49 protein-coding genes (1 of these 49 only partly in view) are annotated in these 57,584 nt (G+C 40.7%); 32 read left to right on the top strand and 17 right to left on the bottom strand.

Annotation, left to right across the window (positions count from 1 at the left end; genetic code table 11):
- On the bottom strand, positions 1–33 hold the start of the coding sequence (locus MTN96_RS26145; RefSeq protein WP_248533180.1) for a sigma-70 family RNA polymerase sigma factor. The gene continues 492 nt to the left of window position 1, outside the view; 33 of the gene's 525 nt are visible here — the first part of the coding sequence; it begins with the start codon at positions 31–33; its stop codon lies beyond the left edge, outside the window.
- A 457-nt stretch (positions 34–490) separates the two neighbouring features.
- Here MTN96_RS26145 and MTN96_RS26150 point away from each other — a divergent pair, with 457 nt between their 5' ends.
- Positions 491–2,110 (top strand): diacylglycerol kinase family protein, encoded by a 1,620-nt coding sequence (locus MTN96_RS26150; protein WP_248533182.1) that lies wholly within the window; start codon positions 491–493, stop codon positions 2,108–2,110.
- Positions 2,111–2,148: 38 nt separating this feature from the next.
- Here MTN96_RS26150 and MTN96_RS26155 read toward each other — a convergent pair whose 3' ends face one another.
- Both MTN96_RS26155 and MTN96_RS26160 read right to left on the bottom strand, forming a co-directional pair.
- Positions 2,149–2,457, bottom strand: a complete 309-nt coding sequence (locus MTN96_RS26155; protein ID WP_004588743.1) for a VF530 family DNA-binding protein — start codon at positions 2,455–2,457, stop codon at positions 2,149–2,151.
- A 54-nt stretch (positions 2,458–2,511) separates the two neighbouring features.
- A complete protein-coding gene (locus MTN96_RS26160; RefSeq protein WP_121638438.1) occupies positions 2,512–2,814 on the bottom strand; it encodes a DUF1496 domain-containing protein in 303 nt (100 codons plus the stop codon).
- 117 nt (positions 2,815–2,931) lie between these two features.
- Between MTN96_RS26160 and MTN96_RS26165 the strand changes: the two genes are divergently transcribed.
- The gene (locus tag MTN96_RS26165; protein WP_004588741.1) at positions 2,932–3,165 is read left to right on the top strand and encodes a TIGR02647 family protein; all 234 of its coding nucleotides are present in this window, start codon (positions 2,932–2,934) and stop codon (positions 3,163–3,165) included.
- Here MTN96_RS26165 and maiA read toward each other — a convergent pair.
- Together maiA and hmgA are read right to left on the bottom strand one after the other, a co-directional pair.
- A complete protein-coding gene (gene maiA / locus MTN96_RS26170) occupies positions 3,162–3,791 on the bottom strand; it encodes a maleylacetoacetate isomerase (protein ID WP_248533184.1) in 630 nt (209 codons plus the stop codon). The genes MTN96_RS26165 and maiA overlap by 4 nt on opposite strands.
- Positions 3,792–3,796: 5 nt before the next feature.
- Positions 3,797–5,095: a homogentisate 1,2-dioxygenase gene (hmgA, locus tag MTN96_RS26175; protein WP_248533186.1), complete on the bottom strand. Its 1,299-nt coding sequence runs from the start codon at positions 5,093–5,095 to the stop codon at positions 3,797–3,799.
- Between the two features lie 415 nt (positions 5,096–5,510).
- Here hmgA and MTN96_RS26180 point away from each other — a divergent pair, with 415 nt between their 5' ends.
- The gene (locus MTN96_RS26180; RefSeq protein WP_248533188.1) at positions 5,511–5,936 is read left to right on the top strand and encodes a MarR family winged helix-turn-helix transcriptional regulator; all 426 of its coding nucleotides are present in this window, start codon (positions 5,511–5,513) and stop codon (positions 5,934–5,936) included.
- A 123-nt stretch (positions 5,937–6,059) separates the two neighbouring features.
- Here the strand turns inward: MTN96_RS26180 and MTN96_RS26185 are convergent, their stop codons facing one another.
- Both MTN96_RS26185 and MTN96_RS26190 read right to left on the bottom strand, forming a co-directional pair.
- On the bottom strand, positions 6,060–9,176 hold the full coding sequence (locus MTN96_RS26185) for a TonB-dependent receptor (RefSeq protein WP_248533190.1): 3,117 nt from the start codon (positions 9,174–9,176) through the stop codon (positions 6,060–6,062).
- Positions 9,177–9,506: 330 nt separating this feature from the next.
- Positions 9,507–10,352 carry a S1/P1 nuclease gene (locus MTN96_RS26190; protein ID WP_248533192.1) on the bottom strand — a complete coding sequence of 282 codons (846 nt, stop codon included), beginning with the start codon at positions 10,350–10,352 and terminating at the stop codon, positions 9,507–9,509.
- Between the two features lie 233 nt (positions 10,353–10,585).
- Here MTN96_RS26190 and MTN96_RS26195 point away from each other — a divergent pair, with 233 nt between their 5' ends.
- Positions 10,586–11,467, top strand: a complete 882-nt coding sequence (locus MTN96_RS26195; RefSeq protein WP_004588735.1) for a hypothetical protein — start codon at positions 10,586–10,588, stop codon at positions 11,465–11,467.
- Positions 11,460–12,404 carry a hypothetical protein gene (locus MTN96_RS26200; protein WP_164521649.1) on the top strand — a complete coding sequence of 315 codons (945 nt, stop codon included), beginning with the start codon at positions 11,460–11,462 and terminating at the stop codon, positions 12,402–12,404. Before MTN96_RS26195 ends, MTN96_RS26200 begins: the two co-directional genes overlap by 8 nt.
- A 41-nt stretch (positions 12,405–12,445) precedes the next feature.
- On the opposite strand, the gene ushA is transcribed toward MTN96_RS26200, so the two are convergent.
- Positions 12,446–14,068, bottom strand: coding sequence for a bifunctional UDP-sugar hydrolase/5'-nucleotidase UshA (ushA, locus tag MTN96_RS26205; protein WP_138684663.1), 1,623 nt, complete (start codon positions 14,066–14,068; stop codon positions 12,446–12,448).
- A gap of 296 nt (positions 14,069–14,364) precedes the next feature.
- Here ushA and MTN96_RS26210 point away from each other — a divergent pair, with 296 nt between their 5' ends.
- On the top strand, positions 14,365–15,123 hold the full coding sequence (locus MTN96_RS26210) for a peptidylprolyl isomerase (RefSeq protein ID WP_248533194.1): 759 nt from the start codon (positions 14,365–14,367) through the stop codon (positions 15,121–15,123).
- A 48-nt stretch (positions 15,124–15,171) separates the two neighbouring features.
- Here the strand turns inward: MTN96_RS26210 and MTN96_RS26215 are convergent, their stop codons facing one another.
- Positions 15,172–15,591: an MAPEG family protein gene (locus tag MTN96_RS26215; RefSeq protein WP_248533196.1), complete on the bottom strand. Its 420-nt coding sequence runs from the start codon at positions 15,589–15,591 to the stop codon at positions 15,172–15,174.
- A gap of 168 nt (positions 15,592–15,759) precedes the next feature.
- Here MTN96_RS26215 and MTN96_RS26220 point away from each other — a divergent pair, with 168 nt between their 5' ends.
- Complete coding sequence (locus tag MTN96_RS26220) at positions 15,760–18,651, top strand: insulinase family protein (protein WP_248533198.1); 2,892 nt, start codon at positions 15,760–15,762, stop codon at positions 18,649–18,651.
- Positions 18,652–18,767: 116 nt separating this feature from the next.
- Here MTN96_RS26220 and MTN96_RS26225 read toward each other — a convergent pair whose 3' ends face one another.
- A complete protein-coding gene (locus MTN96_RS26225) occupies positions 18,768–20,150 on the bottom strand; it encodes a Na+/H+ antiporter NhaC family protein (protein ID WP_248533200.1) in 1,383 nt (460 codons plus the stop codon).
- A gap of 286 nt (positions 20,151–20,436) precedes the next feature.
- On the opposite strand from MTN96_RS26225, the gene MTN96_RS26230 reads away from it, so the two are divergent.
- Positions 20,437–20,937 (top strand): GNAT family N-acetyltransferase, encoded by a 501-nt coding sequence (locus MTN96_RS26230; RefSeq protein ID WP_248533202.1) that lies wholly within the window; start codon positions 20,437–20,439, stop codon positions 20,935–20,937.
- Here the strand turns inward: MTN96_RS26230 and MTN96_RS26235 are convergent.
- The 3 genes from MTN96_RS26235 to MTN96_RS26245 are packed head-to-tail and all read right to left on the bottom strand — an operon-like array spanning position 20,934 to position 24,360.
- Complete coding sequence (locus MTN96_RS26235) at positions 20,934–21,542, bottom strand: membrane integrity-associated transporter subunit PqiC (RefSeq protein ID WP_024031907.1); 609 nt, start codon at positions 21,540–21,542, stop codon at positions 20,934–20,936. The two genes, MTN96_RS26230 and MTN96_RS26235, sit on opposite strands and share 4 nt — an antisense overlap.
- Positions 21,542–23,197, bottom strand: a complete 1,656-nt coding sequence (gene pqiB / locus MTN96_RS26240; protein WP_029771939.1) for an intermembrane transport protein PqiB — start codon at positions 23,195–23,197, stop codon at positions 21,542–21,544. The genes MTN96_RS26235 and pqiB overlap by 1 nt, the downstream gene beginning before the upstream one ends.
- Positions 23,194–24,360 carry a paraquat-inducible protein A gene (locus MTN96_RS26245; protein ID WP_236695089.1) on the bottom strand — a complete coding sequence of 389 codons (1,167 nt, stop codon included), beginning with the start codon at positions 24,358–24,360 and terminating at the stop codon, positions 23,194–23,196. The genes pqiB and MTN96_RS26245 overlap by 4 nt, the downstream gene beginning before the upstream one ends.
- Positions 24,361–24,527: 167 nt before the next feature.
- Between MTN96_RS26245 and MTN96_RS26250 the strand changes: the two genes are divergently transcribed.
- Positions 24,528–25,253, top strand: coding sequence for an ABC transporter substrate-binding protein (locus tag MTN96_RS26250; RefSeq protein ID WP_248533203.1), 726 nt, complete (start codon positions 24,528–24,530; stop codon positions 25,251–25,253).
- Positions 25,254–25,277: 24 nt separating this feature from the next.
- Here the strand turns inward: MTN96_RS26250 and MTN96_RS26255 are convergent, their stop codons facing one another.
- Positions 25,278–26,099, bottom strand: a complete 822-nt coding sequence (locus tag MTN96_RS26255; RefSeq protein ID WP_248533205.1) for a thioesterase family protein — start codon at positions 26,097–26,099, stop codon at positions 25,278–25,280.
- Between the two features lie 241 nt (positions 26,100–26,340).
- Here MTN96_RS26255 and dnaK point away from each other — a divergent pair, with 241 nt between their 5' ends.
- The 9 genes from dnaK to MTN96_RS26300 all read left to right on the top strand — a co-directional run bounded on the left by dnaK (position 26,341) and on the right by MTN96_RS26300 (position 35,645).
- Positions 26,341–28,260, top strand: a complete 1,920-nt coding sequence (gene dnaK / locus MTN96_RS26260; RefSeq protein ID WP_024031902.1) for a molecular chaperone DnaK — start codon at positions 26,341–26,343, stop codon at positions 28,258–28,260.
- 201 nt (positions 28,261–28,461) lie between these two features.
- Entirely contained in the window at positions 28,462–29,604 is a 1,143-nt protein-coding gene (dnaJ, locus tag MTN96_RS26265) for a molecular chaperone DnaJ (RefSeq protein WP_024031901.1), read from the top strand.
- 302 nt (positions 29,605–29,906) lie between these two features.
- A complete protein-coding gene (ybaK, locus tag MTN96_RS26270; RefSeq protein WP_248533207.1) occupies positions 29,907–30,368 on the top strand; it encodes a Cys-tRNA(Pro) deacylase in 462 nt (153 codons plus the stop codon).
- 120 nt (positions 30,369–30,488) lie between these two features.
- Positions 30,489–30,893, top strand: coding sequence for a DUF1761 domain-containing protein (locus MTN96_RS26275; protein ID WP_248533209.1), 405 nt, complete (start codon positions 30,489–30,491; stop codon positions 30,891–30,893).
- Between the two features lie 52 nt (positions 30,894–30,945).
- Positions 30,946–31,314: a response regulator gene (locus MTN96_RS26280; protein WP_024031358.1), complete on the top strand. Its 369-nt coding sequence runs from the start codon at positions 30,946–30,948 to the stop codon at positions 31,312–31,314.
- 157 nt (positions 31,315–31,471) lie between these two features.
- Positions 31,472–31,723 carry a hypothetical protein gene (locus MTN96_RS26285; RefSeq protein WP_248533211.1) on the top strand — a complete coding sequence of 84 codons (252 nt, stop codon included), beginning with the start codon at positions 31,472–31,474 and terminating at the stop codon, positions 31,721–31,723.
- Positions 31,724–31,909: 186 nt separating this feature from the next.
- Positions 31,910–32,176, top strand: a complete 267-nt coding sequence (locus MTN96_RS26290) for a hypothetical protein (RefSeq protein ID WP_004588716.1) — start codon at positions 31,910–31,912, stop codon at positions 32,174–32,176.
- Between the two features lie 171 nt (positions 32,177–32,347).
- On the top strand, positions 32,348–34,072 hold the full coding sequence (locus tag MTN96_RS26295; RefSeq protein WP_248533213.1) for an ATP-binding protein: 1,725 nt from the start codon (positions 32,348–32,350) through the stop codon (positions 34,070–34,072).
- A 154-nt stretch (positions 34,073–34,226) separates the two neighbouring features.
- Positions 34,227–35,645 carry a coniferyl aldehyde dehydrogenase gene (locus MTN96_RS26300; protein ID WP_248533215.1) on the top strand — a complete coding sequence of 473 codons (1,419 nt, stop codon included), beginning with the start codon at positions 34,227–34,229 and terminating at the stop codon, positions 35,643–35,645.
- Between the two features lie 71 nt (positions 35,646–35,716).
- On the opposite strand, the gene MTN96_RS26305 is transcribed toward MTN96_RS26300, so the two are convergent.
- Complete coding sequence (locus tag MTN96_RS26305; RefSeq protein ID WP_024032214.1) at positions 35,717–36,442, bottom strand: tetratricopeptide repeat protein; 726 nt, start codon at positions 36,440–36,442, stop codon at positions 35,717–35,719.
- A gap of 597 nt (positions 36,443–37,039) precedes the next feature.
- Between MTN96_RS26305 and MTN96_RS26310 the strand changes: the two genes are divergently transcribed.
- From MTN96_RS26310 to MTN96_RS26340, 7 genes are all read left to right on the top strand, one after another.
- Positions 37,040–37,900 carry a DUF6279 family lipoprotein gene (locus tag MTN96_RS26310; RefSeq protein ID WP_138579079.1) on the top strand — a complete coding sequence of 287 codons (861 nt, stop codon included), beginning with the start codon at positions 37,040–37,042 and terminating at the stop codon, positions 37,898–37,900.
- Positions 37,901–38,317: 417 nt separating this feature from the next.
- Positions 38,318–39,337: an XdhC family protein gene (locus MTN96_RS26315; RefSeq protein ID WP_138579077.1), complete on the top strand. Its 1,020-nt coding sequence runs from the start codon at positions 38,318–38,320 to the stop codon at positions 39,335–39,337.
- A gap of 1 nt (position 39,338) precedes the next feature.
- On the top strand, positions 39,339–39,947 hold the full coding sequence (locus MTN96_RS26320) for a nucleotidyltransferase family protein (RefSeq protein WP_248533217.1): 609 nt from the start codon (positions 39,339–39,341) through the stop codon (positions 39,945–39,947).
- Positions 39,948–40,141: 194 nt separating this feature from the next.
- Positions 40,142–40,630 (top strand): (2Fe-2S)-binding protein, encoded by a 489-nt coding sequence (locus MTN96_RS26325; RefSeq protein ID WP_029771953.1) that lies wholly within the window; start codon positions 40,142–40,144, stop codon positions 40,628–40,630.
- A gap of 12 nt (positions 40,631–40,642) precedes the next feature.
- Entirely contained in the window at positions 40,643–42,934 is a 2,292-nt protein-coding gene (locus MTN96_RS26330; protein WP_248533219.1) for a xanthine dehydrogenase family protein molybdopterin-binding subunit, read from the top strand.
- A gap of 83 nt (positions 42,935–43,017) precedes the next feature.
- Positions 43,018–43,989 (top strand): GTP 3',8-cyclase MoaA, encoded by a 972-nt coding sequence (gene moaA, locus MTN96_RS26335; RefSeq protein WP_138611288.1) that lies wholly within the window; start codon positions 43,018–43,020, stop codon positions 43,987–43,989.
- A gap of 143 nt (positions 43,990–44,132) precedes the next feature.
- Positions 44,133–45,170, top strand: a complete 1,038-nt coding sequence (locus MTN96_RS26340; RefSeq protein WP_248450338.1) for a GGDEF domain-containing protein — start codon at positions 44,133–44,135, stop codon at positions 45,168–45,170.
- An 8-nt stretch (positions 45,171–45,178) separates the two neighbouring features.
- On the opposite strand, the gene MTN96_RS26345 is transcribed toward MTN96_RS26340, so the two are convergent.
- Positions 45,179–46,117, bottom strand: coding sequence for a LysR family transcriptional regulator (locus MTN96_RS26345; protein ID WP_004588705.1), 939 nt, complete (start codon positions 46,115–46,117; stop codon positions 45,179–45,181).
- Positions 46,118–46,236: 119 nt separating this feature from the next.
- On the opposite strand from MTN96_RS26345, the gene MTN96_RS26350 reads away from it, so the two are divergent.
- The 5 genes from MTN96_RS26350 to MTN96_RS26370 all read left to right on the top strand — a co-directional run bounded on the left by MTN96_RS26350 (position 46,237) and on the right by MTN96_RS26370 (position 55,530).
- Positions 46,237–47,403 (top strand): efflux RND transporter periplasmic adaptor subunit, encoded by a 1,167-nt coding sequence (locus MTN96_RS26350; RefSeq protein ID WP_248533221.1) that lies wholly within the window; start codon positions 46,237–46,239, stop codon positions 47,401–47,403.
- 9 nt (positions 47,404–47,412) lie between these two features.
- A complete protein-coding gene (locus MTN96_RS26355) occupies positions 47,413–50,565 on the top strand; it encodes an efflux RND transporter permease subunit (protein ID WP_248533223.1) in 3,153 nt (1,050 codons plus the stop codon).
- Complete coding sequence (locus MTN96_RS26360) at positions 50,558–51,967, top strand: TolC family protein (RefSeq protein ID WP_248533225.1); 1,410 nt, start codon at positions 50,558–50,560, stop codon at positions 51,965–51,967. Before MTN96_RS26355 ends, MTN96_RS26360 begins: the two co-directional genes overlap by 8 nt.
- A 14-nt stretch (positions 51,968–51,981) precedes the next feature.
- Positions 51,982–53,010: a zinc-binding dehydrogenase gene (locus MTN96_RS26365; protein ID WP_248533227.1), complete on the top strand. Its 1,029-nt coding sequence runs from the start codon at positions 51,982–51,984 to the stop codon at positions 53,008–53,010.
- Positions 53,011–53,274: 264 nt separating this feature from the next.
- Positions 53,275–55,530 carry an acyl-CoA dehydrogenase gene (locus MTN96_RS26370; RefSeq protein WP_248533229.1) on the top strand — a complete coding sequence of 752 codons (2,256 nt, stop codon included), beginning with the start codon at positions 53,275–53,277 and terminating at the stop codon, positions 55,528–55,530.
- Between the two features lie 174 nt (positions 55,531–55,704).
- On the opposite strand, the gene MTN96_RS26375 is transcribed toward MTN96_RS26370, so the two are convergent.
- Positions 55,705–55,962 carry a phage integrase N-terminal SAM-like domain-containing protein gene (locus MTN96_RS26375; protein ID WP_248533231.1) on the bottom strand — a complete coding sequence of 86 codons (258 nt, stop codon included), beginning with the start codon at positions 55,960–55,962 and terminating at the stop codon, positions 55,705–55,707.
- Between the two features lie 248 nt (positions 55,963–56,210).
- On the opposite strand from MTN96_RS26375, the gene MTN96_RS26380 reads away from it, so the two are divergent.
- Both MTN96_RS26380 and MTN96_RS26385 read left to right on the top strand, forming a co-directional pair.
- Positions 56,211–56,594, top strand: a complete 384-nt coding sequence (locus MTN96_RS26380; RefSeq protein ID WP_054981868.1) for a hypothetical protein — start codon at positions 56,211–56,213, stop codon at positions 56,592–56,594.
- A 132-nt stretch (positions 56,595–56,726) separates the two neighbouring features.
- Positions 56,727–57,224, top strand: coding sequence for a GNAT family N-acetyltransferase (locus MTN96_RS26385; RefSeq protein WP_248443879.1), 498 nt, complete (start codon positions 56,727–56,729; stop codon positions 57,222–57,224).
- Positions 57,225–57,584 lie beyond the last annotated feature (360 nt).

A 57,584-nucleotide genomic window follows, 5' to 3' on the forward strand; every position in this document is an offset into this window, starting at 1 on the left:
ACACAAAAGAGGAAGTAAATTGTCGTTTTCCATAAGGTTCCTGTTGTTTTTATTATTACCGAGGTGTGTTGGGCTTCGTGAATTAAAAATTGTTTTATTTAAGCGCAACTTAATCGCTTTGAAATAGAGATTAAACAGGCTGTTATAAATTTAACCAATAAAGATAAACACACTCTCAATAAACGTGTGAAAAGAGTGATTGGATGCAAAAACTTTTAAGCTGACATTTATATTAGCTGCTGTACACATTGAAACAAGTTTTAAATATAAACAGTTACCTTTGAGTAGTGAGAAAAAATGACCGATTACTGTGTAAAAAGAGCCTAATATGCGAATACAGCTAAAGCTAGCTACTTTTATTTATTTTATATCAGTTGCTTAGTGTTGTTTTTGTTCCTAAAAAACAACTTTTGTTGGCGTGTAAATTGCTACTACACTTATACACAGCTGTAAAAAAATGTGCCAAAACAGTAAAAATAAAGGAGAAAATATGTGGGCTGCAACGAGTTATTTAATTTTAGCGTTAATTTTTATATTTATAGGGTGGGAGGTTAACTCGGTATATTTTGCAGTGGTATTTTACTGGAGTGCATTGTCGTTAATTCTTGTCAGTGGTGCTTACATTTTTAATTTGGCGAAAATTTTTAGAAAGCGTGAAAATGGTGTTATTCCATTTTATATTCGCTGGGCATTTGTGCCTTTTTTACTGGGTGCTCAAATTTACAATGCGTATTCTCGCAAGCACGATAAAGTCCCTCCCATTCAAAAAATTAACGACCATTTATTTTTAGCATGCCGATTGTTCCCCTCTGATATAGATACGTTAAAAGAATACGGCATTACGGCAATATTAGATGTAACGTGTGAGTTTGATGGCTTAGAATGGAGCTCTACACAAGAAAATATTAGCTATTTAAATATTCCGGTGCTTGATCATAGTGTGCCTACCCATTCGCAATTAAACCAAGCCATTAACTGGATACATCATCATATTAAAGAAGACCGCCGCGTGGTAGTTCACTGTGCACTGGGCAGAGGGCGTTCGGTATTTGTTATGGCAGCGTATTTACTGAGCCAAGATAAAAACGCCGATGTTCACCAAGTGCTCGCGCAAATAAAAGAAACCCGCGAAACCGCAAATCTTAATAAGCATCAGCTTCGTCATTTAGCAAAGCGACATAAAAAGGGCGAGCTAGTTATTAAAAACAAAGCCGTTATTATTGCAAACCCTGTGTCGGGTACCAAAATGTGGCAAGACAAAGAGCATTTAATAGTGGCTAGGTTGTCGGCGTATTATGATTTAGAAGTATTAACCACCACCAAAGAAATAGACGGTATTGAGCTTGCTAAACAAGCCATTAAAGATAAGCCAGATATAATAATTGCCTGTGGCGGCGATGGAACCGTGACAGAAGTAGCAAGTGTGTTGGTAAACACTCAGTGCAAGCTGGGTATTATCCCAATGGGCACAGCCAATGCATTAGCGCATGTGCTTATGGGGATTAGCTCTAAAATCATTCCTGTTGAGCAGGCCTGCGATCTTATTATTGATGGGCAAACCCAAACAATTGATACGGCCTATTGTAATGACGAGCTTATGCTGTTGTTAGCTGGGATTGGTTATGAGCAATCAATGGTAGAAAAAGCAGATAGAGACTCAAAAAACGAATCGGGTCAGCTTGCCTATTTAAGTGGTTTTTTTCAGGCATTTAGTGAGCAAAAAGCGCAAACCCTTTATGTCACCCTTGATGATAATCAAACGCAGGAGGTAAATACAAATAGCTTTATTGTGGCTAATGCTGCGCCATTTACTACGTTATTAGCCCAAGGAGGTGGTCAGCCCGATCACGAAGATGGCCTATTAGACATTAATTGGCTGCTACCTAGTGATGAAAACACCACTCGCGTGTTAAGCATTGCTGAACTTATGTTTAGTAGTATTACACAAACGCATTTAGCAATTAGCTCGCATCATACCAACGCTAAAAAAGTAACGATAACCGCAGACGAAGAAATTAAGTATGTACTGGATGGTGAAATTAAAACAGCGGATACGCTTACTATTACAGTTGACCCCGCCTCGTTAAATGTAATTAGTAAGGAGTTATAAAATACAAAATGCACGTATTTAACGTGCATTTTTGTGTGTTACTTTTTAATGCTTGGCCAAACAAAACCACTGCTATCGCTTTGGCTGGCAGGCTTAGGGCGCTGAGCGCTTTTGGGTTTACGCAGCGGTTTGTTACTTAACGTATGTAAGTAGAGAGCTTCAACTTTATCGCGAGCCCAAGGGGTTTTACGTAAAAATTTTAAGCTTGATTTAATACTCGGTGAGTCGGTAAAACATTTAATGTTTACTTGCTCGCCCATGGCTTTAAACCCTAAGCGCTGCTCAAGCTCTACTAAAATTTGTTCTAACGTTACCCCATGAAGAGGATTTTTTGGTTGATTATCCATAGCCATACTACTTATTTAAACTGTGCGCATTGTAGCGTAAATCCTCATTTAGCGCTAATTGACCGTAATGGTTTTAGGCTTTGTGGGATAAACAATATTACCTTTTTTATCTAATTTTAGCCAAATTAGCTCACTGTTATTATGCTGCGGGTTTTTAGCAGCGCACACTAAGGTAAAAGAATGTACTTGCACCAGCGCGCCTTCACTATAACGTTTGTTGTCGTACCAACAAATATAACCATTATTAATAATCTCATTAGCGTCAATAATAGAATGCGTTTTGACTGTTTTTGCATAACTGCTAGGGGCTAAAGTGAACGCAATTAAAAAAATAAATAAAACCATAATATGGCGCATGAGCGACCTCGAATTTTGATAGTTTAAAAATAGTACACACGATTAAAAAACATGCTAGGGTAAGTAATAGCGTTAAACAACACTGACTTAAACACACAATTATAAAAAGGTGAACACATGCAATTTAATCAAACAATGATAGATGAATTTACGTTATTAGCTAAATTTCCACGTGAGAGCAAAATGCAAGGGATTAAGTTACATTCGGATGCTGAACCAAATTTATTAAGCGCGGCACAAAGGTTGTTTGATAAAGGCGTGATAGACAGCCCAGATGGCGGCTATTTAACCGAACTGGGCCTTGATTTAATAGAGCACGTGAGTGTTATTCACTGCGCATTAAAAAGTTAAACTGCATCGCGCTGATTTTGCGGCGCGGCGTCACTAAAAGCGGGTAATGCATTACAACGTGCATAAATGGCTGCAATTTTTGGATACGCAGCCATATCTACATTAAAACGCAACGCATTAAATACCTGTGGCACTAAACATATATCAGCGAGAGTGGGTGTATTGCCTACGCAAAACTCATTGTTTTCACTTAGCATCATTTCAATTTTTTCAAACCCAAGCTCTACCCAATGCCTATACCAGGCGGATTTAGCTTGCTCGTCTACACCCAATTCGTTACTTAAATACTTCAGCACTCGTAAATTATTTACTGGATGAATATCACATGCCACTGCATAGCTAATATTACGAATTTGCGCTTTTTGCCATGCAGTGCCATAAATTAACGGCGTTTGCGGATAGCTTTCATCTAACCACTCTAAAATAGCGAGTGATTGCGCTAATACGCCTTCGTCCGTTTCAAGAGCAGGAAGTAAACCTTGCACATTTTTATCTAAGTAAGGCTGCGCTAGCTGTTCAGATTTAAGTAAATTAACGAATTGCATATCATGCTCAATGCCTTTTAAATTAAGTGCTATGCGTACACGGTATGCGGCAGATGAGCGAAAGTAGCTGTATAGTTTCATTGTTATTATTCCTCGCCTGTAAAATGTTTTGTGATACTACGCCAGCACTGAGTGTAATTAGTTTGGCGCTCTTTTCCTTCAAGGGCATATTTAGTGGGCGATATTATGTAACGAGACTCTAACATAAAGGCCAACGTGTTCTCGTATTTTTGCGGTGCAAGCTCAGCGTTAGATGCTTTTTCGAATACCTCGGCTTCAGGCCCATGTGGCGACATACAATTATGCAAACTAGCGCCTCCTGGTACAAACCCGTGCTCTTTTGCATCGTAAACCCCTTCTATTAAGCCCATAAACTCACTCATAATATTGCGATGATAGTAAGGAGGTCTAAATGTATTCTCTGCCACCATCCAGCGCGGTGGAAAAATTACAAAATCTACATTTGCCATGCCTTCAGTGGCTGAAGGGGAGGTAAGTACAGTAAATATAGAAGGATCTGGGTGGTCAAAACTCACGGTATTAATAACATTAAAACGTGCTAAGTCGTATTTGTACGGTGCGCTGTTACCGGTCCAAGCAACTACATCAAAAGGCGAGTGTGTAATAGGGCAACTAAATAAATGACCGTTAAATTTAGTGACTAATTCAAAGCTACCTTCTTTATCTTCAAATGCAGCAACAGGGTATTTAAAGTCTCTGTCGTTGGCATAGCCATTTGCCCCGACGGGGCCGCGCTCGGCAAGTTCAAATGCATGACCATAGTTTTCACAAATGTAGCCACGTGCGGTTTCATCAATTAAATCAACCGAGAATTTAATCCCGCGAGGAATGACGGCAATTTCCCCCGGCTTTACTGTGAGCTTTCCGCATTCAGTGTGTAATAACAGTTCGCCATGCTGAGGCACAACCAACAGCTCACCATCGGCATTACAAAAATAACGCTCTTGCATAGAACTGTTAGCAACATAAACATGAATACCAATACCGGTTTGCCCATTGGCACTGCCATTTGCAGCCATTGTAATTAAGCCATCAATAAAATCAGTGGGCTTTGAAGGAATATCAATAGGGCTCCAGCGCATCATTGTAGGGGGCGTAATTGCTTCAGTTATAGGGGCTGTTCTTATTAGTGCGTTATCTATAGCGGTGTATTCACCTTGTACCACCGATGGACGAAGGCGGTACAGCCACGTGCGACGATTAGCGGCTCGCGGTGCCGTAAAGGCCGTGCTGCTAAATTGCTCGGTGTATAAATTGTACTTCACCTTTTGTGGGGTAAATTGCCCAACAGGCAATGCACCGGGTAGCGCTTCGGTTTCAAACTCATTGCCAAAACCGTTCATGTAGTTTATTTCGCTGGCCATATTTAGATCCTGTGAGAGAGACATTGTTTTATCTTTCTAGGGCCTGTTTATCTTTCGAGGTTGAATTTGCAGCAGTCTGTTTGGGAATTAGACAAGGCAGAGCCTATGCAGTGTGGTTGTTCCCCATAAATAGGCGATAACGTAGCATAAATGCCAAACAGGCGCTGCCCGAAGGGTTCTGCCTAGGGGCCATTTACTCTTTGTTGCTCGGTTTTTACTTAGCCCACTAGGTTACAAACCTCGCGCCGCGATTAAATGGCCCCTAGATTGAACAAATTTCAATCCTGAAAGGTCAACAGGCCCTAATTAGTTTAAAGTACTCTCAAGTGAGAGTAATTTCAAATGGGCGCATGTTTTAGCCTGTAAATAAAAATGCACAGTTTTCACAGTGTGTAAATGCGATGAGAAAGTAATAATGGAAATAGATCTAGAGCAGTTTTTGCCCTATCAGTTGAACCAAATGGCAAATCTCATAAGCGATGATTTTGCGCGTGTTTATCAGCAAAAATACAACTTAACCATCCCTCAATGGCGGGTGTTGGCAAACTTAGCACAATATGGCAAAAGCAATGCAAAAGATTTATGTACTCAGGCCAATATGGACAAGTCAACGGTTTCGCGAGTTATAAAATCATTGCTGCAAAGAGGGTATGTAGAAGCACAACTAAATCAGCAAGATAAGCGAGTAACGCAGGTTATGTTAAATGAGCAGGGCAATGCACTTTACAAGCTCATAGCACGTGATGCACAAAACTGGGAAAGGCAATTAGCTGAAAAATTTAGTAAGCAGCAACAAGTCCAATTGCTAAATTTACTAAAAGAGCTTAAAGAGGCCTTATAAAACCAAACCGCAATAATACTTAATCATTTTGAGGGGATAAATAGATCATTTAATTAAGCTGGTTGGTAAAAAAAAGCCCATCAAAAGATGGGCTTTAATTAGTATTTTTTTACGCTAATGCGATTAGAAAGTGTAACGAACACCTACACGCATTTGCCATAATGACGCATCAGATTGTACTGATGTATTTGCGTTGTTTTCATTAAAGCCTGAGTAAACGTAACGGCCTTGCTCATCAATCGTTGTAGAAATCATGCTAGCGCCAACGAAAGGACCTTTTTTAAGTACGCCCCAATCATCGTTTAATAGGTTAGTTAAGTTATCAATTACGAAGAACGCTTCACCTTTATGGCCATCCATAAAGCCTGGTAATTCTTGAGTAACTTTAAAGTTAAATTTAACAAACCAATCTGAGTTTTCAGCATTACGGCCAGTGATTTCACCACGCTCTAAACCGTTAGACGCGATAAAGTCGTTAAACGCGTTAATTTCATCAGCGCTCATGTCGTAAACAACGTTAGGATCGTTTTCAAGTGGTACGTAAAGTAACTGACGGCTACCGTTCCAGTTGCTATCCCCGAAGTTACGATCGCTACCATCAAACGTGTAGCTGTATGGTAAGCCTTTGTATGCTTCACCGTATAGGTTAAAGCGAGTAGCAAAACCATCTACAAATTCATGTGTGTAGCCAAGCGTCATAGTAAAACGGTGCGGGATTTCGTAATCTGATGATGCAACACCAGGGTTACCCGGATCCGTTAGTGCAATATTACCGTAGTTTGAGCCGGCAACAGAGCTTGTCATTGGGTTAACATCGTCTGAATCTGTGTATGCGTAACCAAAGTTAACGCTTACGCCATTATCAAACATTTTGCTTACTGCTAATGAAATAACAGATGAATCACCGCTATCACCACTTACATTTGTAAGAAGGTACTCACCAGAGCGGCCTTCAATAGACTCGTAAAGAGGGCGACCATCAAATGTAGTTTCGCCCGAATCCTGAAGTGCGATGTCACGCATTAAGGCAGCATCTTTCTTCTTAGAGTATAAGTAATCAAGTGAAATTACATACTCGTTTTCAGTTGTGTATGTTGCACCAATTGAGTATTTCCACTCTGAAGGAATTTCAAAATCTGGGTCAACAGCGTTTGTTGCTGAATCACCCGAGCCGATAACAGTGTTAGCAACTTCATCAAACATCTCTTGCGGTACTTCAAAACCAGGCGCGCCGCCATTTACGTTTGGCGTGTTGAATAAATCAACTGGGTTGCGGAATGTACCGATGTTAGTAATACCATCGTTAGAGTAAGAGTTAGATAACCACACATTTGGGTTACCACCAGAGAATAAGCCAACACCGGCGCGTACTTCTAATTCGTCTGTTGCGTACCACTGGAAGCCAACACGTGGTTGAAGTAAATCAATACCATCGAATGTGCTTTGGTTACTAAAGCCGTAGCGGTCAGTAAAGTTTTGGTTGAAGTTAGGTACGTCATCACTTGTGTATTTATCGTAACGTAGACCAAACGTGATGTTTGCATCTAAGTCTGTAAACGCGTATTCATCTTGTACATAAAACGTATGCTGAGCGTATGAAAAGCTTGCAGCTGCATCGTTTGGATTGTTAGTCGCTGCAGCATTATTGTAGTAAACACGGTCAGCTAAGCCATCTTCAAAATCATCGATTGAATTGAAACGATATTCACCTTCAGTATGCTGTACGAATAAGTTAAATACATCTAACTCTTCAAACTCATAACCAGCAGTAATTGTGTGTTGGTCAAGGTAGTAAGTACCCGCTACTTTAAATGTAGTGGTATCGTAATCTAAATCATTTGATTGACGAGAGTCATCTGGACCAATGTAAACCGTACCACCATCTTCTGTACGAATTTGCATTTCGCCAAAGCTGCTAGCAGCATCAAGTGACTGTACAGTTGCATCTAGTTCTGATTTACCAATACGAACTTCAGTTGAAAAGTCATCTGACCAATCTGAGTAAACAGAACCAATAATTGATGTGAATTCTGCACTTTGGTCGTAAAAGTGGTTTGATAGTGAAACACGGCTAGAACCAGTATCAGACTGTGAAACCGTATTACCATCGTTGTAGTTATAGATTAAGTTTGCACGGTGATCTTCGTTGATGTTCCAATCTAATTTAACTAAGATTTTTTCATCTTCAACAGGCATACTTGAAGGCATACCGCCTACGTCATAACCATATACAGATTGAGCTACACTTGTAATACGAGCAATATCATCTGCAGTTACACTGCCGCTGCTTAAACCGTCGTAGTTAAACTGTTGAACACCTTCAAGTTTTTCATATGAAGTGAATAAAAATAGTTTATCTTCGATTAACGGTAAGCCAACGTTAAAGCCGTAACGTTTTTCGGTGTAGTTACCGTTATCAACGTCTTCGCCTTCAATTTCGTCGCCTTTGAATGAATCACTTGTGAAATCGTAGAAGATGCCACCGTGAACTTCATTACCACCAGATTTTGTTACCGCATTAATGTTACATGAGGTAAAACCACCGTACTGTACGTCAAATGGTGCTAGCTCAGCTGAAACTTGCTCAATTGAATCAAACGAGAAAGGGGCACGAATAGTAGGGTAACCGTTCGAGCTTAAACCAAAGTTATCGTTCATACGAACGCCATCTAGCGTTAAGCTGTTGTAACGAGGGTTACCACCGCCACAGTTGATTGAACCGCGGCTATCATCAATTGTGATACGCGGGTCAATACGAATGATATCTTTTAAATCACGGTTAATAGCAGGCGTGTTTTCAAGATCAGTTAAAGTAAATGTAGACGCTGGGCCAGTACCACCAGACATAGAGCTGATAGGTGCACCTGTTACTACAATTTGCTCCATGCTTGATTGTGGCTCAAGTGCAGCATTTACTGGGTAATCGTTACCAATGTTTAGGATAATGTTATTAAATTCTTGATCAGCATAAACATCAGAATCAACGATTACCTTGTAAGGACCACCAACACGAAGGCCTTTAGCAGTAAAGTAACCTGCATCGTTTGCTTCTGTTGTTTTAACTGAGCCAGACGGTACGTGTAAAATTGTTATTTTGGTACCTGGCGCTGGGTTACCGTTTGGACCGGTAATTTGACCCTTAATCGCAGAGGTTGTTTCGTTGGCGAATGCAGCGCCACTTACACTTACACACGCAGCGATAGCAAGTGAGAGTGCTGTTTTTTGAAGTTTAGTCTTCATTTTCATTTCCCGTGAAAGTTATAATTAAATTGTTATTTTAAGTAGTATAAAGTCAGCAGTGCTGTTGAATTTATACTCTTGTAATATGCAAAATTAATTCGCACAATTTATACTTGTATACTTAACTAAATTTGGATTAATTACTTATTGTTATGTTACCGCCGTTATGTGACAGTATTATGAAATGCAAACTTTATAATTCCTTTTACAATTAATTATTTACATTTTGTAATTAATACATTTTTAGCTGTATTATTTTAGCTATACTCCAGAGAGTGTATAAACATAAATTAATTCCCGTGTGTAGGTTTTTTATTTATAGGTTGATTGTTATTTTGTCGTTATTTTTAATTTTTTATTGTCATCTGACGAATCAAATAAATAGTTCAATACACCCGCAAGCCTAACGCCTGCTTTTTGCAAACGCTGCTTAACAAGCGGATTGTATTTGAAAACATAACTATAGCTCACTTCATCACTGGTTGAGGTATAAATATCTTCGGCCAGTTTGTGAGATTCCATCAGCCAAGTAGTAGGGCTGCTGTTTAAGTATGTTTTAATTAATGCTGCATCGTCGGTATCTATAAACTTAGCGTATTCAGTGTAAGCTAAGTTTTCATTTTCTATTAATCCAGTGTCCCAAAGGCTGTGCAAATTGGTTTCGTTGTCAAAAAAATCAACTTTAATTAAATTGCCGCCTCTATCTTCACTTCGCCCAGCATGAAATGGTTGATGGCTGTCGCCAACCAAGTGAACTAAAAACTTTAAAGCAAACTGTTTTTCATTAAGGGAAGAGGTAGATGACTGAAGTGTATTAATAGAGAAGTAAATACCTTCTAGAATATTTGTAACATCGTTTTTGCTGTGTGTATGTGCGTGATTTAGAGAAAGTGTTTTATTTTTAGGAAGATTTATGTAGTGCCAGCGTGAAGATTTTTTACGCCAAAATAGTTCAGGACTAGATCGCATTTCATCTGCCCAAGTAGAAATTTGAGCTAGGGATTGTCCTTCTAATAGTGGCAACAGGCTATGCACTGCTTCGTCACTCAAATGTTGCTCAGCAATATGCCCAACAATTCGATGACCATTTTGACCCCACGCATACGCTTTAGAAGTTGTAAAAACAGCACCAATTATTAACGTTGTTGCTACGAGAGTAGCAATTTTAATGCGCATCAATGTTTCCTGCATTTATTTTTATTCACCTATTAGCTGGTGTAAACATTGTGATTGTTTTTGCTAAATATAGAAAGGAGTCAAGAGTATTCATTATTTCTTATTCATAATCACATTAAATCAATAGCTTACCTTTGATAGGTAAAATTACTTGTTGTAATAAGTAAATAATATTGTTCAAATAAAGCCTTAGTGTTGTTAGGTACATCTTATTGATGGGGTTTGGAAAGGTCATGTTACATAAACTGTCGTTTGTTACACTTTTGTTTCTGGTTATGGTTGCTGCATGGTCTGTTGGAAAGGTGAGCGTTAAAAGTGATGAAATAAATTTCCCAGAACTAATAAAAACGTCAACACAATGTTATACAACAGCCAGTGAAAACAAAAATCAGCTTATTGTATTTACGCCATCGCAAAGCGTGGCAGAGAAGCTTACAGAGTCTCTATGCCTTGATACCGTGGTAACGAAACAATACGGTTCAGTTAAAGGTTACTGGGGTGACAGTACAACGGAAAGCTTCGATTTTGTCGGCAAAGGAATTGCAGACCTCGTACTTGCAAAAAATAATATAATGGATGCCTTCAATGCAGAGCTAACTTATAACTATCAATCTGTGGTGGGTTTTTCTGATTACACCGCATTTTTTATCTCCTCAAAAGAAAAGCCACGCTTAACAAAACAATACTTTTTAGATAAGCGTATAGGCTTATTAGATTACCCTACAAGCCGCTCTGGCCATATACTTCCAAAGAAAATGTTTAAAGATTTAAATATTAACTTAGCCAATTTAGATATTACTTACGCCAGTTCGCACAGCGAGCTTCGTGACTTATTAGCTAATGGGCAGGTCGATATTATTGCGTCTTTTTGGAAAGAAAGTGATGCAGCTCGTTTTTCAAAAAATTATATTACCCCTTTAAGTAATAAAATTTCAGGTTCGCGCTGGTATTTAAAAATGCAGCAAAACAATACAGACCTTTTATGCGCTGTACAGCGTCATATTCTTGATATGTCAAAGGAGCAAACACTGAGTTATTACAAAGAGGCGCAATCATACTGGGATTGCAGTTCAGAGCAGGTAACAGCTAAAGATGAGAGCGTTAAAAATGGATAAGTATAAATATGTTTTTTTTGGCTGCGCTGTTTTTATTATTAACTGTTTAGTGTTTTATGTGTCTGTAATAAATGAGCAGAGTGACGCTATTAAACGCCAGGTTATTGAAACCGAAAAACAAGTTGCACTGGATTTACCGTTAATTGCGCTCTCTAATGAGCTTTTAAAGCACTCGGGTAACCAACATGCAGTGCAAGACTACTTATTAAAGCTCAACGGCTATTTAGACAATAACCTTCGCTTAGTTAAAATTGTGCCAAAATCTGCTAAACCTTTAACTTTAAAGCCAAACCAGTTTGTAAGAACACTCAAGTCGAGCACTACCCATGTCTCTTTAGTGTTTGAGAAAAACGCACAGTTTTGGTCAGAAAACAGGTTTTTGATTTGCTTGTTATTTTTAGTTTTGAGTATTTTATTTAGCAAATGGCTGAAGTCTATTATAGGTATGCCTGTAGATGCTAAAGGCCCATCACTAAACGCTGATACTGACTTAGGAAAACCAAAAGAGCTGGCATTGATCATTGATTTAAACACTAAAACACTCAGTAATAGTTATATGCCTGAGGCTACAGTGTGTTTAGCTAACAAACCGTTATGCTTTTATTTAGCATTAATAGAGTTTTGTCGTGATAATAAAGATGTTGTGCTAAATCAAAATAAATACGTGCCAGATGAGCTTATAGAGCTTGCTAATAAGTACTTTTATAGGTTGATTGAGCTTGGGCATACTATACGCAAGCGGCCAAATTTTAATAGCAGCTTAGAAAAAACCCTCAGTGAAATTCGTGCAGCCCTAGACGAAGTCTTAAATGAACACCCTGATATGAAAGATATTTATTATCCGCCTAAAGCATATGGCGAGGGCTCTCGCTCACGTTTACACAGTTACGGTTTAATAAATATTGCAAAGGGAAACATAGAAATAAAAGGAAAGTAGTCAGCTACTTTCCTTAAACATTATCTTTTAATAACGTTTTGTTATTTAGGTGCAAACTGCGCAGCTTTAAGTGGACTATTTTGTGAGACAAAGGTTTTAAGTGCCTGGGCATCGGTTTCATCTGTGCTAACAAACCCTTTTAGTTTATTAATAGCAGGGTAACCGTCACCACCTGATGCGTTATAGCTATTTAAACTCATACGGTAAGTTTTATTTTCATCAAATGGCTTACCATCAATGAGTACACTGACTAATTTGCCATTTTTACGGGTAAACGCTAATTTGTGATATTGCAAATAGGCACCTGCATCAACAGGGAAGCTGGTCACTGTTTCTAAGTAGTTCCATAAATCACGCCCTTGCCAGTCCATGTAAGTAATGCGATTTTTAAACGGGTGTACTTTTAAAATATCTTTATAGCTAATATCGCCAGCTTCAATAGAGCTTCTTATTCCGCCACCACTAATAAGGCCAAAGTCGGCGCCAACTACATTCATTTGTGCTTGTATAATCACACGCGCTAAATTAGTTTGTTGGTAACGTACTTTGTTTCTATCGCCCTCTAAACGCGCATCAACACTGCCAATTTTACCTGCAATTTGTTTTGCGCCTTTTGCTTGGTAACTTGCTAAAAAAGCTTCTAGGGTCGGATCGGGTTTAATGTATTCGTTGGCTAATACTTGTTTACTAGACCCATCGGCTTGAATTTCATCAACATATAAATTAACTGGCAACAATTTATAATCGAGTAGGGTGAGCTTTTCGTTTTCTAGCTTAAACTCTGCCTTACCCACATACTTGCCCCACTCATGTGCTTGCATAATCCATGTGCCGTTTTGCTGATCGGGCTTACACGCGAGACCGGGTTTAAAGTTATCGTCATTCTTATTTTTAGCTGCCATACAAACCGGCTCTTGCGAGTGACCACCAATAATCATATCTAAGGTATTAGCGGGTAAAGAGCGGGCAAGTGTGACATCGCCCGGGGCATTAATCCCAAAGTTTGCATCTACATAATGGCCCATGTGAGTAAGTGCAATAGTGATATCGGGGTTGTATTGCTCATTAATTTTTTTAGCGAGAGCTGCCGTCACATCAACGGGGTCTTTAAATTCTAAATGGCCAATATATTGTGGGTTAGCTATTTTAGCGGTGTCTGTAGTGGTAAGTCCTATAACCGCAATTTTTAAGCCCCCCTTTTCAAAAATTTTATAGCCTTGAAATGCGCTTTCCCCAGTTGCTTTGTCAAAAATATTTGCAGACAGTAAAGGAAAGGTAGCCCATTGCTGCTGCTTACTTAAAACGCTCAGTGGGTTATCAAATTCATGGTTACCAATTGCCATAGCATCGTAACCGAGTAACGACATTCCCTTAAAATCAGGCTCTGCGTGTTGTAAGTCTGATTCAGGTATACCGGTGTTAATATCACCGCCAGAAAGCAGCAATACTGCATGGCCTTGCTGTTGAGCTTTGTTACGTAAAGCGTCAATTAACGTTTTACGCGCTGCCATACCATATTCACCTTTTTCGTTATGCCAAAAGCGCCCGTGATTATCGTTAGTATGTAATACAGTAATATACTGTGGGGCAGTGGAGGTGTTTAAAGGTGAGTTTGTACAACCTATAACAGATAAAATAACTGAAAATAAAATAATTATACGCATGAAATACCCATTTATTATGGTGTGCTTAATTTATTAGGCGGTTAGTTTAAACTAATTTAGCGATAAATAACGTACTTATTTTATACTTTTTTATATTCAAGTTTTAAAAGTAATATTAAATTATTAAATGCTTTTACACAAAGCGAATACAGCGAGTGTTATTTAAAAGAATATGTAATGAAGTGTAACTAAAAGGGTGTTAATTGTAGTTGTGCCTTCTAAATGCTTTTCCTAGGCGTATAGTGTGGATTAGTATTAACACTTAATTTAAATAACAATAACAAAAAGGACTCATAATGAAAAAGTGCCTGATTGGCTCACTACTTGCGTTTTCGTGCTTTACTAGCCAAGCCACTATTGTTGAAATGCAAACTTCGCACGGGGTGATAGAGCTTAACTTGTTTGATCAACAAGCCCCCAATACGGTTGCTAACTTTTTAAGTTATATTGAAGATGACGCATATAACCAAACCGTAATACACCGCTCAGTCAGCGACTTTGTAATACAAGGTGGTGGCTTTACATTTACCGACGAATTAGTGCCAATAGCCACCAAGCCTGCTGTTGTTAATGAGCCTGTTTTATCTAATGTGAAGGGCACAATCGCGATGGCTAAATTAGCCAACGATGAAAACAGCGCAACGAGCCAGTGGTTTTTTAATATGGTTGATAATAGCGAAGCGCTTGATACCCAAAATGGCGGTTTTACAGTATTTGGACAAATTACAGCGCAAAGCCAAGCTACGCTCGATAATATTGCTGGATTGGTACACTGCGGCGATATCCCGTTGGTTGATATAACCAGTGAACAATGCTCAAGTAGCGATGTCGCTCTTAGCAGCGCTAACTTTGTAACTATTAATAGTGTGGTGGTATTAGATGACGACCCGCTTTCATCTGCCAACTTAAACCCAACAGCCAATACATTAATAAGCCAGGACGATTCATCTGCAGAGGCTGGCTCATCAAGCAGTTCGGGTGGGAGTATGGGTGTTGGTTTTTGCTTAATTGCACTGCTTGGTGTGGGTAAACGCTTAAAACGCGCTAAATACTAATTAAGTGTTAAACAGTAAATAAAAAAGCGGCTAATTAAGCCGCTTTTACTAAAATGCTAAAATTCGCCAAACAATCGCGAGCCATAAAGCAAACACACTGGCGCAGCCTAGTAAAAAAACATTAAAGCGCAGTCTTACATTATTACTGCCAATATGAACAACCGTATGCACAATACGCGAAATAACAAATAAGCACGCAAGCGCAGTAATTAAGTAGCTAGCGCTGTTAAGTTGCAATGTAACAATACAACCGATATAAAAAAGCACTGGTATTTCAAACTGATTGGTAAAGTTTCTATCTGCTACGCGTACGGTATCGCCTGCGTTATCAAGGCGCATGGTTTTAAAATCGCTCAACTGTAATTGTTTGTTTTTTGCAGCAGCAAAGCGTCGCTTGCCCATAATTAACATTACAATGAGCGATAACGTTACTTGTGCAAACATGGCGAGTATTATTATTTTTTCCATCCTATTTCCTTCGTTATTATTTTACTGACTTTAAGTATGCAGGTGTTTTTCACAATGTGTTACATAAATTAGTATTATTTTGTGGTAAACCCTTAATTGTTAGTGTTAATTTAGCTCTATTACGTTGTTTTGAGCGCATCCTAAGCGCAATTTTAATGGAAAAACAAAATGAAAAAAATTCTTGGTTTTAGCGTCATCGCTTTAGCAGTTTTAAGTGGCTGTACTAATACATCATCTACCTCATCGGTTGCTAGTTCTTCACAAAGCTCCTTACTCTCAGACACATTAGTTGTAAGCCCAAATGATACGCGCGAATATAAAACCCTTACCCTCGAAAACGAAATAGAAGTCATTTTAGTTTCTGATCCAAGCGCTGAAAAATCAGCAGCATCGCTAAGTGTAGGCGTAGGCTTACTACACGACCCTATGATGCAGCAAGGTATGGCACATTACTTAGAGCATATGCTTTTTTTAGGCACAGAGCGCTACCCCGATACAAAAGGCTACTCTGACTTTATGACCAAAAATGGCGGGGTAAATAATGCGTATACCTGGCTCGATATTACAAACTACATGTTTAAAATTAATAATGATGCCTTTGATGAAGCGCTAGACCGTTTTGCTGATTTTTTTAAAGCCCCCAAGCTGTACCCTGAATATGCAGATAAAGAAAAAAACGCTGTAAATGCAGAGTGGTCAATGCGCCGCGAAATGGACTTTTTTGGCCAGTTTAAACTTGCCCGTAAAATGATGGGTGATCACCCGGCAAATCGCTTTTTAATTGGTAACCTAGAAACGCTAGGAGACAAAGAAGGCAGCCAATTACACAAAGAAACGGTCGACTTTTACAATAAATACTATTCATCTAACATCATGAAAGTGGCGCTTATTTCAAATTTGCCAATTGAGCAAATGGAGCAAAAAGCAAAAACTTATTTTGCCGATATCAAAAATAAACACATTGAAAAGCCAACCGTTACCGCAGAGCTTGATTTTGATAAAGCCGGTGGCAAAAAAGTATATTACTCACCTAATGAAGACGTAAAACAGCTGCAACTTGAGTTTACTATTAATAACAACAGCAGCGACTTTGCGGTTAAACCTAACCGTTATGTCAGTTATTTATTAAGTAATGAGATGCCAGGTAGCCCGGCACAATTACTACGCGACAAAGGCTGGGTATCGCAATTAACAGCGTCTCCTTCTCCTAGTCAGTACGGCAATTACGGCGCGCTTACTATTTCGCTTGAATTAACCGATGAAGGCATGAAAAACCGCGAAACAATTGTTGCAACTATTATGCAATACATTGAACTGATTAAAAAAGAAGGTGTAGATGCTAAGTACTTTAATGAAATTCGTACATCACTTAGCAATCAATTTAAGTTTTTAGAAAAAGGCGATGAGTTTAGCTATGTCAGCGCGCTTACTGGTAGCATGCAAGATTACCCATTAAATCATGCCATTGATGCGCCTTACTATTATGCCAAATTTGACGCAGAGGCGATAAACGAAGTACTTAAGCAATTAAATGCTGATACGCTGCGCGTTTGGTATATTTCGCAACAAGAAGAAACCGACTCGCAACTGCATTTTTATGATGGTAAATACCGCATAGAAGATATTAGCGATGCCGAAATTGCCAGTTGGAAAACATCAAGCGAGTTTAAGCTTGCTTTACCAAGTGTAAATAACTTACTACCTGAAAGCTTTGCTATTAAAACAGCTGAGTTTAAAGAGCAGAAACACCCTGAACTGGCTTACGATAAAAACGGCGTAAAAGTATGGCGCCAAGCAAGCCAAAAATTTGCTGCCCAGCCAAAGGGGTTGGTTGAGGTATATATTAATACCCAACCAGGCTTAAATGATATTAATGCTGAAGTACTTTACTCAGTATGGGCCGACTTATATAACATTCAACAAAGCCAACTAAGCACCGAAGCCGCCATTGCCGGTATGAGTGTAAACCTTGCGCCAAGTAATGGTTTAGTTTTATCAATGAGTGGCTTTACCGATAAGCAAGATGTACTTTTAAAACAAGCGCTAAGCGGGTTAAAAGCCGACGTAACTGCACAAGCCTTTACCCAAGCCATTGATCGCTACAAACGTGGCTTGTTAAATCAGCAAAAGCAATTTCCGTATGCACAAGCATTTGGCGCCTACTCAAAACTTATCCGCACAGGCAGCTTTGATACAGAGGCACTGATAAAAGCGGCAGAATCGTTAAGCGTTGCCGATTTAAACAAGCTAAAAACAGCCACATTTGCCACCAACGATTTACGTGTATTTAGCTACGGTAATTACAACCAACAAGATATAGAATCGATAGCCACTGAGTTAAGTGCCACTTTACCAAGCAATCATACATCGAGTGAGTTTGCGCGCAGTAAAGCATGGTTACCACAGCCAGGCGAAACGCGAGTATTGAAAAAAGATATTGATGTTGCCGATGTGGCAGTAGTTGATATGACTGTTCACCCAGTGCCAGGGTATAAACAAAAAGCGCAAGCCGCGGTGTTACAAAGCCACTTTAGAACCATTGCATTTGATAAAATGCGTACCGAAGAGCAACTTGCATACGCCGTAGGTGCGCTGGCTCGCCCAATAGAGGATTACTCGGCAATTGGCTTGTTTATTCAAACACCTGTTAAAGGGCCAAAAGAAATACAGGCACGTTTTGATCAATTCAAAAAAGAGTACGCGGTAGAGCTTGATAATATGAGCTTAGATACTTTTGCTCAACTTAAAAATGCCACGCTTGTATCACTAAAAGAGCAGCCTAAAAACCTAAGCGATGAAATGGGGCCACTTATTACCGATTGGTATCGTGAAAACTTTAACTTTGACTCTAAGCAAAAGCTAATTGATGAAGTTGAAAAAGTAACGCTTGAAGATATTAAGCAGTACTACAAACAAACTATGCTAAACCCACAAGCCGCACGTTTAAATGTGCAGTTACGTGGTACTAAGTTTGTAGAAAGCGACTTTGCTGATTTACCAAATCAAATCAAAATTCAATCGCTTGAAACCTATTACAATGGTATTAAATTACAAAAATAAGCTATATATATCTATACAGCTAAAAGAATACCAATCCGCTTAATTAAGTATTATTGTGGATTGGTAAAACACCCCAGTGTAGTACTACATTGGGGTTTTTTTTAAATTAACTTAATTTATGCCATAACAATAAAGCCGACAACGGCAAGTGCCGCGGCAACTAATGTATAAGGCAGTTGCGTTATTGCATGGCTCATTAAATTACAGCCAGAGCCTTGTGCTGCAAGTACGGTAGAGTCTGAGTAAAAACAGGCTTGGCTTCCAAATGATGAGGCCGATAACAACGCGCCAATAACCAGTGGAATATTAGCATCAACCGCAGTTGCCAGTGGCATAACTATTGGGATCGACACAGCAAAAATACCCCAACTAGAGCCTGTAGCAAATGCTAACACTGCCATAGCAATAAATACCACCGCCGGTAAGTATTGGGCAGTCATGTACGGGCTCAAACTACCGATCACAAACTGCGCTAAGCCAATTAAGTCGCACACATCTTTAAATATAAATGCGGCTATTACAGTGCCAATAGCCGGTATCATGCTTTTAAAGCCATCAAGCATGCGCTCTATCATTTCGCTAAAGCTCATTAATTTTTGTAGTGCATAAAAAGGAAGCGTTACCGCCATAGTTGCTAATAAGCCTTTATATACATCTATTTCAAAGTAAACTGTAAAGGCTACTAGTAAAATTATAGGCAGTAAAAAGTTGTGTAATTTTCCTTTAGGGTCGGCATCTTCAAAGCTTTCTTCTACTGCTTTTACAGCGTATTCGTCGGCTGTTTGAATATCACTAAATTGCGCAGGGTCTACAGTGGCTTGCTCAACTTGCGCTAACCTTTCGGCTTTTTTCATAGGCCCAATAGCAGGTATAACACCCAGTACCACTAACAAAACCACCAATACTGCAAACCAGGCGTAAAACATATAAGGAATGGCTTGAATATAAACCGCAATGCCTTTGCCCTCCTCGGCAATGCCGTTATCGACTAACAAGCCGCCAAAAAATACCGCCCAAGTCGATAAAGGGACAAGTACGCAAATAGGTGCCGCTGTTGAATCTACAACGTAGGCGAGCATTTCTCGGCTAACTTTAAATTTATCGGTAATGCGTTTCATCGTTTCACCAACGGTAAGCGCATTTAAATAGTCATCAATAAAAATAACCACACCTAAACAAAAGGTCATAAATAAAGAAGAGCGTTTACCTTTAGTGTATTTTAGCGCTAATTTGCCAAACGCCGACGCACCGCCAGTGCGCACTAATAAAGCGATTAAAGCGCCAAAGCCTCCGCACACGAGTATTAACCAACCTATGGTTTCGTCGGTCATTACTTTAAGTGATGTGCTGGCAAAGTTAGCAAGCACCTGAGCTGGGTCGGCTATTACTAAGCCAACTAAAGCGCCAATAAGTAAAGATAAAATAGGGCGGCGTAAAACAACAGCCAATACCACAACCACCGCTGGTGGCAGTAAACTTAATGCAGAAGGTTCAAGCATTTAAAGATTCACAAAATTAAAAGCATATTTAAATAATAAATTGCTTAACAAAAACAAAGCAGGTAATAGTTATTACGTGCCAAGTCACTGCTTTTGCCGCGTAGGGTGCTTTGCTGTTATGTTAAATTAATAGCGAAAGGGAAACGCGTTGGCTTTGGCGCCAGACGGTGCAAGAGAAGCATGCCGCTATTGTTGTGCCTGTAAAAACATCGGCGCAAAAATAATCCGGTTTTGTATTTCAGTCAATAAAAATTTACGTACAAAATAACTTTTTATAGGAGATAACGTGGAGGCCGTATTTAAAACCCAACGTTTATTATTGCGCTATGCAAATGAGCACGATGCAGCCATGTTACTTACTTTGGTGAATCAGCCAAATTTTATAAAATATATTGGCGATAAAGCCATTTATACGCACAGCGATGCCAAGCGCTACATTGAGCAATCGTTTAGGGCATCCCATAAACACCAAGGGTTTGGCCCTTATATTATTACTTTACACAATGGTGAAGTAGTAGGAGTTGTGGGTTTTTATAAACGCGATGTACTGCAACTGCCAGATTTAGGTTTTGCCTTGTTAACCCGTTATGAGAAAAACGGTTATATTTTTGAAGCGGCCAAAGCGCTATTACAAAATAGGCACACACTTGGGATAAAACAGGTCAGTGCTATCTGCGCAGCTAATAATACCGCATCTCATGGTGTATTATTAAAGTTAGGTTTTAATAGGGTAGGCAAGGCGGTTATTAATAATGATAAAACCGCCGTAATTATATATGGTTATTAAAGTCGCGCTTGCTCTATGGCTTTTGCTACGCTTAGGTTTATGTTTTGCCAAGTTTGCTCAAGGGTAGCCACTAAGCCATCGTAACCATCATCTTCTATTGGAACTACATGCGAAAAATTATGCACACTAATCAGGCGTCGGCCAGTTTCTGGGTGGGTGTAATATAAGCGCCAAAGACCAGAAATATCAGCATTGCCTTGCATATCACCATTAAAGTGGTGCACTTCATACTCAAGCTCGTAAAACGTTTGTTGATCAAGCTCGGTAATTACCGGTAAGCCCTTAATGACCATCCAATTAGGCATTGCATTAAAAAGGGTTTGTTGCGCTGTAGCGGTGAGCATCACATCGGGCGATTCACCCCATAGGTTGTAATTTGCCGCATGAATTTGGTTGCTATCAATTTTCATTGCTATACCCAAATTATTTAAAGCGCCTCTAAGGGCCACGGTTTGCACTCTTAATTGGGCATCAGTTTCTTTTACATGGCGTGATGATGAAGCAATGGGTTGTTCAAACTGATAATACTGCGTTGCGGTTTGAATTGACGCACTGCACCCTGCAAGGGTAATTAACACGGTTATGGCTAAAAATAAGTGTTTCATTATTGCTTCCTTGGTTGTGGATCAGCGGGGAGTGCTTTATCAAAAATAAACATATTAGGTTGTTCGTTTAAACCCCGTGTAAGCGGCTGAATTTCTTCACTTAAGCGTTTAAATTCAAGCAAGGTTTGCTGTAATTGATGATGAAACTCAGAGCCGGCCTGATAACTTGCCATGGTTTTATCAAATTGACGCATGGTCACTTCAAACTGCTCCATACTTTTGGTCATTTTATCAAAGTTACGGTTAAAATCGCCGGGTAAGTTTTGGGTATCTTTTTGGCTTAATAACGCACGCATTTCGTTAGCAAGCGCTTGGTAGTCGCTAAATGTAGCCTGCATTTGCGCTAGGCTGTCTTCAATTTTTAAATCGTTTACCTTGTTAAGCACATCCGAGACCTGATCGGCAAGCACCGTAATGCCGCTAGAAATACTCGGAAATACATCATACTGGGCAAGCTTTGCTAAATGCGCTTTTGGTGCGTCGGGGTATATATCAAAATCTACATACACTGCGCCAGTTAAAAGGTTGCCAGGTTTTAAAGAAGCGCGCATACCATTTTTTATCCAGCCGGTTAGGCTACTTTGCCAAAACTCTTTGGCCGCTGCGCTATCGTGATATAAACGGCCATACTCTATTTTAATCAGTACCGGCACCGCCGTATTATGGTTTTTAAAATGTGCAGGTTTACCATTAACAATAACGTTAGCGGGGGCTTCTACCACGGTACCAATTCGGGTGCCGCGATATTCCACAGGGGCGCCGGGTCTTAGGCCACGTATAGATTGTTCAAAATCAATAATGTAGTAATCAAAGTCGTAAAAGCGCTCTTCTAGTGCTTCTTTGTAGCTTTGGCTTAGGGAAAAGTTGTGGCCGTCTTGGGCTAAGTCGCCTGGCGCTTGTTGCTCTGGTAAGCCAACCGAAATACCGCCTTTGAGGAGTTTACTTAATGAGCCGGTACTTATATTAATACCATCGGCCGACAAATCTATTTCAATGCCGGCATTAACCCAAAATATAGAGTTTAATGTTATGAGGTTTTGATACGGCTCGTTAATAAAAATACCGTACTTCATTGCTTGGTTTTTCCAGTCAAAAGTAGCGGTTTCTATTTGGCCTATTTTGTAGTTTTTAAAAAATATCCCAGTGCTTACCTCCAGTACTTCAGCGTTGTAGCTGAGTAACTGAAAACGCCCACCTTTTACATCTTTACCAATAAGGGCTGGCTCATCTTGTAATACAAAACGCTCTTTTAGTTTTTTACTCTCCCCTGGTGAAAACTCTAAATAAACACCCGACAAAAGCGTACTCATACCACTAATGCCCGTTTCGTCTATACGGGGTTTAACAACCCAAATTTTGGCATCGTCGGTGAGGAGCTCATTATAGTTTTTGTCTATTTGTGCGCGGGCAATAACGCTATCTTGCGAGTCAGAAAGGCGTATAGCATCAATTTGACCAATTTTAACACTGCGCACTTTTATTTCTGTTTTACCTGCAATAATGCCCTCTGCGTGGGGCATTTTTATATAAATAGTAGGGCCTACATTTGCTTGGTATTGATACAACATCCATATACCAACTAATAAGGCTATCAGTGGAATAATCCAAATAGCAGAAATTTTTGGTTTTGTTGTTACATTAGCCGTTTCGGTCATGCTTTATTCTCTGAATGTTTGTTTTTTGGTGTATCCCACAACAAGCGCGGATCAAACGCATGTGCAGCCATCATTTGGCATATTACCATAACAGTAAAAAATACAATGCCTAGCCCTGGGGTAATTGACATTAAGTTGCCTAGTTGCACTAAGGCAACGAGTATAGCAACAACAAATACATCGATCATTGACCATTTGCCAATAAATTCAGTAAGTTGATAAATTTTAGTATAGCCTTTTGTGTGCTTGTTAGCAGGTTTTGCCACCATAATGCATAAAAAACTCAGCACAAAGGCTTTGGCCAGTGGCACCACTACGCTGGCCAAAAATATAATGGCAGCAATAGGGTAGGAGCCACTTTTCCAAAGTGTTAGTACGCCGCCAATTAAGGTTGACGGTGACACATCACCCAGGCTGGTGGTGTGCATTATTGGTAATAGATTTGCAGGTATGTAACACAGCACAGAGGTCACTAACCATGCCGTTGCTTTTTGAACACTGTTGGGGTTTCTTACATGGGTTTTAGTGTGACAACGCGGGCAAATACTACTTTTACACAGCTGATGGCATACGTGGCAAGCTTTAATGTTTTGATCAATAGCGCGTTTGGCATGTGCTGCGTCTTCAAGTGTTGTTGCTGGTTTAATATGTGCCCATAAGCGCGGCTTATTTAAATGAGCAAGCGCCGCAATATACATAATAACAAAGCCAATATATGCCCAAAAGCTGGTGCCAAAACTAATGTCGGCAAGCGACATAATTTTAACCATGCTTACTAACACGCCAATTAAAAATATTTCAGACATGATCCACGGCTCAAGGGCCAAGGTAAACTTGAGCAATCGCCTAGCGATGGCCTCAGGCAAGGATTGCAAAAGCCCAAGATGCATAGGAATAAGAATGATTAGTAAGCTCATTGGCAGCGCAATAATGCTTAAATCAATAAATAAGCCAAGTAACTCACTGTCGTAATTAAATAAAATTCGGGCAGCATCGGGCAGGGTGATGGTTTGCGTTATGCCGCTGCTACTAAAAGAAATAAACGGGTAAAACATGCTGCTTAATAGCATTAGTAATGAGCCAATACTTAGCGCAACCACTTTACTGTCGTTGTTTACATCACCTTCGCACAACTTATGGTGACAATGCGGGCACACGGCCATTTGCTTATCGGCTATTGCGGGTATATCAATTATTAGGTCGCAGCACGGGCAAATTGTTTGCAAGTTATAACCATCAAAGAAGAATGTTTACGCAATTTTGCTATATTTAAGTTATTAATACAACGCGATTCATCATTAAGCGCAATAACAATACGTTAAGGATAGATGTGAGGCTGTTATTACTTTGCTTTATTAGCTGTTTTTTTATAAGCCCGCCAGTGTCTGCCGCTTGGCAAAAACAGCCAATTGTGATTGCTGCCAGTGCGACTATTCCTCCCTATGTAATAGAAAAAACAGATACGGGTATACAACTTAATATAATTAAAGTGGCACTTATTGACCAAGGCTTAGATAATATTGTGGTTATTTACATGTCTAACAAGCGCGCCGAGCAGCAACTGCATAGCGGTAATGTGGATATACTGCTTAATTACGCAGGAAAGCGCGGCGCAGGTATTTACCCTAGTCAGCCAGTATTGAGTTATAAAAATGTGGCGGTATCACTTAAAAAGCGCAACTTTACTATTGAGACGATAAATGAGCTAAACAATAAAAGTGTTTTAGGATTTCAACATGCAACAGCTTATTCACCACCCCCATTTGCAAAAGGGGTTGCTCAGTTTGCAAGTTATGAAGAAGTAGTCAATCAGCGTGCGCAAGTCGATAGGCTAATGAAAGACTGGGTGGATGTAATTATCCTCGATGAGCGCATATTTCATTACTATAACCATGACTATGCGCACTCATTACCCGTTAATATTCACCCAATTTTTCCCAAAGCCCCACGCCCTGCTTATTTTAACAACCCAGTGCTGCAAAAAACATTTGATAAAGGCCTGCTAACTATAAAAGCAAAGGGAAAATATCAACAAATAATGAGTGGTTACCACTAAGCTCATTAGTAAGCTAAGCGGTACTTAATCAAACAAAGCAACGGTTTGACGTGTCAAAGCAATTAGCTCCCCCGATTGCGACCAAATACAGCCATCTTCTAAGCCATAACCCCCTTTAGCATGATGTGTAATTGCTTCAAAGCCTAACCATTCACCGGGTGTAAGCGTTGGTTCTTGCACAAATTCTAAATACCACGACATGCTACTTGCTGGAGCCGGCTGTTTAAACATTTGTAATAATGTAGGAGGCCATGCATCGGTAAGGGCTATTATATGTGCTTCGGTAATTGCCTCTGGGGTATGTTTAAAGCGCATCCAGCCGCCTAAATGCGAGGTCTGTGCAGCGCTAAAAGGCATAGCGCCTTGTTGCGGACATAAATCAACATGCTGAAAAAACTCAGGCATTTGCCCTTCAATAAACGGCAATGTATGACGTGCATCCACAGGCTTTAATCCCATTTCTTTACTAACCGGTACATTAACACCCGATTGCCTATCAATAGCAAAGCACGCTTGGACAATAACGCACACTTGTTCACTCTGAATCACTTTAGCTAATACCTGAGTACTGCTTTTACCTTGGCGTAAAATTTCAACTGACAAAGAAAAAGGCGTGTCGGCAAGCAGCGGCCCAACAAAGTTAGTACTCAAAGACAGTAATCGTCTACTTGGGTCAATGTGTTTTCTGATTGCTTGATAAAGTAGTGCAGCAGAAAGGCCACCAAAAGCGGTTCTACCTTGGCACCAATTAGCAGGAAACTCCATTGTACTGCTGTTATTGGCAAGCGAAGCCGAAGAAGAGTTTGAAATAGCAGAGGCTTGTTTTAATAAGTCATCAAAATGCATCGTTAATATCCTTGAAATTATCATTATCAGACATATATAGCACATAACAACTGGTCAGACTAGTTGTGTTAAATAGGTGTATTTGGCGTAAAAAACATCAAACCCTACTTTTATTAAGGTTTTTTGTTAAATAAATTACAAAAAATGAATTTTTTTTCATTTTTACAGTTGAATTAACTTTGTGGCATCCCTATTTACTAGTCATCGAACGTATTAACGAATTTGAAGTTGGAGAAGATTCATGGGTAAAATTATTGGAATCGATTTAGGTACTACAAACTCTTGTGTTGCAGTACTTGATGGTGATAAAGCACGTGTTATTGAAAATGCGGAAGGTGATCGCACAACCCCGTCTATTATTGCTTACACGCAAGACGGTGAGACTCTAGTGGGTCAACCTGCTAAGCGTCAAGCGGTTACTAACCCAACTAACACGTTATTTGCAATTAAGCGTTTAATTGGTCGTCGTTTTGAAGACGAAGAAGTACAACGCGATATCGGTATTATGCCGTTCAAAATCATCAAAGCTGATAACGGCGATGCATGGGTTGAAGCGGGCGGTGAAAAACGCGCTGCACCACAAATTTCTGCAGAAGTACTTAAAAAAATGAAGAAAACGGCAGAAGACTTCTTAGGTGAAGAAGTAACTGAAGCTGTAATCACAGTACCTGCATACTTTAACGATTCACAACGTCAAGCAACAAAAGATGCTGGTCGTATTGCGGGTCTTGAAGTTAAACGTATCATCAATGAGCCAACAGCTGCTGCCCTTGCTTACGGCATGGACAAAAACAAAGGTGAAAACGTTGTTGCAGTATACGATTTAGGTGGTGGTACTTTCGATTTATCAATCATTGAAATTGATGAAGTTGAAGGCGAGCACACATTTGAAGTACTTGCTACAAACGGTGACACTCACTTAGGTGGTGAAGATTTCGATAACCGCGTAATTAACTACTTAGTAGCTGAGTTCAAGAAAGACCAAGGTATCGATTTACAAAACGATCCGCTTGCTATGCAACGTGTTAAAGAAGCGGCTGAAAAAGCGAAAATCGAACTATCATCTGCACAATCTACAGAAGTTAACCTTCCGTACGTAACTGCCGATGCATCAGGTCCTAAGCACATGAACGTTAAACTAACGCGTGCTAAACTTGAGTCATTAGTTGAAGACTTAGTAACTAAGTCAATTGAGCCACTTAAACGTGCTCTAGCGGATGCTGATTTATCTGTAAATGATATTAACGATATCATTTTAGTAGGTGGTCAAACACGTATGCCACTAGTACAAAAAACAGTTGCTGAGTTCTTTGGTAAAGAGCCACGTAAAGATGTTAACCCTGATGAAGCTGTAGCAGTAGGCGCGGCAATTCAAGGTGGTGTATTAGCAGGTGACGTTAAAGACGTACTATTACTAGACGTGTCTCCATTATCGCTAGGTATTGAGACAATGGGCTCAGTAATGACCGCGCTAATTGAGAAAAATACAACGATTCCTACTAAGAAATCGCAAACTTTTTCTACAGCAGAAGATAACCAATCTGCCGTTACGATTCACGTACTACAAGGTGAGCGTAAGCGTGCTAGCGACAACAAATCTCTAGGTCAATTTAACCTAGAAGGTATTCGTCCAGCACAACGTGGTACTCCACAAATCGAAGTAACTTTCGATGTAGATGCGGATGGTATCTTACATGTATCAGCGAAAGATAAAGATACAGGTAAAGAGCAAAAAATCACGATTCAAGCGTCTTCAGGTTTAAGCGATGAAGAAGTAGAAAAAATGGTTCGTGATGCAGAAGCTAACGCGGAAGAAGATAAAAAGTTTGAAGAGCTAGTAGCAACTCGTAACCAAGCTGATGCAATGGTACACGGTACTCGCAAGCAAATTGAAGAAGCTGGCGATGCACTACCAAGCGAAGACAAAGATGCAATTGAAGCAGCTGTTGTTGACCTTGAAGCAGCTATTAAGAGTGATGACAAAGCAGAAATTGAAGCTAAAACGCAAGCACTTGCTGAAAAGTCTCAAAAGCTAATGGAAATCGCTCAAGCTAAAGCGCAACAAGGTGGCGCAGATGCAGGCGAGCAACCACAACAGTCTGCTAAGCAAGACGACGATGTAGTTGATGCTGAGTTTGAAGAAGTAAAAGACGACAAGTAATTGTCAGCTAAGCTTCTAACTAGCCTAAACAACATGATTTGCTCAAGTTTTTAGGGTAGGATGAACTTTTGAGGCGCGCAGGCTACAGCTTGTCGCGCCTTTTGTATGTATTTAAGGTTTAAAATTTTCATGATAAATCGATGTGATTTATCGGTTTATCCCGCAGCCTAGCTGCAAATAGAAAAGAGTAGTGTGATAGATATGTCAAAACGCGATTATTACGAAGTTCTCGGCGTAAGCAAAGATGCAAGCGAGAGAGACATAAAAAAAGCGTATAAACGCTTAGCGATGAAATATCACCCAGATCGTACCGCCGGTGATAAAGATCTCGAAACTAAATTTAAAGAAGTAAAAGAAGCTTACGAGATTTTAACCGACGATCAAAAGCGTCAAATGTATGACCAATACGGCCATGCTGCCTTTGAACAAGGCGGTGGCGGCGGTCACGGTGGCTTTGGCGGTGGTGGTCAAGGCGATTTTGGTGATATTTTTGGTGATGTGTTCGGTGACATTTTTGGTGGCGGTGGTGGCCGTCGTCAATCGCGTCAGCAACGTGGATCAGATTTACGTTACAACATGGACCTAAGCTTAGAAGAAGCTGTCCGTGGTAAAGAAGTAGAAATAAAAGTACCTACATGGGTTAGCTGTAAGCCGTGTGATGGCAGTGGTGCAAAAGCGGGCTCTAAGCCTAAAACATGTACTACGTGTCATGGTGCTGGCCAAGTACAAATGCGCCAAGGTTTCTTTGCTGTTCAACAAACGTGTCCAACGTGTCAGGGACAAGGTCAGATTATTTCAGACCCATGTGATAAGTGTCACGGACAAGGGCGTGTTGAGAAAACGAAAACGTTGTCAGTTAAAATTCCAGCAGGCGTAGATACAGGCGATCGTATTCGTTTAACCGGTGAAGGCGAAGCGGGTATGCACGGAGCGCCAGCTGGCGACTTATACGTGCAAGTATCTGTACGCGAACACCCAATTTTTGTACGTGATGCGAATAACTTGTACTGCGAAGTGCCAATTAGCTTTACTACCGCAGGTTTAGGTGGCGAAATTGAAGTGCCTACGCTTGATGGCCGTGCAAAACTTAAAATACCGTCTGAAACACAAACGGGCAAAATGTTCCGTATGCGTGGCAAAGGTGTTAAATCGGTTCGTAGTGGTGCTCAAGGTGACTTAATTTGTAAAGTAGTGATTGAAACGCCAGTTAACTTAAACGAGCGTCAACGCGAGTTACTTAAAGAGTTAGACGAGAGCATGGGCAAAGATAGCTCAAAAAACCGTCCTAAAGAGCAAGGCTTTTTTGACGGCGTTAAAAAGTTTTTTGACGATTTAACTAAGTAATTAGTTATCGTAAAAATTAAAAAAAACGGTGCTAGATGCACCGTTTTTTTTGGCTCAAATTCATGTGATTTAACCATTTTATTGGGCACGACTTAGCAATATTATAAAGTGCATATACTCAATCGATTAATTCACTGAGCAATTTTGTTGCCTTAGGCAATTGACTCCACACTGCCTTACCCTTTGTACCTATATCCTCAACAATAAAAGGCTTTTTACGTATCTGCTATTAAGTTACTCTTCAAAATGTTTAACCCTTATTGTAGATTAATAATGCGCTTAAAATAATGTGGCTAAATTGTATGACCCCTGCAATAGAATTACTGAAAAAACAAAATGTGCCTCACGATGTACTTAGTTATCAACACGATGCTAATACAACGCGTTATGGCCAAGAAGCCGTTGAAAAATTAAACCTTAACAGTGAGCAGGTATTTAAAACCCTCGTGCTTGAAACCAATGAAGGGCAGTTAATTGTTGCCGTTACACCGGTTTCCCAGCAAGTAAATTTAAAGCAATTGGCCAAACTGAGTCACGCTAAAAAGGTCGTAATGGCAAGCGCGCCAAAGGTGCAAGCCGCCACGGGGTACATTTTAGGAGGGGTTAGCCCGCTTGGGCAAAAAAAGCGCCTAACCACTTTTATTCATTCAAGCGCTATGGCCTTTAAAACAGTGTATGTAAGTGCAGGTAAGCGAGGGCTTGAGGTAGCGCTTTCGCCAACCGATTTAAAGGCACAAACGCGTGCCACCTATGGCGATTTTTAAAAGCCTCCACAAAAACCAACGCGCCCTATACCATATATTTTAAAGGCGATAATTTGCTGCTTAGGGTATTTTTAACTACAGTCAAAATACCCTTGTACACTATGCATTATGGCAGTATGTATGAATTTTACTGATGTTAATTTTTTTGCCGTGCTTGTGGCGGCGCTTTCCTCTTTTATGCTTGGCGGTATTTGGTATTCAAACGCTTTTTTTAAAAATGCTTGGTTAGAGTGTACAGGCCTTACGGAGCTTGATTTACAAACAGCAAAACCGGCGTTAATTTTTGGCGGCAGTATGGTACTTGCACTTTTGTCGGCAGTGGTGCTTTCATTATTTTTAGGTAAAGAAGCCGGAATGGGAGAGGGCGCCTTTACAGGTTTTGCCATCGGTTTGTTTTGGGTAGGTAGCTCGCTGGGGCTCAGTTACATTTATGAGCAGCGGCCAATCAAGTTATTTTTAATTAATGCAGGGTATTACACATTACAGTTTACATTAATGGGTTTTATTATAGGTGTATGGCCCTAAGTACGCTAAATAAGGCGCCACCTTTAAGCGCTAAAATACAATAAAGATAATTATGAAAATATTAGTCGTTGATGATATGCCACTTATGCGCCACGTATTAATTAATATGTTAAGGCAGCTTGATTACAAAAATGTTGTGGAGGCAACTGACGGCCAACAGGCGTTAAAAATACTGCGTCAGCAAAAGTTTGATTTAGTAATAACCGACCTACACATGCCTAAAGTAGACGGTGTAAACTTGCTTGATAATATACGCCACGACCAAGCCTTAGTCGATTTACCTGTTATTATGGTCACGTGCGAAGATAACGCTGATACAGTAAAACAAGTTATCAAAGCAAAAGTGTCGGGGTTTATTATTAAACCATTTAATATGAATGTGTTATCAGCGCAATTAAACCGTTTGTTTTTTAGAGATTAGCGAAACGCTTTTATGGTGTTTTATATCGTACCTATTATTTAATCCCCTGCGTTTTTCTCCACCGCTTATTAGGCAGTTTGCCTAGCTTCTGTAACGTTTTTATTTATTAACTGCTAAAATGCCTGCTTTGTATCTACGTAGGTATGTTAAGGAGTGTATGGCTAAGCCAAATAAAAAAGGGCCGACTAAAACAGTCGATATTTTTTGCTCTGCTTGCAAAGGGGCGCTGTTTAAATATAGAAAAGGTGGCAAAGGCGCTTTAGTAAAGTGTTTTATAGAGCGAATAACCCAAGATTACACAACTACACCGTGTATTTGCCCCCAATGCGAGCGCCCATTTGCGCGCCCAGCAATCATACGCGGTACGCCAGCTTATAAAATAATTGGCGGTAAGGTTACCTTTAAATAACCCAATACGTTTAAAAATGTAATAACTAGAAAAACTTAGATTTGCTGCTTAGTAAGGCGGACAATTGACCTTGTACCAATAAACAAGCCTGATATACTCGCCCGGTTTTGCTGTTTCAATGATTGAAAAACACCCTCCCCAAGGATAGGGCCAGTTAGTTGGGTTTTTTAAGCAAAGGATAAACGTGTGATAGCACTGTTATTTGATATTGTAGGTATGGCGGGTACTTTCTTAGTTGTTGGTGCATTCTTTTTATTACAACTTAATAAAGCATCCCCAACGGGGTTATTGTACAACATAATGAATTTAACAGGGGCAATTTTGCTGTTAATCAGTTTGTGTTACAACTTTAACCTTGCAAGCTTTGTAATTGAGATTTTCTGGATTGCAGCTTCACTGATCGGCTTATACAAGTACGCTAAAAATAAGCCTCAATTAGCCACTAACTCGTAATTTTAGTACCGCTAATGATGTTTACTGTTGCGAGTCAGTACAGACTTGCAGCAGTTTATAAATAAATTAAGATTTATTGTATTTGTTAACACAAAGTTTCTGTTGTTAGCGCCCATAACCCGTTAAACTAGCGCCCTTAAATTTTATAGCTATTTTGTTGTGAGCTAGGGCATGTTCTCCTTTTCTAAAAAACTTCTTTTATCTTTTGTTGTACTGATAGTGCTATTGTCGGTCGTGTTTTGCTATGGCCGAACTCATTATTATAATCAGGCCGAGCAAAAAGCAGCCCAGCAAGCAACTCAGTTAAAGCATTATATTGATGCTGAGCTTGCGCGTTTTTCAAAAATTCCTCAGCTTCTTACCTATAACAATGAGGTTATTGATTTTTTAGGTGCGGCGCAAAATAACGAAAAAAAGATTAATAACTACTTAGCTGATATACAACAAGCCAGTGGTGCCTCAGATATTTATATTCTTGATGAACAAGGCGCTGTGATTGCAAGCAGTAACTGGCAGGCCGATCATAACTTTTTAGGCAGCGATCTGTCGTTTAGACCGTATTTTAAGCGCGCATTTGCAGGGGAGAAAGTAGCGTATTTTGCCGTAGGTATGCGTACAAAAGAGCGTGGCATCTATTTTTCACAAGCCATTTATAACAATAATCAAGCGGTAGGGGTTGTTGTTTTAAAAGTTAATGTGAACAAATTTGAAAGTGACCGTGAGCTTTTAAATACCGCCAAGGGCAGCCACTTTTATGTGCAGCTAGAAGATAGCGTGATTGCTATTTCAGATATGGAAAATTGGCGCCTGAATACGTTTTCTACGCTTGATATTACTCATCGGCGAGACATCGCTCAGCGTCGAGCGTATTTAGATTATCAACCTAAGCTGATTGCCCATTCAAATTACACATCACAAAGGTTACAGTTTAGCACAATTGATGAGCATAATTATTTATCGGTAGAGCAAAAATTACGCTTTTTGAACGCATCGGTTACCGTATTAGTAAATGTTTCTAATGCTAATATTGCCCAATTACCGGCGTTATTTGGCTTTGTGGTAATTTATGCGCTTATTATTGCCCTAGGGTATGTTGTTTTAAGGCGCTTTGTTGGCGTTAAAAAGCTGGTTTATTCCCATCACAGTGTCAGTCAGGAAATTAGTGCACGTACTAATGCTTTTAAAGCACAGCAAGATGCGCTTGTACAATCAACTAAGCTTGCAACAATTGGCCAACTTAGCATGGGCTTTAACCACGAAATTAACCACCCGCTTAATACCATTAATACTTACTTAGCCAGTGCTAAACGCTTGCTAGCTAAAGGAAAGTTTGAAGCCCTAAACGAAAATTTACAGTTTATTGAATCCTTAGTAGCAAGAGTGCATAAGATAGTTGCACAGCTAAATTATTTTTCTGATTCTGCAAAAACGATTATTAGTGAAGTACCATTAAGTGAATCAGTAGCCAAGGCACTTGAGATTAATAAAAACCAGCTAAAGCAAGACAATATAAGTGTTTTACCGCCTAAAATTGACAGCCAATTAAACGTGTTAGCAGATAAAGCGGCCCTTGAAGAAGTGTTAGTTAACTTAATATCGAATGCCAGCCAAGCAATGCAGGGGTGTATTACTCGCGAGCTGAGTATTAGTGCCAATAATCTAAATAATAATGTGCAACTGTGTATTGAAGATACCGGTCCGGGTATAGAAGTGCACGATATAGAGACTATTTTTGAGCCTTTTTACAGTACTAAATCGGTTGATGGGCTAGGGCTTGGGTTGTGTATTTCTAAGCAAATTATTAGCGCGCTTAATGGCACGCTAAGCGCACAGAACCGCGAGCAAGGCGGCGCTAAATTTATTATTACGCTGCCTTGTGAGCCGCTAACGAGCTAAATAAAAGTAATTTAAGGGCTAAATTATTGAGCGAGTAGTGGTTAATTGTGGCTATTTGTTCCTACAAAAACGGTAATTTTTAGATAGTTAGTGTTATTGCTCGAAAATCAGAACGGCGTTATAGTCGTAGCAAAATGATACACGAGTAGCACCTTTGGATACTGATAGCATACACACACCGTCACTCAGCGATACGTTTAATGAGCTGCAAAATAGCTTTTTAGCCCAGTCGTACCTCCCGATAGATAAGCGTATCGTATTATTAAAAACGCTGCACAAACGCATTGTTAGCAATGAACAAGCGTTTATCGATGCAGCATCAAAAGACTTTGGCTACAGAACCGCGTTCGATACGTTACTTGGCGATATTCTGCCTACGGTTCAGGGCTTAGCGCACATTATTAAAAAATTGCCAAAATGGGCAAAACCCAGTAAGCGCTCTACTAGCTTAAGTTTGTGGCCATCAAAAGTGAGTGTGACTTACCAGCCACTTGGTGTAGTTGGTGTGATTGCACCATGGAATTACCCCATACAATTGGCATTAGTGCCTGTTATTACCGCCATTGCTGCGGGTAATAGAGTTATGCTTAAGCTCAGCGAATTTACCCCGCATACTAATGCAGTCATCGAAAAAATATTTGCAGACGAGCTACAAGCGCACTGTAAAGTGGTGTTAGGGGCAAGCGATGTAGCGAGTGAGTTTTCTGCACTGCCATTTGCACATCTGCTGTTTACTGGCTCAACGTCAGTGGGCAAGCTGGTTATGAAAGCGGCCAGCGAAAATTTAACTCCTGTTACCTTAGAGCTTGGTGGTAAGTCGCCGGTGATCATTACTGAGCAAGCTAATATTAAAAAAGCAGCGCAAACATTATTGTTTGGTAAAATGGCTAATGCGGGGCAAATTTGTGTAGCCCCAGATTATGTATTTGTGCCTAAGGCCCTTGAGCATCAGCTGGTGCAGCAATTGTGCGAGCTTTATAAAAAGCACTTTAAAGACGGGGTTGAAGGCAAAAACTTAACGTCAATTATTAGCGATGCGCATTACACTCGTTTAGAAGGGTATTTAACACAAGCACAGCAGTTAGGTGCGCAAGTAATTAAGCCGCTAGATCAAAACCAGCAAGACAAACAAAAGCATAGAATGGGTTTGCATATTGTTACCGCGCCTAGTGATGATATGACGTTAATGCAAGATGAGTTATTTGGCCCCATTTTGCCTATTAAAACCTACGAAAAGCTCGATGAGGCAATTAGCTACATAAAAGCGCATAATCACCCTTTAGCGCTATATATTTTAGGCCAAGATAAGCACGCTCAAGATTACATAATGGAGCAAACATTAAGTGGTACAGTTGCTGTAAACGATGCCTTAGTGCAGGTGACAGCAGACGATGTTCCATTTGGTGGCGTTGGGCATTCTGGAATGGGGCATTATCATGGTAAAGAAGGGTTTTTAACCTTTAGTCATGCAAAAAACACCTTGGTGTCTAGCTCGTTTAACCCGCGTACCGCGCTTTTACTCAAACAGAGCAACCTTATTATTAAGCTGCTTAAATTTTTATATATTAAGTAAATGGGTATAAAAAAGGGCTAATGCGAGATGCATTTGCCCTTGTGAAACGCTCAGGTTTAGCTAGGCGCAAATTAAAATAAGCGACCTTCACCGGCGTACGTGCCTGCGAGTATTTTTTCGTAGATTTTGTCGGCTTTTTCTTTTGCTTCTTCTATTTCTTTGGGTAGCATTTTACGCTCATCTAGCTTACGGCTATGGCTTGCTTGCATGTTGCCGTTGTATTCTGCAATGGTGTTCCACACATACGACTTCTCTAAGTCTTTTGGCATGCCTAGGCCTTCAAAATACATAAGCGCCAGATTAAATTGCGCCAGTGAGTAGTTATTAGCAGCGGCTTTTTCGTACCATGTTCTGGCTTGTTTATAATCGCGCGTTACGCCCTCGCCATTTGCATACATAACACCTAAATTAAATTGTGCGGCGGGGAGGTTTTTTTTCGCTGCTTTTTCAAATAACGTAACCGCCATTTGCTTATCAAGCTTTACGCCTTTGCCTTCATCGTATAAAACCGCTAGCGCAAACATTGAGTCAGCGTGATTTTTTTTAACGCCTTCTTTATAAAGCTCTGCCGCCTTAAAGTAGTCGCGTGTAACACCATAGCCGCCCTCGTAAAGTTTACCTAGTTCGTAAATACCAGGGGCAAAGCCTTTATCAGCTAAATATTCAAATTCTTTTAGTGCCGTCGCAAACTCGCCTTCGTTGGCAGCTCTTATACCGTCTTCAAGAGTTGCATGTGCAAATGGGCTTGAAAGCAAAACGCCAGTGAGTATTAATGCTTTTAAATTAAACTGTGACATAGCCATGTCTCCAATAGGTAATAGTTGCAATGTGTATGTATAAAAACCTGTTTTATTGCAACACTTTGTACTTACTATTTAATAGCCACGTATAAAATGGTGCAAGTGCTTGGGGTTAAGTGAAATACTAACGCTTTGGTGATTATATGCTCGTTTAACACTTAGCCAAGCTGTTGTGGTAATTATAGCTTAAATAAGCAATTATATTGCTAATAATGCGTTGTTTATAAGCGTAAGATACAGATATTACAGAAAATTTAAAGCAGTAAAAAAGCGCAAGCCAAGGCCTGCGCTTTTAATGTCATATTAACCGTCACTAATATGAGCAATGTAGCAAGTAGAGATGAACTTTTATGCTATTACTTGGGTCGAGTAAATAATAGCCATTAAGCAGTCACGCGCTTAAAACAAAATGTCAGCATCCATGCTGTATTTCTTCCTTGGGCACTGAGGTCGTTACACTTTGTTTATGCGATTAATTATTATTTAGATTTGACGGCGTGTCAACAGTAAATAATAATTATTATCAATTAAAGTAAATTAACATCTTTGCGTATTTATGTGAGAGTTTGAGAGAAAGCGTTAGTTGAGGATTTCATGTTTAAAATAAAAAATATAAAAGTTTCGCGCGTAGCCATTGCGCTCAGTCTGCTATTTTTGTGTAGTTGTTCGGCTTCGTTTACTTATAATAACTTAACGTGGCTTTCATCGTTTTGGGTAGATGACTACATTGACCTAAATAAGCAGCAAAACAAGCAACTCAAAAGTATTATTAACACAACCCAGCAGTGGCACCGCACCACGCAATTACCCGCCTACAAGCAAGATATCCTAAATTTAAAAGGGTTATTTAATCAGCAGTTAGACTATCAGCAACTAAAGTCGCAAGTGGTATTGGCCAGAGCTCATTTTCAAAACATTCTTGAACACGCGCATATACCGCTCGCGCAGTTAGGGCTTACGCTTTCTTATGCGCAGCGCGAAGAGCTTATTGCTAATATCCAAACGCAAATTAACGAAGAATACGAAGAGTTTACTGAATTAACAGCGCAGGAGCGCAAAAGCGAACGCCTAGAAAGGCAGCTTGATTACTACAAACAATGGCTAGGAAAGTTAACCCCTGTGCAAACGCAGCTTATTACCCAAGCTAACAATGCTCATTATGACTCTTCATTGCTTTGGCATCAGTACAAGCAAACGCGTTTAAATGCAGCGCAGCAAGTACTTTTAAATAAAGCGCTCAGTGAGGCTGAATTTGTAAAACAATTAAGCTATGTAATTACACAGCGAGAAGCGTATATGAGCGAAGAGCTATTAGCCAGTAATGATGCAAACTTAGCGCTCTATGTAAACCTACTTATTGAACTAAATACCACATTGAGTGAGCAGCAACGCGAGAGTGTAAATGATGAGTTTGATGAGCTAATTAATACGCTCACCGATTTAATTGAAGATTAATGCTTATTTAAGCCAAGGCTCACATTAGCCAAAAAGCTAACGTATTGTTTGCTAATTAAGCATGTGTAACTTTTTATAAATTTTACGCTTATTAAGGAAGTTAGCGCGAGGCGTACTGCGGTGGATGAATTTACAACAGGGCGTTTGGTTTTTAGTCAGGGCAAAGCCTTTGAAGGCGATTTAATTGCACCTAGAGTGAAAAATTTCAATCCACACAGGTCACCTCGCCCTCGATAAATGCTAAGATAATATTTCATATTTAATAACGTCCTATCTGATCGATTTTAAAATATATCACGTACGCTTCTTGCTTATTTTTTGCTTGATTATCCTCGTTATATCTAACAAATGAAGCAAAGCGACACCTTGGTGATAATTAAAACGCGCGCATATTAAGGTTTGTAATGGCTGCAGTTTATGGTTACTGATTTAAAAGGAATGCTCAATACGTGGTATCCGCTTCGTGATGAACAACAATGGGTGCTAGCAACCTTGTACCAAATTGAAGGGTCTAGCTATCGAAAATTGGGCGCGATGATGCTTATTTCGAGCCTTGGCCAGCGCTTAGGCATGCTTTCGGGTGGCTGTTTAGAGGCTGATATTCAGCGCCACGCCAAACAGGTTATGACCTCATTACATTCTAAAACTATTACCTACGATGCAACCGATGAAGACGACTTAACATTTCAGCTAGGAATTGGCTGTGGTGGTGTGGTGCATATTATTTTGCAAAGCGTTAATAGTGAAAACGAATACTTACAACTAGATAGCATGTTTAATGCGCTTAAAAATAAGCAATCCGGGCACTACACACAGCAAATTAAACCTTTGGTGGCAAAGGGGTCTGGCGTTTTTAAAACTGTGGCGCAGCAGCACAACTTATCTTTAAACCGCAAAGCAGCGCTTTTAGAGCAAGATAAAGTCCAACGTTTAGAAGTGGCTATCTACCCCAGCGCACATTTATTAATTGTTGGCGGTGGCGCTGATGCGATACCGGTATACGCGTTTGCTAAACAACTCGGGTGGATGGTAAGTGTATGGGATAGCCGAGCTGCAAATGCTAAAAGAGACTACTTTAAGCAGGCCGATAATATTTTGCGTTGCCCAGCTGCGCAGCTTAAACAATTTTGCGAACAGCACAAAGTGGATGCCGCTGTTTTAATGGCCCACAGTGTAGAGCTTGACTCACAGGCGTTAGCCGCACTTGAGCAAAGCCAACTAAAGTACATGGGATTACTGGGGCCTGCACATCGCCGAGCGCAAGTGTTTGAACATGCAAATACAACGGTAAATAAGGTAGTAGCGCCTGTATTTGGTCCTGTTGGGCTTAATTTGGGAGGCGACTCGCCAGAGAGCATAGCTTTGTCGCTCATTAGCGAAATTCATGCGGTATTTGCTAATAAAGATGCTACATCGTTAAGTAATTGGGGCAACTAAGGTGCGCGTAGCAAAGGTTATTTTGGCCGCTGGGCAATCGTCGCGCTTTAACGGCTGTAAGCTTATAGCCGATGTAGGTAATAAACCAATGATTTGCCGCGCCGTAGATACCTTACAAGGTGATGACACATTACCCATATACGTTATTAGCGGTGCTTGGCATACGCAAATTGAACACGCGTTACGTGGCTATAAAAATGTTGAAATACTGCATAATCCACACTGGCAAATAGGCTTAGGAAAATCCATTGCGCTGGCAACACACACTATAAGTAAGGCGCACTCATTAGAGGGGATTTTATTTATGCTGGCGGATCAGGTTGAGCTTAGTGCGGCACACATAAATACTTTAATTACTCATTTTAACAACAACCCGTCGCGCTGGTGCGCTGATTATGGCGAGCGCCTTGGCGTACCTGCTGTATTTCCTGCCTGTGATTTTAAAACACTCGCAGCGCTAAATTGCGATAAAGGCGCTCAACATTTACTGCGCGATACACAGGTTGACGTTAATACCATTTTACTTAAGCAGGCAAGCACAGATATCGACACTCAACAGCAATTAAAGCAGTTTATTAATAATAACAACAACCTAACTGTAAGCGAATAAACTAAAAAATATAGCCTAAACTTTAGGTTAAACGTTCAAAACGAGATTAAATTTTTAACAGTTATGCCAGCGCGCATTTAAAATGTGCGCTGCAATGCAAAGCGTAATAGTTTCAACGTACGGTGGTATAAAAAGTAACGTGTATGGGTCATGCGTTACTTTAATTTTATTTAGGCTTAATCAAGGGGCAAGCTATGGTGACGTTTACAGTTAATGGCAAAGAGGTTAAATCGCAAGCAAGTGCAGATACACCTTTGCTGTGGGTTATTCGCGATGAAATAGGGTTAAAAGGAACTAAGTTTGGTTGTGGTATTGCTATGTGCGGTGCATGCACGGTGCACCTAGACGGACAAGCAACCCGCTCGTGTGTATTACCCGTGGGCGCAGTGGCAGGAAAAAACATTACGACCATTGAAGGGCTTAACAACGCGCATCCGCTGCAAAAAGCGTGGGTCGATGAGCAAGTACCTCAGTGTGGTTACTGTCAATCGGGGCAAATTATGCAAGCTGCTACGCTATTAGCAGACAATCCAAATCCAACAGATCAAGAAATAGTAAATCATATGAATGGCAACTACTGCCGCTGTATGGCGTACAAGCGTATTAAATCGGCTATACAACGTGCAGCTGATGAATCGCAAAGTGCAGTACAAATGTTTAACCCCAAAGAGCTAGACGTGTAACTGGAGCCGACAATGAAAAAACTATTTCAAAAAAATACCGAAACCGTAGATTTAAACCGTCGCTCTTTTATGATTAGTACAGCAACTGCTGGCCTGGTTATGGCATTTGCTCCGGCTTTATTTTCAGGTGAACTTAGCGCCAAAGAGTCGATTGCACAACAATCGTTTTCACCGACAATTTGGTGGACTATGAACCAGCAAGGTGAAGTAGTCGTTAGTATTGCCAAAGCTGAAATGGGCCAACACGTAGGCACCGCCTTAGCGCGTATTGTGGCAGATGAGCTTGAGTGCGACTGGGATAAAGTATCAATCACGTATGTAGATACGCACGAAAAGTGGGGCTACATGGTTACAGGTGGCTCGTGGTCGGTTTTTCAAAGCTTTAAGCCGCTTTCACAAGCTGGCGCTGCGGGGCGTATAGCCCTTATAGACGCTGGAGCTAGTATGCTGGGGGTTAAGCCTGAGCAGTGCCACGCAAGTAAAGGGCGCATAATTGCAGGCGATCAATCGATCAGTTATGCCGATATTGTTAAAAATGGTGAGTTTAACCGTACCTTTAGCAGTGAAGAAGTTGCAAAACTGCCGTTAAAGCCTGCCAATAAACGCCATTTAACGGGTTTAAAACAAGACTTTAAAGCGCTTGATATTCCGGCAAAAACAAATGGTACTGCCGTATACGGTATAGATGTAGAGCTTGAAGGCATGGTGTATGTGCGCCCTGTGATCCCACCAACACGCTATGGTAGTGAAGTGACACAGGTGGACGATAGCGCTGCAAAAGCAATAAAAGGCTATAAAGGGTTTGAGATTTTAAACGACCCGAGTAATACCGTACAAGGCTGGGTGGTGGTTTTAGCTGACAATTACCCCAGTGCTATTAAAGCGGTAGATGCGCTAAAAGTAACCTATAAAAAAGGGCAAACAGCTAATGTTACAGAGGCCGATATTCAATCCCTCGGCGAAAAATTATGTAACGATAGCAACGCTGGCACCTTATTTGTTAATGAAGGTGATACCGCTAAAATGCAGGCAGAGGCAACGCAGTCGCTTGAGTCACTGTACACCACAGCAACAGCAAGCCATTATCAATTAGAGCCGCTTAACGCGGTGGCAGAGTTTAAACAAGACAAGTGGATTATCCATACCGGTAATCAGTGGCAGTCTTTAACATTACCTGCGTTGGCCAAGGCGTTAGAGGTTGAACAAAATAACGTTATTATTCGCCCTTATTATTTAGGCGGTGGATTTGGGCGTCGCTTGTTTGGTGATTGGACTGTGCCTGCAGCATTAACAGCGAAAGCGATTGGTAAACCCGTAAAACTGGTATTTACGCGCGCAGACGATAGCTTATTTGATCAATCACGCTCAGCCTCTACAGCTAAATTAACAGCTTCGTTTAATGAAAATGGCGAGCTCAGTGCAATGGAGCATGCTTTTGCAGCAGGTTGGCCAACAAAAGCAATGGCACCTGGCTTTTTATCACCAGGGGTTGATGGCAAAGGTAAGTTTGATGCATTTTCAGCCTCTGGAGCCGATCACTGGTACAGCATGGATAACCACCGTGCCCGCGCAATTAATAACGAATTAGCGCAAAGCACATTTACCCCAGGTTGGCTTCGCTCGGTAGGCCCTGGCTGGATAACATGGAGCCTAGAGTCTTTTATCGACGAAATAGCGCACAAACAAGGGATTGATCCGGTTGAGTTTCGTTTATCAATGCTCGATGGCAAAGGTAAACAAGCAGGTAAAGCCCCTGAAAGCGTGGGCGGAGCGCTGCGCTTAAATGCGGTACTTAAAAAAGTGTCAGCGAAGGTCGCAAATGTTAAGCTGGGTGAAAATGAAGGCATTGGTTTTTCAGTAAGTTCAGGCCAAGAGCGTAATATGCCAGCGTGGATTGCCACAGCAGCCCATGTGCACGTAAATAAAAGCGATGGCAAAATTACGCTTAAAAAGCTTTACGCCGTGGTAGATGCAGGTTTAATTGTTCACCCAGATGGTGCACTAGCCCAGCTTGAAGGTTCGTTACTTTGGGGCACAAGCCTTGCGTTACATGAATCAAATAATTACCAAAACGGACAAGTAGCAGCCACTAACTTTAACACTTACTTGCCACTTAGAATGCAAGATGTGCCTGATATGGACATAGAGTTTGTACAAAGTGATGAGTTTCCAATGGGCTTAGGTGAGCCAGGCGTAATTGGCGTTGCGCCAGCTATTGGAAATGCGGTATTTAATGCAGTCGGTGTACGGTTACGTAATTTACCCATGAAACCCAATGAGCTTAAAGCAGGTCTTTCGGCCTAGTTAAGTGCTAACAAAGCGCGTAGGGCACAGGCTTTACGCGCTTTGAACTTAGCGATGAATTATTAAATGTTAAAGGCTTTTTTATGCTAGTCGACCCAGCAGGGCGAAAATTTAGTTATCTACGTTTATCTATTACTGATGTATGTAATTTTAAGTGTGTGTATTGCTTACCGGATGGTTATCAATGCGATCACGACCGAGACTTTCTTTCACTTAACGAAATTAGCAATACAGTAAACGCCTTTGCTTATCATGGCATATCAAAGTTACGCATTACTGGCGGTGAGCCAACCCTCAGAAAAGATTTTATAGATGTAATTCGTGCGGCAAAAGACACCCAAGGTATTACCAAAATAGCCGCCACTACAAATGGTTACTCAATGCATAAACATGTTAAAGATTGGGCACACGCAGGGCTCAACGCAATAAATGTTAGCATCGACAGCTTAGACCCACGTATGTTTAATACCATTACCGGCAATGATAAGTTTGCCACGGTTATGCAAGGCATAGACACTGCCCTAGAGAGCGGCTTAGATTCAGTAAAAATAAACAGCGTACTCATGAAACAGTACAATGGTCGTGCCCTTGAACCTTTTTTAGCGTATTTAAAGCACAGACCCGTAACGATGCGTTTTATTGAGCTAATGCAAACAAACGACAATAAAGCATTTTTTGATGCTAACCATATATCGGGGCAATCCATTAAAGAGCAGTTGCTTCGGGCTGGTTGGCAGCCCATTATACGCGATGTAACGGCGGGGCCTGCGCAAGAGTTTTTCCATCCTGATTATTTAGGCAAAATAGGGTTAATAATGCCTTACAGTAATGACTTTTGTGCTACCTGCAACAGGTTAAGAATTTCATCACTGGGGAAACTGCATTTATGTTTGTTTTCTGAGCAGGGTATATCACTTAGAGAATACATGAGTGATAACACTAATCAGGCATTAATTGATCAGCTAGCGCGTTATATAAAAACAAAAAAACCAACGCACTTATTGCACCAAGGTAACACCGGGGTCACTACAAACTTATCTATGTTAGGTGGCTAAAAGCGTAAAAGTAGTGTAATTCGCTACTGAGTTTACTGTTTTCGCTACACAGTTTAATAAAATAACTGTTTTTACCTATTTAGCTACTTGTTATATTTAATTTTAGGGTTACACTGAATTTTTTATTATTTTAAGTTTTTTGAATGGATATAGCAGCACTTAGTAGTACTAAATCATTAAGAAGAAACGTTCTGAAATGGATGTGCTTGTGTTTTGGTTTTGTCTCATTGTTTTTTGCTGCGTTTAATATTTTCTTAAATAACTTTGCGTTATTAGGCTATTTAGAAATAGCGCTCACTGTATTTTGTGCCTACACCTACCACCGCTTAAACACACACGCACTAGAAGTATGGCAATCTGTTGTTATGTGCATATTTGTCACCTTTGTTATTGTATTAGGTAATTATTTAGCAAAGCCAATAAATGGTTTGTATGTGTGGTCGTTTGCGTTACCTGTGTTGTATTACCTACTGTTAGGTAAGCGCTATGGCATTGTATTATCGGCTTTGTTGTTTGTACTCCAGGGAGCCATATTATTAACCAAAGCATCGCAACTTCCTCTAACAACGCTTAACTTCAGTTTAAATCTTGCCTTTGTTTATATCAGCATTTGGGCCATATCTCATGTATTTGAAGGCAGTCGTGCTTTATCGTCTAAACGGCTGAAAAATCTGGCCTTGTTAGACCCGCTTACCGGGGCTGCAAACCGTTTATCAATGAACCATTACTTTGCAGTAGAGCTTAAAGATAAGTCGCAACTTTATTTGTTTTTACTCGATCTAGACTTTTTTAAACAGGTTAACGACACCCATGGCCACGCAGTAGGTGATAAAGTGCTGATTGAAGTCGCCACTTTATTACGGGTTGTATTGGCAAAAGGGTATGTATTTAGAGTGGGCGGGGAAGAGTTTGCTTTACTACATTCTTTTGCGTCACAAAGTGATGCATTGGCAATGGCCGAAACCATAAGAGAAAAACTCAACAATACGGCATTTGAGATTGATGGACTAAAAATAAATGTAACTGCCAGTATTGGCGTTGTTAAGTATCGCCAAGGCGACACGCTTGAAAAGTTTGTAATTAAAGCAGATAAACAACTGTATAAAGCAAAAGAATATGGCCGCAATAAAGTGTACTTTCAAGCAAATGCCAACCTGATTGAAAAGCCTCAAATAGCCTAAGTACGAGGCTAGTACATTTGCTCAAAATTTGGGATGTTGTTTTCCCAAATTGGTTTGTCTTTACCTAGGTATTCTCTCACTGCATCAAAAAATAAACGTGTTCTTACCGGTAAGTCTCTGTGTGGATACACCGCATACATATGGCTAAACTCTTTTAACTTAACATCCGTTAAAATGGGCACCAATTGACCTTGTGTAATTTCTTTATCGATAATAAATGCTGGCGCAACAAAGTAGGTAGTCCCTGAAATAGCTTTCATTAGCAGTACTTCTGCGTCATTTGCTCTGTACACGCTTTTTATTTTTAGCTCGCACGGCTCACCTTTACTATCGTAGTAATCTATGGTTTCTACGCGCATAGCGTTACTTGCATAACTTGCAGCGGGTAACTGCACCAGCTCTTCTATGGTTTGTGGCATACCATAGGTTTTTATAAATTCAGGGGCGGCTACAATAAGCAGCCTGTTACGAGCAATTTTACGCGCAATTAATGAGGAGTCTTTAGGCTCACCAATTCTAAATGCTAAATCAAACCCTTCAGATACAATATCAACTAGCCTATCGTCTAAACGTAGCTCTACTTCTACTTGTGGAAAACGTTTTTGAAAGTCGTTTAGCACAGGTTGTAAATAACGCCGACCAATTAATGTTGACGAGGTAACCTTTAGCACACCGCGTGGCTCTAAGTGGTAGTTTTCGGCCATACGTACGGTTTCACCAAGTAGCTCCCTTAGCTCTGACGCTTTTTTAATCATTTCTGCGCCCGCCGCCGTTAACGAAAACGAACGGGTGGTGCGGTTTAATAACCTAACGCCTAGCTCGTCCTCTAACCGACTGATTTGCTTTGATATAACAGAGCGGTCTATGTTTCTTATTTCTGCAGCTTTGGCAAAAGAGCCTTGTTCTACCACTTCAAGCAGCATTAAAAGCCGGCTTGTTGTATCCATTATGATCACCCAATAAATGTTATTGATGCCATTTTGGCATTAATGAATTTATAAATCTATGGTTTTTGTCCGCAGGTATAGTCCGTAATATGCACGCTAATCAATAAAGGAGCGTCTACATGAACAAACATTTAATTGCTGCTGCATTAGCTGCGGCAACTCTATCCTTAGCGGGCTGTGCTGATGAGAGCGCGCCTCAAGCTCAGCAACAACAATTGCAGCCTATCGATGTTGCACCTGTACTGGTAAAGCCCGTACAAAGCTGGCACACCTACACTACGCGCTTAGAGTCGCCAGAAGAGGTAGCGTTAATGCCACGTGTGTCAGGTATTATCGATAGCATTGAGTTTAAAGAAGGTGATGTTGTTAAGCAAGGCGATGTGTTGTTTCAACTTGACGAGCGCCCTTTTGCAGCAGTTGTAGCAAGCCTAGAAGCGCAAATACACAGCGCAGAAGCTGCACTTGAACAAGCTAAAAGTGAAGACAAACGAGCAGTGCGCTTATTAGAGCGTAAAGCTATTTCAACAGAACAAGCACAGGCGCGTACCTCAACGCTTCGCCAGCGCGAAGCACAACTTGCAGCGCTGCAAGCACAGCTTACCTCTGCAAAGCTCGATTTAGAATTTACATCAGTAGTTTCGCCGATTGATGGTGTTATCTCACGCGCAAATATTACCAAAGGTAATAACGTATTAGCGGGTCAAAGTGTATTAACGTCAATTGTTTCTAATAAAGCGATGTATGCCTACTTTGATGTTGATGAGCGTACCTGGAATAGCGCCTTTAACGATGTAACCGCGCAAAGCCGCCAAACAGTTGTTATGCAAAAAGTAGGGCAAAAAGAGTTTGCTTACCAAGGCTATATTAATTTTATTGATAACCAAATTAATTCAGCAACGGGTACTTTACGTGTACGTGCGGTATTTGAACAAGATAACAACCAACTACGTGCAGGTTCTTTTGCTCGCGTTAAATTGGCAGCAAACGAAGTGAGCGAAAAAGTAATTATTCCTGAGCGTGCTATTGGCACCGATTTAAAAAATCGCTTTGTGTTAACCGTTGGCGAAAACAACGTGCTTGAATACAAATTAATAGAAGTAGGCGAGCGCTATGGTGCGTTACGTGCGGTTACATCAGGCCTAAATAAAGGCGATGTTATTGCGGTAAATGGCCCTGCACGTGTAGGCCCAGGTATGCCAATTTCGCCAAATACAGTGACAATTGATACAAGCGGCGTGGCTTTTACACTGTCAAACGACAACGCGCAGCTAATGGCTAAGCAATAAGGTTTATTGATGAAATTTTCACACTTTTTTATTCAGCGACCAATTTTTGCAGCCATGCTGTCGTTGGTTATTTTAATTGCTGGTGGTATTTCACTGTTTCAACTTCCTGTAAGTGAATACCCAGAGGTTGTGCCACCTACTGTAGTGGTAACAGCAAATTACCCAGGTGCTAACCCAACCGTTATTGCGCAAACTGTGGCAACGCCGCTTGAGCAAGAAATTAACGGCACCGAAAACATGCTGTATATGTTTTCTCAAGGCACCAGCGATGGCCGCATGACACTTACGGTAACGTTTGCATTAGGCACCGACCTAGACCGTGCACAAGTACAAGTACAAAACCGTGTAAACAGTGCATTACCACGTTTGCCCGAAGAGGTGCAGCGCTTAGGTGTAGTAGCAGAAAAATCATCACCCGATTTAACCATGGTGGTGCATTTATACTCGCCTGAAAACAGCCACGACACAGCGTATTTATCTAACTATGCCGACATTCATATTAAAGATGAAATTGCCCGTTTACCAGGTGTAGGCGATATTCGTTTATTTGGTGGTGGTAAGTACTCTATGCGTGTCTGGTTAAACCCAGATGCATTAGCAGCGCGTGAGCTTACAGCCACCGATGTTGTGGCTGCTTTGCGCTCGCAAAATCAGCAAGTTGCAGCGGGTAGCTTAGGTGCACAGCCAATTTCTAACGACAGCCAATTTCAAATTTTGTTAAACGTAAAAGGGCGTTTAAACAGTGTTGAAGAGTTTGAAAAGGTCATTATTAAAGTGGGCGAACAGGGGCAATTAACGCGTTTGTCTGATGTAGCCCGTGTAGATTTAGGTCTAGATACGTACGCACTTCGCGCTGAAATGGATAACCAGCCAGCACTTGCAATGCCTATTTTTCAACGCCCAGGTTCAAATGCGATTGAGCTTTCAGACCAAGTACGTGAGACAATGGCGCGTTTATCACAAGATTTTCCGGCAGGGGTTGAGTACGACATTGTTTACGACCCCACTGTGTTTGTTCGTGGTTCAATTGATGCGGTAATCGCTACATTGCTAGAGGCAATAGTATTAGTTGTTATCGTTGTAATTGTATTTTTACAAACATGGCGCGCGTCTATTATTCCATTGATTGCGGTGCCAATTTCGTTAATAGGAACGTTTGCTGTAATGCAATGGCTAGGCGTGTCTATTAATACTCTTTCGCTGTTTGGCTTGGTACTGGCAATTGGTATTGTAGTTGATGATGCGATAGTTGTTGTTGAAAACGTAGAGCGAAATATAGAACAAGGGCTTTCGCCTTTAGAGGCAACACGTGTTGCTATGAGCGAAGTAACCGGGCCAATTATTGCGATAGCGTTAGTGCTGTGTGCGGTATTTATTCCTACTGCATTTATTACCGGTTTATCGGGTCAGTTTTATAAGCAATTTGCACTAACAATTACTATTTCGACTGTTATTTCGGCGTTTAACTCGTTAACCCTGTCGCCTGCGCTATCGGCATTATTATTAAAATCGCACGATGCAAAACCAGATGCATTCACGCGTTTACTTAATAAACTGTTTGGTGCGTGGTTATTTAAACCGTTTAACCGCGTGTTTGACCGTGGTGCTAAAGGCTACGAAAAGCTGGTACAAAAGCTTATACGTATGAGCGTTATTGTTATGGTGGCCTATGTTGCGCTGGTGGGCGGTACAATTAAATTGTTTGATACCGTACCGGGTGGCTTTATTCCACAGCAAGATAAGCAATATTTAGTTGCGATTGCGCAACTGCCAGATGCAGCCAGTTTAGACCGCACCGAAGATGTGCTCTCGCAAATGCAAAAAATAGCATTAGAAGTACCAGGCGTTGCACACACCGTGGCGTTTCCAGGCTTATCGGTAAACGGTTTTACTAACAGCCCAAATAGCGGCATTGTATTTACGCCACTTGAGAGCTTTGATAAACGTACCGACCCTAGTCAATCAGCGATGGCAATTGCCGCGCAGTTAAATCAGCGTTTTGCAGCTATTGATGAAGCGTTTGTGGCTGTATTTCCGCCACCGCCAATTCAAGGCTTAGGTACCACCGGTGGCTTTAAACTGCAAATTGAAGATAGAGCAAATAAAGGCTTTGATGCACTATTTAATAGTTTGCAAACCATTATTGGTAAGGCGCAGCAAGACCCCGCGTTAATGGGCTTATATTCAAGCTTTCGCATTCAAGTACCACAAATGGATATTGATATAGACCGCGAGCAAGCGCTTATTCAAGGTATTCCTCTTGATGAAGTATTTGACGCATTGCAAATATACCTAGGCTCTGTGTATGTGAATGACTTTAATATGTTTGGTCGTACTTATCAGGTTAATGCGCAAGCTGATGCTGATTTTCGCCTTGACCCTGAGCAAATCCTTAACCTAAAAGTACGTAACAGTGCAGGAAATATGGTGCCGCTTGGCTCGGTACTTACAGTTACACCAACAATAGGGCCTGACCGTGTAATGCATTACAACGGTTACCCAAGTGCAGAACTAAACGGCAGTCCAGCCCCCGGTTATAGCTCTGATCAGGCACAAACTGCTATTGAAACAATATTAGCCGACAACCTGCCAACAGGTATTGAGTACGAGTGGACAGAAGTAACGTACCAACAAGTACTTGCAGGTAACACCATGGTTTATGTATTCCCATTAGTTGTGTTGCTTGTATTTATGGTGCTTGCTGCGCAGTACGAAAGTTTACGTTTGCCACTGGCCATAATATTAATTGTACCGATGACTATTTTCTCAGCACTATTAGGTGTGTGGTTTGTAGGCTCAGACAATAATATATTTACTCAAATTGCATTAATTGTACTGGTGGCACTCGCCTCTAAAAACGCCATATTAATGGTAGAATTTGCCCGCGACCAACACGGCGGTGGGTTAACGCACTTTGAGGCAATATTAGCGGCGTGTCGTATGCGTTTACGCCCAATATTAATGACCTCAATTGCCTTTACTGCTGGGGTTGTACCTTTGGTACTTGCAACCGGTGCAGGCGCGGAAATGCGCCACGCAATGGGTAACGCGGTGTTTGCAGGCATGATAGGGGTAACGGTGTTTGGCTTATTATTCACACCTGTGTTTTACATGTTAGTTGTGAAAAAGCAGCAAAAAGCAAAGGGGTTATCGCATGACTAATTTTATCGCTAAACCTATCAAAACGCGCTTAACGTTAAGTGCTGTGTTAGTGGCTGCTTTTTTATCTGGTTGCGCTAGCAAAATAGATACACAAAGCGAGCAAAACGCTATTAACGATTTTGTAGCTCAAGCAAATATTGCCAGCAATGTTGCCACAGCAGATGAAACAAATTGGTGGCACAAGCTTGAATCAAAGCAGCTAAATGCTTTGGTTAATAGCGCACTTGCCAATAACTACAATTTGCAAACAAGCCAATTAACGCTAAAAAGTACCCTTGCCCGACTTGGTGAGCAAAAAGCGCAATATTTACCCCAAGGCGGGGTAAATATTGGCGCAGCACGAAGCGATGCACCGAGTGTGTTTGACCGTCAATCGAGTGCTAACATAGCGCTTGATTGGCAGTTAGATTTATTTGGCCGTATTACTGCTTTGGTTGATGCTGCAAATGCATCGGCCATGAGCCAAGCCGAGCAAGTACGTTCACTGCAAATTGAAGTGGTATCGTCTGTTGTTAAAGGGTTTGTAAGCTATCAAGGTAATGTTGAAAAACAACACATTATAGCCATGCAAATTAACGCATTAGAGCAAAGCATTGAGGTACTTCAAGCACGTGTAGATGAAGGCGTTGCCAACGAGCTTGACCTAAACCGTACAATGGCACAGCTTAGGCAGCAAGAAGCCTTAATGCCCGCTATTGAGTATGCAAAATACAGCGACTTATCTACTTTAGCTGTGCTTACAGGTAAGCTTGCGCAAGACATTGCGATAGACAATGAGCAAAACCTGCTTGAGCAAAGCTTTAGCGTTGCGCTTAAAAATGCCAATAGCGCCATTGCCCTTCGCCCTGATATAAGCCGTGCATTGTATGATTTTAGCCAAGCTAACAGCTTAAGTGTGGCGGCAAGTAAAGCCTTACTACCTGATATTAGCTTATCAGCCTTTGCAGGCGTAGTGAGCATAGACAGCACGGGCTTAAAAAACACTGATCAGCAATGGCAAGTAGCCCCCCAATTGCAATGGTCAATATTAAGTTACCCCGCACTCCTTGCCCAGCGCGACGCACAGCAGTTTTTAAGTGAAGCTGCCTACAGCGACTATCAGCAAATAGTATTAAATGCGGTGACTCAAAGTGAACTTTCATTGCAAATGTTGGTCAATCAACAACAGCAAGAGCGTTATGCTAAACAGCGCTATGGCTTTGCAAATAAAGCATTTTTACAAGCACAGGCGATGTACGAAGAAGGTCAAATACCGTACTTAGAGTTGTTAGATGCACGCCAGGATGTTTTAATGGCACAAGAAAACGCTGTTGACACAACTATTGCTACATTGCTTGCTAAAGTGAATGCTTATCAGGCATTTAACGGCCAATGGAGCTATGCACTTAGCAGTACAAAATAGGTAGAGTTAATTGAATGAGCAATACTGAATTATCACATCAAGGCAGCCCCTTACAAACCATGCGCGCTATTGTTTTATCACAACCAGATGAGCAAATACGCTTGCAAGATGTTGAGGTTGATATACCCGAGTGCGCCGACAACGAATTGTTGGTAAAGCTTGAGTATGTAGGCCTTAATCCTGCTGATGCCTATTTTGCTAAAACGGGATTTTGTAAGTGGCAATACCCTCATATTTTAGGCCTAGACGCCGTTGGTGTGGTAGTTAAAGCTAACAAAGGTGTGTTTCCTGGGGTTGGCGAACGAGTAATGTGGCATGCCAATATAGGTAAGCAAGGAGTACTGAGTGAATACACCACGGTACCTAATTTTGCTGTATCGGTTGTGCCCGATGGGTTGTGCCCTGCAAAGGCTGCTACGTTACCGTGCGCTGGTATGGCCGCCCTTATTAGCTTAGATAAAATTACCATTACGGAGGGCGACCAAATCCTAATCGAAGGTGGCTCTGGTGCGGTAGGGCAGTTTGCCATTCAATATGCTAAACAACGCGGTGCCGATGTATTTACCACCGCTTCAAAGCGTAATCACAAACTGGTAAAGCAGCTAGGTGCCGATGTGGTATTTGATTATAACGACAAAAAGTTACGCGACAAAATTCGCCGCGAGCTTGGCCCGCAAGGGTTTGATGCTGTAATTGATACTATGGGCGGTGAATCAACGCTTAGAAATATTGAATTAATGCGTTTTTGCGGGCGTATCGCGTGTTTAAACTCGCTGCCTCATTTTGATCAGGATTTAATGTACCACCGAGCGCCTAATATTAGTGTGGTGTCTATTGGTGGTGCGTGGCTTGCCAATAGTTTATGTGCACAGCAGCGCTTAAGTTTTATGGGCAATTTATTGCTTGAAGGCGCGCTATCGGGCGATATTAAAACACCGGCAATCACTGCGGTTGACTTTACTGCTGACTCAGTCAGTGCTGCCTTAAATAACCAAATAGCGGGTGGCTTTACAGGTAAACACGTTGTGCAAATAAGCAGTTAACGTTGCCCACCTTATTTTAAAAACGCAGCTCAAGTGGCTGCGTTTTTTATGCCTAAAAAATAGCTTTTTATGACTTTGGGGCTTAATTGTTGCCAAATAGAGGTATTTCAGCGCACAAGTGTAAGCCTTTTAGTTTCAACAGTTTACGTCACCGTAAAGAAAATAAATTGAAAAAACTGTTAATTAATTGAATAGAGTAATTGATCTAAACTGATTTTTATGACGTAATGTAGGTATTATTTATCTGGTCGGATGAGTTCAATCATGAGTTTACGTACAAAATTAAAAAAAGTATTACCAAGTATTTCAATCACTGAACAAGAAGCGCTAGACGCGGGTGATGTGTGGCTAGAAGGGTCTATCTATCAAGGTAAGCCAGATTTTAGCGCACTACGCGATGTGCCGGCTGCTACCCTAAGTGCAGACGAGCAAGCATTCTTAGATGGCCCAGTACAAGAGCTACTAGGCATGATTGACGATTCAGTTATTCAAAACGGTATTCACTTACCAGATGACATATTAGAATTTTTGAAAAAAGAGCGTTTCTTCTCGCTTATCATTCCTAAATCGTTTGGCGGTTTAGAGTTTAGCCCTTATGCAAACTCAACTATTGTGGCAACCATTGCAACTAAAAGCTCTGCAGTAGCGGTAACTGTTATGGTTCCTAACTCTTTAGGCCCAGGTGAGTTATTACTGCACTTTGGTACACAAGAGCAGCAAGCGCATTACTTACCGCGTTTAGCAAACGGCAGAGATATTCCATGTTTTGCATTAACAAGCCCAGAGGCGGGCTCTGATGCAGGTGGCATTCCAGATATTGGTACTGTAACTAAGGGCATGTACAACGGCGAAGAAGTACTTGGCCTTGAGATCACATGGGATAAGCGTTACATCACACTGGCACCAATCGCTACGGTACTTGGTTTAGCATTTAAAGTAGTGGATCCAGAAGGTTTACTAGGCGGCAAAGAAAACTTAGGTATTACCTGTGCGCTTATTCCTAAAGATCACCCAGGTGTAGAGCTTGGCAACCGCCATGACCCAATGGGGATTCGTTTTTATAACGGTACTACACGTGGTAACAAAGTATTTGTACCAATGGACTTTATTATTGGCGGCCAGAAAAACATCGGTCGTGGTTGGCAAATGTTGGTTAGCTGTTTAGGCGCAGGACGTGGTATTTCATTACCTGCACTAGGTGTAAGTACTTCGCAAGTAGCATTTAAATCAGCATCTGAATACGCAGCAGTGCGTGAGCAGTTTGGTTTAGCAATTGGTCAATTTGAAGGTATTCAAGAAAAACTAGCAGACATTGCAGGTAAAACATACCTACAAGAAGCAATGCGCGTACTGACAACTGAAGGCCTAGGCATGGGCTTAAAACCATCGGTTGTTACAGCAATAGCTAAATACCACATGACCGAGCTTGGCCGCGACGTATTAGATTCTGCAATGGATATTCAAGCGGGTAAAGCGATTCAAAATGGCCCACAAAATACCCTTGCAAGCGGTTATGTTGCACAGCCAATTGCTATAACGGTAGAAGGCGCGAACATTCTTACTCGTAACCTGATGATTTTTGGTCAAGGTGTTATGCGTTGTCACCCTTATTTACAATCTATGGTTGAATCAATCCATAGTGAAGATAAAGGTGCAGATAAAGAGTTTAACGGTATTTTACGTAAAACAATTGGTTACAGCACAGCAAACAGCTTACGTGCGTTCCGTTTAGGTGTTTTACCATTTACTGCAAGTGCAAACTCTGCATTACCAGAAGTACGTGAATACGAAAAAGCAGTACATAAACTATCAGCTAAATTAGCTGTGTATGCTGACTTCTCGTTACTAGTACTAGGCGGTAAGTTAAAGCAAGCTGAAATGCTATCAGCACGCTTAGGCGATGTAATGAGCTTTTTATATGCAGCAATGGCATCAATTAAATACTACGAGCAAAAAGTAGCAAGTAGTGAGCGCGAGCAAGCGGCTCCTTACTTCCATTACGCAACACGTTATGCATTACAAAGCGCTGAAGAAGCACTGCATAAGTTTTTAGATAACTTCCCTGCAAGTGGTACTCGTAAGTTTATTCGTTTTGTAACAATGAACTACTCAACTAAAATGCCAAAAATTAGCGACGACTTAATTCGTGAATTAGCAAAACAAGCACAGCTTGATACCGCATTTAAAGCGCAAATTACGCATTTAGTTAAGCCTGTAGAAGGTGACGGTCATCACATTAACGAGCAAGCTTATAAAGCCAAAATGGCATCACTTGTTGAGCTGGCTAAAGTTAAAAAAGCGCTGCGCGCTAAAAAGATTAAACCAGGTACACGTTTTGCCATTACGCTAGATAACGCATTAGCGGCAAATGTAATTACTGCGGATGAACATGCGCAACTAATTGATTACAACAAAAAGCGTGAAAAAGCGATTCGCGTTGATGAGTTCGACTTTGACATGAACTTATTAGATGACAACGCACAACCAGTTAACCCACTTAAAAGTGTAGTTAATCAATAAAATTCAATGATGCAAAGCGCCTGCTGTATCGGCGCTTTTATTATTGATTAAAAAATTAGTGTGGAGCCTCGTTTGTTTAAAACCAAGCGGGGCTTTTTTATGTGTGTAATATAGAGGCAGGGGTAATGGTGGCTCATTTGATGGTCGTTTTGCTTGTTCAATAAGAGTAGGTGTTTAGTTTATTTTCCATACTTTAAATAGAAAGCTCAACGCATTTAAGGCTTGTGTTTGAGTATTAGGAGCAACATTTTGTTGGTTGACTAAATGATTTAAAAAAAGTTCGACCTCATTATCTCCCATCGTTGTTGGGTGCTTCATAGAGTTAAAACGAATAAACGAAGCTATCCAGTATAAATACGCTTTAATGGTACTTTTAGCATAATGCTTTAGATACATTTGTTCGGCTATCATAGTTAAAAAAGGTGATTTCATGATATGAATCTCTAGCAAAATTTAACTGTGTATATAGACAGTACTTGTTGTTTTGTCCAATATTACTGATCTCCACCATTTCGGTGTATTTTCGCACTGATTAAAAATAATTTTCAGTTAACTAATTGTTTACAGGTGTTTATTTGATGGTTAAGATAAATGCATTGTAATATATGGACATTTGTCGGTTTATAAAACGACAAATGTCGTAGACAAAATTGTTATGTGCCAGGGAAGCTAAAGAGGCAATGTTGAGATTTCACGATTATCATCTTCAAAAGTACGAAGTAAGCGACCACGGCAAAACTGTAAAGTTATATTTGGGCTTCGGTTACCCCGGCAAAGAAACTGATTTTTCGGAAATCACCTTCACCGAAGTAGCTATTTATCATTTCGTCCACACTGCATATTCGATTATCACAGACATTGAAAATGTCCCGATTAGCTCTCTCTTCGAAAATGAAAAAGAGAATGTCCAAAATTGGAATCGACATTTTGGCGTCGATATTTGGAAAGATGATATTGAAACTACAGTAAATTATCTTCAAAGTAATAATTACAGTGGCTGGTATATTGAGTCGGCCATAGGTTTCAGTGGGTTTGTTGTGGCTAAATCGGTTAATGGCACATAACAAAAAAATTAAGTCACTCACTTCGTTCGCTGGGACGCATTCATGCGGGGCGGCTTCGCCATTATGCCCCACAAGCCTGCGCCCCTTATTTAAAAGTTATGCGTTCGGCAGATCTTACAGTAAGGATGTAACTTGAAAATTAGACACTTAGAAGAATTTGATCATAAAGATCTTCATAATATTTATAGCTTTACGGAAGTAATGGCAAATACATCACAACTTCCTTTTTTGAGCTCTTCGCAAGTTTCAAATCTCTTTTCAGCATCAAATCAATACACGTTAGTTGCAGAAGTTAATGGTAAAGTGGTTGGACACGTGACGCTATTCCTAACGGATAAAGTTCGGGATAAGCATACTGCTTCTATTGCCATCGCTGTTCATCCTGAAAGTCACGGACAAGGTGTCGGAAAAGCCTTGATGCATGAAGCAATCAATCAAGCTGATAATTGGCTTAATTTAATTCGTGTTGAATTAGAGGTTCATGCTGATAATCTTTCAGCCAAAGCTCTGTATGAAAAGGTAGGCTTTGAAACTGAGGGCATTAAGCGTTTGAGTACATTCAAAAGTGGACGGTATATAGATATGGTTATCATGTCCAGAATCAGCCCTGCACATGGAATGAACGCATAACAAAGCGTTTAAGGCAGATTCGCAACGCATGGCATTCTTGGTTCAAATTGAGTTTTGTGTTTACGGTGTAATGGTTTAGGTTAGTCGTAGGCGTCGCTCACTACTTAACGCGGCGTTAGCAGCCAGAAGTTACCATCATGCAACCAAGTAATCTGTTAAAAATTGAATCATTAAATGATGATTGGCGGGATAAAGACTCCATACTTTTACATGCCTGTTTTCAGCTGCTAAAAACAAATAAACAATAAACAAGACACCCATCTTAAATTTTGTACTTAACGCAACCTAGATTCTAATTGGAAGTGCACCACCTAATTCATTATAGACTTCATTTGGTGTTTTAAATCCTAAACATTTTCT

The organism is Pseudoalteromonas sp. 2CM28B (assembly GCF_023161935.1).

Bases quoted from the DNA above. Each gene is read 5' to 3' on its own strand.
- MTN96_RS26150 (WP_248533182.1), top strand. From the start codon at position 491: ATGTGGGCTGCAACGAGTTATTTAATTTTAGCGTTAATTTTTATATTT.
- MTN96_RS26155 (WP_004588743.1), bottom strand. From the start codon at position 2,457: ATGGATAATCAACCAAAAAATCCTCTTCATGGGGTAACGTTAGAACAA.
- MTN96_RS26160 (WP_121638438.1), bottom strand. From the start codon at position 2,814: ATGCGCCATATTATGGTTTTATTTATTTTTTTAATTGCGTTCACTTTA.
- MTN96_RS26165 (WP_004588741.1), top strand. From the start codon at position 2,932: ATGCAATTTAATCAAACAATGATAGATGAATTTACGTTATTAGCTAAA.
- maiA (WP_248533184.1), bottom strand. From the start codon at position 3,791: ATGAAACTATACAGCTACTTTCGCTCATCTGCCGCATACCGTGTACGC.
- hmgA (WP_248533186.1), bottom strand. From the start codon at position 5,095: ATGGCCAGCGAAATAAACTACATGAACGGTTTTGGCAATGAGTTTGAA.
- MTN96_RS26180 (WP_248533188.1), top strand. From the start codon at position 5,511: ATGGAAATAGATCTAGAGCAGTTTTTGCCCTATCAGTTGAACCAAATG.
- MTN96_RS26185 (WP_248533190.1), bottom strand. From the start codon at position 9,176: ATGAAGACTAAACTTCAAAAAACAGCACTCTCACTTGCTATCGCTGCG.
- MTN96_RS26190 (WP_248533192.1), bottom strand. From the start codon at position 10,352: ATGCGCATTAAAATTGCTACTCTCGTAGCAACAACGTTAATAATTGGT.
- MTN96_RS26195 (WP_004588735.1), top strand. From the start codon at position 10,586: ATGTTACATAAACTGTCGTTTGTTACACTTTTGTTTCTGGTTATGGTT.
- MTN96_RS26200 (WP_164521649.1), top strand. From the start codon at position 11,460: ATGGATAAGTATAAATATGTTTTTTTTGGCTGCGCTGTTTTTATTATT.
- ushA (WP_138684663.1), bottom strand. From the start codon at position 14,068: ATGCGTATAATTATTTTATTTTCAGTTATTTTATCTGTTATAGGTTGT.
- MTN96_RS26210 (WP_248533194.1), top strand. From the start codon at position 14,365: ATGAAAAAGTGCCTGATTGGCTCACTACTTGCGTTTTCGTGCTTTACT.
- MTN96_RS26215 (WP_248533196.1), bottom strand. From the start codon at position 15,591: ATGGAAAAAATAATAATACTCGCCATGTTTGCACAAGTAACGTTATCG.
- MTN96_RS26220 (WP_248533198.1), top strand. From the start codon at position 15,760: ATGAAAAAAATTCTTGGTTTTAGCGTCATCGCTTTAGCAGTTTTAAGT.
- MTN96_RS26225 (WP_248533200.1), bottom strand. From the start codon at position 20,150: ATGCTTGAACCTTCTGCATTAAGTTTACTGCCACCAGCGGTGGTTGTG.
- MTN96_RS26235 (WP_024031907.1), bottom strand. From the start codon at position 21,542: ATGAAACACTTATTTTTAGCCATAACCGTGTTAATTACCCTTGCAGGG.
- pqiB (WP_029771939.1), bottom strand. From the start codon at position 23,197: ATGACCGAAACGGCTAATGTAACAACAAAACCAAAAATTTCTGCTATT.
- MTN96_RS26245 (WP_236695089.1), bottom strand. From the start codon at position 24,360: ATGGCCGTGTGCCCGCATTGTCACCATAAGTTGTGCGAAGGTGATGTA.
- MTN96_RS26255 (WP_248533205.1), bottom strand. From the start codon at position 26,099: ATGCATTTTGATGACTTATTAAAACAAGCCTCTGCTATTTCAAACTCT.
- dnaK (WP_024031902.1), top strand. From the start codon at position 26,341: ATGGGTAAAATTATTGGAATCGATTTAGGTACTACAAACTCTTGTGTT.
- dnaJ (WP_024031901.1), top strand. From the start codon at position 28,462: ATGTCAAAACGCGATTATTACGAAGTTCTCGGCGTAAGCAAAGATGCA.
- ybaK (WP_248533207.1), top strand. From the start codon at position 29,907: ATGACCCCTGCAATAGAATTACTGAAAAAACAAAATGTGCCTCACGAT.
- MTN96_RS26275 (WP_248533209.1), top strand. From the start codon at position 30,489: ATGAATTTTACTGATGTTAATTTTTTTGCCGTGCTTGTGGCGGCGCTT.
- MTN96_RS26280 (WP_024031358.1), top strand. From the start codon at position 30,946: ATGAAAATATTAGTCGTTGATGATATGCCACTTATGCGCCACGTATTA.
- MTN96_RS26285 (WP_248533211.1), top strand. From the start codon at position 31,472: ATGGCTAAGCCAAATAAAAAAGGGCCGACTAAAACAGTCGATATTTTT.
- MTN96_RS26295 (WP_248533213.1), top strand. From the start codon at position 32,348: ATGTTCTCCTTTTCTAAAAAACTTCTTTTATCTTTTGTTGTACTGATA.
- MTN96_RS26305 (WP_024032214.1), bottom strand. From the start codon at position 36,442: ATGTCACAGTTTAATTTAAAAGCATTAATACTCACTGGCGTTTTGCTT.
- MTN96_RS26310 (WP_138579079.1), top strand. From the start codon at position 37,040: ATGTTTAAAATAAAAAATATAAAAGTTTCGCGCGTAGCCATTGCGCTC.
- MTN96_RS26315 (WP_138579077.1), top strand. From the start codon at position 38,318: ATGGTTACTGATTTAAAAGGAATGCTCAATACGTGGTATCCGCTTCGT.
- MTN96_RS26325 (WP_029771953.1), top strand. From the start codon at position 40,142: ATGGTGACGTTTACAGTTAATGGCAAAGAGGTTAAATCGCAAGCAAGT.
- MTN96_RS26330 (WP_248533219.1), top strand. From the start codon at position 40,643: ATGAAAAAACTATTTCAAAAAAATACCGAAACCGTAGATTTAAACCGT.
- moaA (WP_138611288.1), top strand. From the start codon at position 43,018: ATGCTAGTCGACCCAGCAGGGCGAAAATTTAGTTATCTACGTTTATCT.
- MTN96_RS26340 (WP_248450338.1), top strand. From the start codon at position 44,133: ATGGATATAGCAGCACTTAGTAGTACTAAATCATTAAGAAGAAACGTT.
- MTN96_RS26345 (WP_004588705.1), bottom strand. From the start codon at position 46,117: ATGGATACAACAAGCCGGCTTTTAATGCTGCTTGAAGTGGTAGAACAA.
- MTN96_RS26350 (WP_248533221.1), top strand. From the start codon at position 46,237: ATGAACAAACATTTAATTGCTGCTGCATTAGCTGCGGCAACTCTATCC.
- MTN96_RS26355 (WP_248533223.1), top strand. From the start codon at position 47,413: ATGAAATTTTCACACTTTTTTATTCAGCGACCAATTTTTGCAGCCATG.
- MTN96_RS26360 (WP_248533225.1), top strand. From the start codon at position 50,558: ATGACTAATTTTATCGCTAAACCTATCAAAACGCGCTTAACGTTAAGT.
- MTN96_RS26365 (WP_248533227.1), top strand. From the start codon at position 51,982: ATGAGCAATACTGAATTATCACATCAAGGCAGCCCCTTACAAACCATG.
- MTN96_RS26370 (WP_248533229.1), top strand. From the start codon at position 53,275: ATGAGTTTACGTACAAAATTAAAAAAAGTATTACCAAGTATTTCAATC.
- MTN96_RS26375 (WP_248533231.1), bottom strand. From the start codon at position 55,962: ATGAAATCACCTTTTTTAACTATGATAGCCGAACAAATGTATCTAAAG.
- MTN96_RS26380 (WP_054981868.1), top strand. From the start codon at position 56,211: ATGTTGAGATTTCACGATTATCATCTTCAAAAGTACGAAGTAAGCGAC.